Consider the following 56,846-nt stretch of genomic DNA (forward strand, 5'->3'; position numbering starts at 1 on the left):
CAGCAGTGATGCTGCCCTCCAGATGCTCCAGTGCCTGGAAGAACGCGTCCTTCACCTCATGAGACGCCATGGTCCTCGCAACTCCCCAAAAATTCAGGGCGTTGCGAGGACCACTAGAAACTGCCGGTGTAGGGGGGCGTGACGTTGTTTTGACTCGGGCAGCCACTGTCAGGCCACGAGCCGCGTGTACTGCTGCCGAGCGGCCGCACGCAGAGCCGTGATCGCATCCACGTCCAGCTCGTTCTCGGGTCGCGGCCCATGCTCTTCGAAACGCGCAGCCAGCTCATCGGCGTGAGCAAGAATTTCCTCCACGGTGCGGGGCATGGTCATCACCTCTGAAACCTCCAGTGAGTTAACACAGGAACACCCAATTCCACCTGCACAGCATTTCGCACCTCGACACGGCACCGAGGAACTACCGCGATGCGCCTGTCTGGCATCCCAGACACAACCCCCTCCCGAGCCCGTGACCCCCGTCACCGCCCGTGGTCCCATGGACTCATTCCCCGTCCGCCGCCCGCACGCCCCGGACCGACCCGCACCAGGAGGACCCCTCATGGTTCTGCCCAACGCCCGCCCCGTCCGCGCACCGCGCGGCACCGAGATCAGCGCCAAGAGCTGGCAGACCGAAGCGCCCATGCGGATGCTGATGAACAACCTGGACCCGGAGGTCGCCGAGCGCCCTGACGACCTGGTGGTCTACGGCGGCACCGGCCGCGCGGCCCGCAGCTGGGAGGCATTCGACGCCATCGTGAAGACCCTCAAGGAGCTCGAGGAGGACGAGACGCTCCTGGTCCAGTCCGGCAAGCCCGTGGGCGTGTTCCGCACGCACAAGTGGGCCCCGCGCGTGCTGATCGCCAACTCCAACCTGGTGGGCGACTGGGCCACGTGGCCCGAGTTCCGCAAGCTGGAGGACGAGGGCCTCATGATGTACGGCCAGATGACCGCAGGGTCCTGGATCTACATCGCCACGCAGGGCATCCTGCAGGGCACCTACGAGACGTTCTACGCCGTCGCCCGCAAGATGCACGAGGAGGGCCGCATCCCCGAGCCCACCGTGGCCGGCACCCTGACCATCACCGGCGGCTGCGGCGGCATGGGCGGCGCGCAGCCGCTCGCCGTGACGCTGAACGGCGGCGCGTGCCTCGTCGTGGACGTGGACGAGACCCGCCTGAAGCGCCGCCAGTCCAAGCGCTACCTGGACGAGGTGGAGACGGACCTGGACACCGCGCTCGCCAAGGTCATGGCAGCCAAGAACGAGCACCGCGCGTTGTCCGTGGGGTACGTGGGCAACGCCGCGGACGTGTTCCCGGAGCTGCTGCGCCGCCACCGCGCGGGCGAGATCTCCGTGGACGTCGTGACCGACCAGACCTCCGCGCACGATCCCCTGTCCTACCTGCCCACCGAGTTCACCGTGGAGCAGTGGGATGCGGAGGCCAAGGCGGACCCGATCGGCTTCACCAAGAAGGCCCGCGAGGCCATGGCCGCGCAGGTGCAGGCGATGGTCGAGTTCCAGGACGAGGGCGCCGAGGTCTTCGACTACGGCAACTCCATCCGGGACGAGGCCCGCCACGCCGGCTACACCCGCGCGTTCGAGTTCCCGGGCTTCGTCCCGGCGTACATCCGCCCGCTGTTCTGCGAGGGCCTCGGCCCCTTCCGCTGGGTGGCGCTCTCCGGTGACCCCAAGGACATCGAGGTCACGGACAACGCGATCAAGGAGCTCTTCCCGGACAACAAGCACCTGCACGAGTGGATCGACGCCGCCCAGGAGCACGTGGAGTTCGAGGGCCTGCCCGCACGCATCTGCTGGCTGGGCTACGGCGAGCGCCACAAGGCCGGGCTGCTCTTCAACAAGCTCGTGGCCGAGGGCAAGGTCTCCGCGCCCATCGTGATCGGCCGCGACCACCTGGACTCCGGTTCGGTGGCCTCGCCCTACCGCGAGACCGAGTCCATGAAGGACGGTTCGGACGCGATCGCGGATTGGCCCCTGCTCAACGCGCTGACCGCCGCGTCCTCGGGCGCCACCTGGGTGTCCATCCACCACGGCGGCGGCGTGGGCATCGGCCGGTCGATCCACGCAGGCCAGGTCTCCGTGGCGGACGGCACGGATCTCGCGGCCGAGAAGCTCGAGCGCCTGCTCACCAACGACCCCGGCATGGGCGTGATCCGCCACGCGGACGCCGGCTACGAGCGTGCCATCCAGGTGGCGGACGAGCGCGGCGTCAACATCCCCATGCACAACGACCTCGCCACCACCCGGGACGCGGACCAGTGAGCGAGCTCATCACCGGCATCGGCGAGCTGCACACCGTGGACCCCGCCCGCGGCGAGGACTCCGTGCTCAGGGACGCGGCCGTCGTCGTCGAGAACGGGCTGATTGCGTGGGTGGGTCGCGCTTCCGAGGCGCCCGCGGCGGACCGCGCCGTGGGCGTGGAGGGACGCGCGGTGCTGCCCGGCTGGGTGGACTCGCACACGCACCTGGTGTTCGCCGGGGACCGCGGGGAGGAATTCGCGGCGCGTATGGCCGGTGAGGCATACGCGGCGGGCGGCATCGGCGTGACCACGAACGCCACCCGGGAAGCCAGCGACGAGACCCTGCGCGGGCTCGTGGCCGGGCGCGTGCGGGATGCCGTGGCCGGTGGCACCACCTACCTGGAGACGAAGACGGGCTACGGCCTGGACGTCGAGCAGGAGCTGCGCGCCGCGAAGATCGCCGCGGACGCCGCGGACGAGGTCACGTTCCTGGGCGCCCACCTGGTGCCCGAGGGTGTGGACGCGGACGAGTACGCGGAGACGGTGTGCGGGCCCATGCTCGAGGCCGTGACCCCGTACGTGCAGTGGGCGGACGTGTTCTGCGAGCGCGGCGCGTTCAATCCGGAGCAGTCCCGCCGCGTGCTGGAGGCGTGCCGGGAGGCGGGGCTCGGGCTGCGGGTGCACGGCAACCAGATCGGCCCCGGTGAGGGTGTGTCCCTGGCCGTGGAGCTGGGGGCGGCGTCCGTGGACCACTGCAACTTCCTCTCGGACGAGGACGTGGCGGCGCTGGCCGGCTCGGACACCGTGGCCACCGTGCTGCCGGCGTGCGACCTCTCCACCCGCGCCCCGCTGGCCCCGGCCCGTGACCTGCTGGACGCGGGTGCCACCGTGGCGATCGCCTCCAACTGCAACCCCGGCACCAGCTACACCACCTCCATGAACTTCTGCATGGCCACCGCCGTGTTGCAGATGAAGCTCACGGTGGACGAGGCGATCCGCGCGGCCACGCTCGGCGGTGCGAAGGCGCTGCGTCGTGACGTCTCCACCCCGGACCGGCCCGCCGTGGGCCACCTCGCGGTGGGAACGCGCGCGGACCTGCACGTGCTGGACGCCCCGCAGGCCGTCCACCTGGCCTACCGCCCCGGCATGCCCCTCACGTGGGGCGTGTGGCGGGCGGGGCGCCGGGAGATCTGAGCCGGGAGGCCCCGGGGTCATCCGGCCCTGGGCCGCTCGCAGGCCACCCCACCTACTTCTTCCCGAGCTGCTGAGGCGGCTCGGACCACCGACCGGAAGGACCCTTCCCCATGACTCTCTTCGACACCGACCTCCCCACCACCGTGCAGCTGGGATCCTCCGGCGTCACGGTGGGTGACGTGATCGCCGTCGCCCGCCACGACGCCGGCGTGGAGCTGACCGGGGAAGCCCGCGAGCACGTCGCGACGGTGCGGCGCCACATCGACGAGCTGGCGGCGTCGGACGTGCCCGCGTACGGCATCTCCACCGGCTTCGGGGCGCTGGCCAACAAGCACATCCCGCTGGAGAAGCGCACGCGGCTGCAGAAGTCCCTGGTGCGCTCCCACGCCGCGGGCACCGGGCCCACCGTGGAGCGCGAAGTGGTGCGGGCGCTCATGTTCCTGCGCGCCAAGACCCTGGCGTCCGGGCACACGGGCATCCGGGTGGAGACCCTGGAGACGATGCTCGCCGTCCTCAACGCGGGCATCACCCCGGCGGTGCACGAGTTCGGCTCACTGGGCTGCTCGGGCGACCTGGCCCCGCTCGCCCACTGCGCGCTCGTGCTCATGGGCGAGGGCCGCGCCGTCGGACCCGACGGCACCGAACGCCCCGTGCCCGAGCTGCTCGCCGAGGCCGGGATCGAACCCGTGACCCTCGCCGAGAAGGAGGGCCTGGCGCTGATCAACGGCACGGACGGCATGCTGGGCCAGCTCATCATGGCGCTGGCGGACCTGCAGAACCTGCTCACCGCCGCGGACATCACCGCCGCGTTCTCCGTGGAGGGTCTGCTGGGTACGGACCGCGTGTTCGTCCCCGAGCTGCACGAGCCGCTGCGCCCCCACCCGGGCCAGAAGTATGCCGCTGCGAACATGCTCAAGGTGCTGGAAGGCTCCGGCATCGTGGCCTCCCACCGCGTGGGTGACAACCGCGTGCAGGACGCCTACTCGCTGCGCTGCGCCCCCCAGGTGGCGGGCGGCAGCCGGGACACCGCGGCGTACGCCCTGAACGTCGCGCAGCAGGAGCTCGCCGCGGCCGTGGACAACCCCGTGGTGCTGGACGACGGCACCGTGAGCTCCAACGGCAACTTCCACGGCGCCCCCGTGGCCTACGTGCTGGACTTCCTGGCCATCCCCATCGCGGACCTGGCCTCCATGTCCGAGCGCCGCACGGACCGCATGCTGGACCCGGCCCGCTCCCACGGCCTGCCCCCATTCCTCGCGGAGGACCCGGGCACGGACTCTGGGCTGATGATCGCCCAGTACACCCAGGCCGGGCTGGTCTCGGACATGAAGCGCCTCGCGGTGCCGGCCTCGGTGGACTCGATCCCCAGCTCGGCCATGCAGGAGGACCACGTGTCCATGGGCTGGCACGCCGCCCGCAAGCTGCGTCAGGCCGTGCTGAACCTGCGCCGCGTGCTCGCCATCGAGCTGCTCACCTCCACCCGCGCAATCGCCCTGCGCGCTCCCCTGGAACCGGGCGCGGCGGCGTCGGCGGTCATTGCGGACCTGGACGGCCGCGTGGGCGCACCCGGTGAGGACCGTTTCATGGCGCCGGAGATCGAGGCCGCCGAGGAGTACGTGGCTTCGGGGCGCCTGGTGCGCACGGTCGAGTCCGCGGTGGGCCCGCTGAACTGACCGGAGCGCGCGGGGGCGGGGCACGACGTCGCCCGCGTGCCTCCCCGCGCACAGCCAGTACGTAGGGTGAGGGACGCCGCATTTGCGGGGAGGTTCTGCCCCTGAATATCGCGTTGTCGGGGCAGAACCTCTCCCTGTGCGTCGGGCCTCCCGCAGGGCAGCGCCCGGGCCTGTCCCCTCCTCAGACCGGGTTGTATTGTGGATCACACGCGTGAAGGGAGCGTCCATGCCCGTCTACGAGTTCCGGTGCGAGGCCTGCGGGCCGTTCGACGCCCACCACGCCATGGCCCAAGTGCCGCGCTCCCAGGACTGTCCCGCGTGCGGCGCGGACGCCCGGCGCGTGTTCTCCGCCGTGGGCCTGTCCCGCGCGAACTCTGCCCGGGCACGCGTGATTGACGACGCTGCCCGCACCGCTGACGCGCCAGACGTCGTCCGATCCCTGCCCCGCCAGCTCGGCGCCCCCGGCGCGGCCCCGGCCGTGACCCGGGACCCCCGGCACGCGAAGCTGCCGCGGCCGTAGCTTCCCCGCACTGCCGCGCGGGAACCGCCCGCGGGGCTCTCCAGAAAGGTCACGGACCATGCCAGAAGTGATTTTCCCGCTGGACTCCACCAAGCCCTTCACCGAGCAGAAACTGACCGGCCACAACCGCTGGCACCCGGAGATCCCGCCCGTGGCCACGCTCAAGCGCGGGGAGAGCTACCGCATCGACTGCCGCGAGTGGTTCGACGGCGCCATCAAGAACGACGACTCCGCGGACGACATCCGGGACGCCCCGCTGAACCGGGTGCACGCACTGTCCGGGCCGTTCCGGATCGAGGGCGCGGAGCCCGGCGACCTGCTGATCGTGGACATCCTGGACGTGGGCCCCATCCCGCAGGAGGAGGGCCCGCTGGCCGGTCAGGGCTGGGGCTACACCGGGATCTTCGCGCAGAAGAACGGTGGCAGCTTCTTGGTGGACCAGTTCCCGGACGCCTACAAGGCCGTGTGGGACTTCCGCGGCGGCGAGTGCACGTCCCGGCACATCCCCGGCGTGAAGTTCACGGGCATGGTCCACCCCGGTCTCATGGGCACCGCGCCGTCCTCCGAGCTGCTGAAAACGTGGAACAAGCGCGAGGGCGATCTGATCGCCACCGATCCGCAGCGCGTGCCCCCGCTGGCTCTGCCACCCGAACCCGACGCCGCGATCCTGGGTTCGCTGACCGGTACCGACTTCGACCGCGTGGCCGGCGAGGGCGCCCGCACGGCTCCCCCGCGCGAGAACGGCGGCAACCAGGACATCAAGAACTTCACCAAGGGCTCACGAGTGTTCTACCCGGTGTACGTGTCCGGGGCGAACCTCTCCATGGGGGACCTGCACTTCTCCCAGGGGGACGGTGAGATCACGTTCTGCGGCGGCATCGAGATGGGCGGGTTCATCGACATCCACGTGGACGTGATCAAGGGCGGCATGGACACCTACGGCGTGAGCGAGAACGCCATCTTCATGCCCGGGCGCAACGGTCCGGTGTACTCGGAGTGGCTCGCGTTCTCCGGAACGTCCGTGACGCTCGACGGCGAGCAGCGCTACCTGGACTCCCACCTGTCCTACCAGCGCGCGATCCTGCACGCGATCGACTACCTCGCCAAGTTCGGCTGGTCCAAGGAGCAGGCGTACCTGCTGCTGGGCGCCGCCCCCATCGAAGGCCGCTTCTCCGGAGTGGTGGACATCCCCAACTCGTGCGCCACCGTGTACCTGCCCACGGAGATCTTCGACGTGGACATCCGCCCCTCCGCCAGCGGCCCCACGCAGGTGGACCCGGGAATGGGCGCGCCGCGGGCGATGAACCCGGGCTGATCCCGCCACGGCCCCGCGCGGACGACGCCGCTGGGTCGCCTCGCGCAGGTGGGCGCACTTCCGTCGCGGGAACCACGGTTGCCCGCCGGTGGGAGTGCGCACGCATGTCTAACGGGAGACCCCCTCAGTTTTGTGCAGCGGCCGCCAGGTGCTCCTGGATCTCCGCCAGCACCTCGTCCGGGCGCTCCTCCACCATGAAGTGCCCGGTGGGAACCGCCCGGCCGGTGATGCGCGGCAACCACGGCCGCCACGCCTCCAGCGGATCCGTCTGGGCACCCACCACGCCGTTGCTGCCCCAGAGCAGCAGGGCGGGGAGGTCGCGGGAGGTGCCGCGGTCGGCGTCGTCGTGCTCCCGATCCACCCCGGCGGCTGCGGCGTAGTCCGCGCACCACGCGGCCACGACGGACGGGTTCCGGGCGGCGGCCTCGTAGGCGACGAGCGCCTCGGGGTCGAACGTGTCCAGGGAACCGGGAGTGCCACTGAGTCCCCCGAGGGCCGCGTGCAGGAACGTGAGGGGCTCGGCGCTGATGAGCCCCTGCGGCATGGGTGCTGGCTGGGCCAGGAACAGCCAGTGGTAGTACCGGATGGCCAGCCAGTCGTCCATGAGCTCCCACACGGTGGGGGTGGGGAGGATGTCCAGCAGCGCCACGGAGCGCACGGCGTCCGGGGCGTCCAGAGTCATGCGGTGGGCGGTGCGGGCGCCGCGGTCGTGGGCCACCACGTGGAAGGACTCGTGGCCCAGGTGGCGCATCACGGCCACCATGTCCGCGGCCATGGCCCGGAAGCTGAAGTCCTCACTGTCCGCGGTGGATTCTCCGTAGCCGCGCAGGTCCGCGACGACCATGCGGTGGTCCCGCGCGAGGGCCGGACCCAGGCGGTGCCACATGGCGTGGGTCTGCGGGAAGCCGTGCAGCAGCAGGAGCGGCTCGCCCCGCCCGGCGGTCCGCACGTGGATGGTGGCCCCGGGGACCGGGATGCGGTGGGTCTCGAAGTTCTCGAACATGGGGCCATTGTGCGCTTCCCAGGTGGGAGACCATCCATGTAGCCGGGCCCGCGCCACCAGGCCCGTCAATACGTTCGAGGCGGGATGCCGCACGGCTGCGGTCGGAGCAGCACCGCGAGACGGCCGACGACGTCCCGTGGGCCTGGGTTGTCGGAGCCCTACTCCCCCTCGAACGGCCAGCCGTGGGTCTCGAGCATCGCGCGGATGCGTGCGAGCTCCTCGGGCTTGGGCTCGTCCTCCGTGGCGCGCTGGATGGCGGCGCGGGCGTCCGCCTCGGAGGGCGCCACCCCCTGCTCGCGGGCGTCGTGGGCGAGCTGGTCCGCGATCGCGGCCATGTCCTCGTCGTTGAGCTGCGGGCGCAGCACGGCGAGCACGGGCAGGTAGTCCTGCGCGGGTACCCCGTTGGGGTAGTCGGCGCGCAGCCAGTTCATCACCCGGGCCACGTAGCCCGGCTGCCGGGGTGGTTCGTCCTGGCTCGCGCCCACCAGGGGCCACCCGGCGCGCGCGAGGTCCGCGGCGACGTCGCCCAGCTGTTCCGCGGAGGCCGCGGCGGGCCCCAGGAGGTCTCCCGCCGGGATGCCCAGGGTCTCGAGCAGCCGCTCGGTGCGGTGAGGGCCCACCGTGCGGGCCAGCAGCTCCGCGAGCGCCACGTGCTGCTCCGGGGGAACACCGTGGGGGTAGGCGGCGCGAATGTGGTCGAGTGCCGCATCGAAGGTCATCATCCGAACACCGAGATCCCTAGGTAGTGGTCCAAGCTCTTGCGGGTGATCCACAGGACCCCGATCACCACGGCAGCGAGCACGATCGCAAAGCAGAGTACCGCCCCGGCGAGCGCCAGCGGTTTGCGGCGGGCAACGCCGTCCGGGCCGGGCTCGGGGGTGGCCCGGCTCCACAGGGTGATGCCCACCGTGAACAGCGCGGGCAGTCCCGCCCCGAAGCACAGCCCGGCGAGCAGCACGGCGAGGACAGATCGGGCCATCTCGACAATCATCAGCGGGCCACCTCCTGGGCGTCGGCGCGGTCGGGGTCGGCGGGGACCACGGAGTGCGTGTCCTCGTCCCAGTCAGCGTTCACGTTGTGACGGTCCACCTTCTGGTGCCGGGACCGCGCGAAGATCACGGCGGAGGCCACCGCCAACAGCAGGAAGATCACCACGGCGCCGGACAGCCCGCCCACGGCCCGAGCGATGATGAAGCACACCGCACCCACCACGGCCGCGGCGGGCAGGGTGAGCAGCCACCCCACGACCATGCGCCCGGCCACACCCCACCGCACGCGCGCGCCGGGCTTGCCCACGCCCGAGCCCAGGATGGAGCCGGTGGCCACGTGCGTGGTGGACAGCGCCATGCCGAAGTGGCTGGAGGTCAGGATGATGGCCGCCGAGGACGCCTCGGCCGCCATGCCCTGCGGCGGTTCGATCTCCACAAGGCCCTTGCCGAGCGTGCGGATCACGCGCCAGCCGCCCAGGTACGTGCCCAGGGCGATGGCCACCGCGCAGCTCACGATGATCCACACCGGCAGCCCGCTGCTCTCGATTCCCTGGACGCTGAGGCTGCCGTGGGCGATCAGCGCCAGGGCGATCACGCCCATGGTCTTCTGCGCGTCACCGGTGCCGTGGGCCAGGGACACCAGCGACGCCGTTCCCACCTGTCCCCAGCGGAACCCCCGGTCCCGGTGCGCCTGGGACGCCGCGCGGCCGATGAGGTAGACCAGGGCGGTGCCCACCGCGGCCACGCACCCGGCGATGAACGGGGCGAGGGCGGCGGGGACGAGGATCTTCTGGACCACACCGGCCCAGTTCACGCCGGCCACGCCCAGGGAGGCGAGCCCGGCCCCGATCAGCCCGCCGAACAGCGCGTGGGAGGAGCTGGAGGGCAGCCCGAACAGCCACGTGGCAAGGTTCCAGAGGATGCCCCCGATCAGCCCGGAGAAGATGAGGGTCAGGGCAATGGTGGGGTCCAGCCCGGAGACGAGTCCGCCGTCCGAGGTCTGGATGAGCAGCACGTCCTTGGTGACCGTGGTGGCCACTTCCACCGACAGGAACGCGCCCACCAGGTTCAGCACCGCAGACAGGGCCACCGCGGTGCGGGGCTTGAGCGCCCCGGTGGCGATGGAGGTGGCCATCGCGTTGCCGGTGTCGTGGAATCCGTTGGTGAAGTCGAAGGCCAGAGCGGTCACGACCACCAGGCCCAGGATCACCAGTTCAGCTGTCATGGCCCCAGGATGACGGCCCCGGGCGCCGCACACCAAACTCGCCCCCAGGACGGCCCAGAGGAGCATGCGACGGGCAACCAGTTCATGCACACGAACAGGAGCGTTGGGCGCGTCTGAACCCGGGAGCATACTCTCCCCATGACCTCTGACTCCCACCGTGATCCGGACCCCGGCGAGACCTGGCACGAACGCTCTCCGGCCACGGGAACCGGCGAGCTGCCCATCGTCAGCCCGCGCCCGGATCCGCAGACCCACCGGGGCTACGCCCACGGCACGGATCCGCGGCGGTGGCGGATCCTGGCCGTGCTGCTCGTGGCCATCTTCATGTCCCTGGTGGCCGTGAGCATCATCAACGTGGGGCTGCCCTCCATCCAGGAGGGACTGGGCGCCTCCGAGTCCCAGCTGCAGTGGATCCTCTCCGGCTACGCGCTGACCTTCGGTGTGGTCCTGGTGGCGGGCGGCCGCGCCGGGGACGTGTTCGGGCGCGGGTTCCTGTGGATGCTCGGGGTGGCCATCTTCACGCTGTCCTCGATCGCCGCGGGCCTGGCACCGGATCCCACCATGCTGATCGTGGCCCGCTTCGTGCAGGGTGTGGGCTCTGGGCTGCTCAACCCGCAGGGCGTGGCCATGATCCAGCAGTACTTCAAGGGCGCAGAGCGCGGGAAGGCGTTCGGAATGCTGGGCAGCGCTGTGGGTGTCTCCGTGGCCATCGGCCCGGTCCTGGGAGGTCTGCTGATCCAGACGGGCGGCGCGTCCGAGGGGTGGCGGTGGCTGTTCGTGGTGAACGTCCCCGTGGGCGTCGTCGCGCTCGTGCTCGCGTTCCTCTGGTTCCCCCGACCGCTGCTGCGCAGGCCCGAGGGCACCACCATCCGCCACGCCCTGCGGGAGATGGACCCCACGGGTGCGGTGCTCCTGGGCATCGCGCTGCTCGCCACCCTGCTCCCGTTCATCGAGACCGGCTCCCCCGGCTCGAGCCCGTGGGTGTGGGCCCTGCTCGCGGTCGCCGCCGTGTTCCTGGCCCTGTGGATCGTGTGGGAGAAGCGCTTCAAGGCCTCCGGGCACCAGCCCATGGTGGACCTGGACATCTTCAAGGTCAGCAGCTTCCTCAACGGCACCCTGCTGATCTCGCTGTACTTCCTGGGCATCACGAGCGTGTGGGTGCTTGTCACCCTGTACATGCAGCAGGGGCTCGGCCACACCGCGCTGGCCGCCGGCTGCGTGGGCCTGCTCAACGCCCTCGCGAGCGCGGTGGCCTCCAACCTTGCCGGCAGCCGCGTGAACCGGATGGGCCGCAAGATCGTGGTGCTCGGCATGCTCAGCGTGGTCGTGGGCCTGCTGCTGAGCATGGCGGTGATCCTGCTGCACGACTCCTGGCACGTCAGTGAGTGGTGGCTCGTGCTCACCCTGGGCTTCGTGGGCTTCGGCCAGGGCGCCGTGGTGAGCCCCAACCAGACACTCACCCTCGCGGAGGTGCCGCTCGAGTACGCGGGCAGCGCCGGTGGCGTGATGCAGACCGGTCAGCGCGTGGGCACCGCCGTGGGCATCGCCATGATCACCGCGGTGGCGTACGGAGTGATCGCCGACCAGGGCTGGTCCGTGGGCATCGCGGCGGGACTGGGCGTTGTGATGCTCGTGGTGCTCGTCGCCCTGGCCGTGGCCCTGCGGGACATGCGCCACCGCGCCCGGCAGGACTCCCGCGCCTGAGTCACGGCGCGCACACCACGACGCCGCCGGAGCGCTCACCCCCCCCCGGGGGCCCGCGCTCCGCACTGTCCCGGTGGTACGACGACGCCGCGCCCTCCCAGCCCCGGCCCCCGGCAGGCGGGAGCGTGGGGCGCAGAGGTGGCGCGGCGGCGTCGTGAACGGGAACGCCTGCCGGGTCAGCCCTTCTTCAGGGTGATCTGCCAGCTGGCGTCGCCCTTCTCCACGAAGTCGGTGACCTCGTGGCCGTCCGTGGCCGCCCACTGCGGGATGGCCTCGGTGGCCTGGGTGCAGTCGAAGTCGATCACCAGGTGGTCACCGGTCTGCAGGGTCTGCATGACGTCCTTGGCCTCGATCAGCGGGAACGGGCACACGGCACCGAGCGAGTCCAGGGCGTAGTAGCCGTCGCCCAGGCCTGTGAGCTTCTTCGACGGTGCACCTGCCGGGTCCTTGACCATGAGCGCGGTGGGTGCCGCGGCGAAGCCCGAGAACACGTTCGCACCCGAGGTGCGGGGAGCGCCCGCGGTGGGGGCGGCGTCGATCGAGTTGTCGTTCGGTGCGGTGGCGTCCACCGTGTGGTCCAGGCTCTGAGCAGTGGAGTAGGTGCCGTCTTCGCCGGTGGCGGGCTGCGTAACGGTGGGCTTGAGCCAGATCCTGGTGGCCACGGCCACGCCCAGGGCTATGAACAGCAGCGCGATCCAACCCTGGAACGTGAACAGGCTGGTCTGGACCATGCCGTTGCCCACTGTGCAGCCACCGGCCAGGGCCGCGCCCACACCCATGAGCAGGCCGCCCGCGATGGAGCGCACCGTGGTGGTGGCGTCCGGGACGCGCACGCGGAACTCACCCGTGGACTTGGCGGCGATGAACGAGCCCACCAGGATGCCGAGCACGAGCATCACGCCCCAGTCCAGCTTCCCGTCCGCTCCGGTGACCAGGAAGTTCAGCAGGTTGGCGGTGGGAGTGGTGATGCCCAACCCGTCATTGCGGCCGGTCGCGGCGGACAGCGGCCACGCGATGACGCCGATCAGACCCACGAGCGCGCCGGCGGTGTAGACGTGCAGGGGCTTCTTCCATGCGGGAAGGCTGTTCAGCCGTGCGGGCTTCACGGTGTTCTTCTCGCGGTTGAGGAAGTGGCGCACCATCACACCGGTGACCGCTGTCAGGGCGATCACGAACAACCACGGGGAGACGCCCAGGGCACTGGGGATGGTGGTGAGCCCGGTGTCCCACTGCTTCATGCCGGAGTTGAAGCCCTTGAGCACGCCGGTCTTCATGGCGGACGCGGACAGCGCGTACATGGCCAGCGCGATCCACGAGCCCACGAGGCCCTCGCCGGAGCGGTACCACGTGCCAGAGGCGCACCCGCCGGCCAGGATGATGCCGATGCCGAACATGAATCCGCCCACGATCACCGCGAGGGGCGCGAAGGAGGGGTAGTTGGGGGAGATCACCCCGAGGGTGGTGAGCGCAGCGAGCCCCACGGCGTGCACCGTGATCACCACGAGCAGAGCCGTGAACGTGCGCCACGAGCGCTGCAGGAAGATGTCCCGCAGCATGCCCGTCACGCAGAAGCGCCCGCGCTGCATCACGATGCCCAGCAGCGCGCCGATGACAAGTCCGGTGAGGATCATAGGTGAGTACCAGTTTCCCGCGCACCGGAAAGAGGGCGCGTTCGGAGGAAGGGACGATGAGATGAGGGATCGAAAAAGACTCCGAATACTCAACTACTCACCGGGGGCAACGTCCAGGTTTTTGTCACAAAGTGTCACACTTCCCGGAAACGACCCGAAGTACCTACTCGTAAGGTATTAGCGACATTGCGTCACGCTGCCCGGTGCGATACCGCCCGCAGCGCCCCGACGGCACCCTCCCCCGCCCGACTCACGGACATGGGCACCTGCTTGAAAACCTCCCGCGGGATCGGGGCCCGGCACAGCTGCGCGGTCCGCTCCACGTCCCAGTCCACGAGCACGAACCACTCATCGCCCTCCCGCACGACTTCCCGCACGGCGCCCGTGGCGCACAGCTCCTGCCGCTGGGACAGGTAGGCCCAGATGGTGTCCCCCCCCCGTCATGGTTCGGTAGCCCGTGCGCAGGCACCACCGATCCGCGGGCTGCGAGCGCCCGATCGCCTCCCACACCGCCGTGGCGTCCTGGCGGGTGCGCCAGTCGGCGGGCATGTGCTGCCCATGAGCGGCCGGGTTGATGGGAAGCAACCAGTGGGTCTCCGCGGCCATTCACGCACCTCGCGATTCGGTCGTGGCGTTCGACGTCGCGCCCCGCCCGGTCCAGGCGTCACACTCGGCGGCATCGCCGGAGGCTCGCCCGGCGTCGGCGTCGCACTCCTCCGGCGACGACGCTCCCAGCAGCGCGTCGTACCCCTCCCGGAACGTGGGGTAGCGCCACCGGGATCGAGGAACCAGGGAGTGCACGAGCGCCCCGTCGATGATCTTGCCGAGCGGCCCCTCCCCCGCGGGCGAGTTGTCCGGGGGCACCGCGACACCCAGCCGCGCCGCGAGGTGCGTGACGACGTCACCCAGCTGAGCGGCGTCATGATCCACGGCGTGCAGCAACCGCGGCGGCTCGGGAGCGTCGAGCACGGTGGAGAGGACCGTGACGAGATCGTCCCGGTGGATCCTGTTGGTCACGCGCCGGTGGGTGACAGGCGTGGCCGTGCGGACCCGCTCGACCAGGGACGTGCGGCCAGGCCCGTAGATCCCCGCGGGGCGCACGATGACCAGGTCCGGGAAGAGATCGGCGGCGAGCTCCTCCGCGGCGAGCAACACGTGGGCGGTGGCGCGCTGAGGGTCGGGCGGGGTGGCCTCGGTGACGACCTCACCGTCGGTGCCGCTCAGGACGCCCGTGGAGGACACGAGCACCACGCGCGGCGCGGCGTCGGACGGCAGGGCCAGGTGCAACCCGCGCAGCGCACCCAGGTAGGTGCGTTCGTAGGCGGTCGCGTCGCGGCCGTCGGCGGTGAGGGTGACCACCACGGCGTCGGCCGCGGGAAGGACGGCCTCCCCCGGTTCGGTGAGGTCCAGAGAGACCGGCTCGACGGGCTCGGGCAGCGCGTCCGCGCGGCGCCGCACGCCCACCGCGCGCACTCCGCGTTCGGCGAGGCGCAATCCCAGGGCGGTCCCCACGTCCCCGCAGCCGGCCAGGAGCACTGTTGCAGCGGAATCATTCATGGCACCAGCCTGTCATGTCCGCGCGACGGCGCGTGGCCCGGCTTGGCAAGGGAAAGGAACAGTGCCATGACCGGGCAGAACCCGATCCATCACCCCCTTATTATTTGCCCCCCCGGCATCTACGGTGGAGGTACCCAGCCCCGCTTCACCACCACTTGCTCAGCAGAGCAGAACGGAGATCACACCATGATCATGAAGACCCTGCACGACGCCGGTATCCGCTCCGAGTACGCCTACACCGCAGGCATGGGCTCGATCGCCTTGTCCTTCGTGTCGTGGGGAATCTCGCGTCTCAAGAGCGACGACTCCAAGGCCCAGTCGGACCGCTGGGGCATCTTCGTGGGCCACTGGGCGCCCACCTTCATGAGCGTGGGCCTGGCTCTCGCCCAGTACGAGCAGACCCTCGAGAACAAGAAGAAGTAGCCACCGACCCCGCAGCCACTCGGCGCAGAAGAACCGCCCCGCACCTTCGTGGTGCGGGGCGGTTCGCCTGTCAGCGGCTGCCCGGTGCGGTGCTCAGTGCCCGTAGCCCTGGGACTGCTCCTCCGTGCCGGCCTGCTCCTCGAAGAACTCCTGCTGCTCCTGGGTGTTCGCCTGCTCGGCGGCCTTCTGGCGCTGCTCGTCAGTGTCCACCTGGCTGACCGACTCGGTGTTCTCGTCCTGCGGGTTCTTGCCCATGGCTGCGCTCCTTCGCGGTTGCGTGGTGCGCCGCCCCGAGCTCCGCGGCCCGGACGACGGCGCCGTGCCCCGAGCATCCTCACCTCACCGGGTCGTGTCAATGGGGGCGATGCCGCCCGTTCGCCACGGGGCGTCCGCGAGCGCGCGCTGCACCCACACCGTCACGGGCCCAGGGGCCCACGCACCCACACCGTGGATCTCCCCCACGGGCCGGGCACCCCGCAGGGCGTTGGTCACAAACACCTCCGACGCCCCAGCGATGTCCTTGAGAGTGATGTCTTGTTCACGGACCTCGTACCCGGCGGCCCGCAGGGTCGGGAGCACCCGGGCGCGCATCGCCCCGGGCAGGATCCGGCCGTCAACGGGCGGGGTGGTGACCACGCCACCGCGCACCACGAACACATTTGCACGCCCGGTCTCCAGCACCGTGCCGTCCTGGTCCACCAGCAGCGGATCGCACACCGGGGACCACGGACCGGGTGTCGTGTCCAGGGCGCGGCGGTCCGCCCACTTGTGGCGGCCCCACCCGCCGGGCACCACCACCGGGTGCAGCACCCACGGATCCACGGGAGGGGCCGCGCCGGGAGGGTTCAGCGGGGCGTGGGTCATCTCGAGACACAGACTCCCAGCGTTCGGAACTGCCGTGACCCGCAGCCGGTGCGGGCCATCCAATCCGGCGGCACGCCGGAGGACCTGCTCTGCGAGCGCGCCCGGCAGCTCATGGGAGAAGCACGCCCGCACGCTGCTCCCGAGCCTTGCCAGGTGCTCCACCAGCTGCTCGGGACGCCCCTCGCGGACGAGCATCGTGGTGAAGACCCCCAGGGAGGGGTCGGGGGTCGAGCGGATCACGGGCGCGTCCCTCAGCGAGGCTGCCGCGCTCGACGGCGCCCCACCGCCTCCCACGCACGCCGGGGTCGCCACCTCCGAGGACTCCGCGTGCTCACGCCACTCCCGGGACAGCTCGGGCCCGAAGCGGGCGCCGACCGCATCCAGCAGCGGGGCGGCCTTCACGAGGGTCTCGAACGCCTCCCCGTCCGGGTCCGAGTCGGCGACGATCCCGCCACCCACACCCAGGCGCACCGTGGCGCCCGAGAACTCGAACGTACGGATGGCCACGTTCATCGCGAGCCCCGCCACCGGGCTCACGCACCCCACGGCGCCGGTGTAGACGCCCCGGGCCGTGGTCTCCAGCGCGTTGATGATCTCGGTGGCCCTGATCTTCGGCGCCCCCGTGCACGAGCCGGGCGGGAACGTGGAACGCAGCAGGGCGGCGTCGTCGAGCCCGGGGCGCAGCGTGCCGTGGACGTCCGCGACCAGGTGGTGGACGCCCGTGTGCGGCTCCACGCGCGGCACGGCGGGGCTCAGGACGGAGCCGGGGACGCACACGCGGGAGAGGTCGTTGCGCATGAGGTCCACGATCATCACGTTCTCCGCGCGGTTCTTGGCGGAGGCGTGCAGCGCGCGGGGGTCCGAGTCCGCGGGCGCGGTGCCCTTGATCGGGGAGGTCAGCACGTCGCGGCCGGTGCGGCGCAGGTAGAGCTCGGGCGAGAAGCTGGCCACCGCGCCGCCCGGCACGCGCAGGAACGCGGCGAAGCGCGGGCGCAGCCGCTCGTGGCCCGCGCAGAACAGGTCCAGCGGGTCTCCGTCGAAGCCCGCCGTGAGCTCGCGGCAGATGTTCGCCTGGAAGATGTCCCCGTCCCGGATGTGCTCCAGCGCGCGCCGCACGGCCTCGGCGTGGGCCTCGCCGGTCACGGCGGCTTCGAACGGCCCGCACCGGTACGGGCGCGGGGCGCACACCCCGGATGACGACGCCGGGCCGGCCCCGAGCGCCCGCCCCACCGCCGCGATCGTCTCGGCCACCCGGGCAGGGTCCGCTCCGGGAAGGGACTCGCAGAACCAGCGGTCCGCGGCGGCGTCGTGCACCAGGACGTGGTCATAGTGCGCGAGGTGGTGCTCCGGCAGGCCGCCCGAGCGCGGAGGGGCGGGCGGGAGCGACTCGAGGCGACGCGAGAGCTGGTACCCCAGGTAGCCGAGCCACCCGCCGCCGAAGCGGGCGGGATCTTCGGCGGCGCGGCCGAGGGCTGGGGGGCCGAGGCCGCTTGCACCTGGTGTGGCGGGGGCACAGAGGGCGTGGGCGGGAGCGTCGAGATCGTGCCGGTTCCTGCCCGCGCTGGGCGGTGCGGCGCCCTCCGCAGTGCGCACGGCGTCGTCGTCCCCGGAACCCAGTGCGGCGAACGGGTCCTCGTCCGCACCCACCACGCGCGTGGGCCGGACGCCGATCACCGCGTCCCCGTGCGCCCAGTCGCCGAGCAGCGCCGCGAGCCCGGGCTCGTCGCGCAGCGCGCGCAGCATCTGCACGGGACTCACGCGGTGCGGCAGGGCGGTGCGGGGCACGGGTTCCTCTCGAGGGCGGGGCTGGTCGAGCCCATGATACGAACCCACCGCCCCGCGCGGGTGCGCGGAGCGGCGGGTTCGACGAGGCAGGGGCGGGTGGCAGCGGCGTCGCCGTCCCGGGGGCACCCGCGGGGCGCGACGACGCCGCGCGCTCAGTCCTCGGGCGCGGCCTCCAGGGCAGAGGCGTGGTGCGCGGCCCGCGAGCCGGTCTTCTCCGACTCGACCTCGTGCACCGGATCGTCGTCCGTGGCCTTGAACGTCTGACCCTTGAACTCGAACTCGTCCGTGTGCGTGGACCGGACCGTCCCCTGGGTGGGCCCCTGCGGGGTGTTCCACTGGACGCGGTCGCCCGTGCTGAACGCCATGGTGTGCCTCTCCTCAGTGGTGCGCGGTGATCAGATCTTCACGACCATCTTGCCGGTGTTCGCGCCCTTCATCATGTCGATGAAGGCGTCCACGGCGTGGTCCAGGCCCTCCACCACGGTCTCGTCGTAGGCGATCTTCCCGGAGGTGAACCACTCGGTCATCCGGGAGGTGTACTCCTCGGTGACGTCCCAGTGGTCACCCATGGTGAAGCCTTCGAGCATGAGCGAGTTCTTGATGATGTTGCCCATGTTGTCCGGACCGCAGGGGCGCTCGGTGGAGTTGTACTGGCTGATCGCGCCGCACACCGCCACCCGGCCGTGCCGGTTCAGCACGTCCAGAGCCGCCTCCAAGTGGTCGCCGCCCACGTTGTCGTAGTAGACGTCCACGCCGTCCTCGCCCACGGCCTTCGCGAGCTGCTCACGGATGGGGGCGTCCTTGTAGTTGAGCACCGCGTCGAAGCCGTACTTCTCGGTCAGCAGCTTGGCCTTCTCGTCCGAACCGGCGGAGCCGATCACGTACGAGGCGCCCAGCTGCTTGGCGATCTGACCGGCCGCGGAGCCCACGGCACCGGCAGCACCGGAAACGAACACGCGGTCGCCCTCCTTCAGCCCGGCAATGCGGGTGAGTCCGGTGTAGGCGGTCATGCCCGTCATTCCCAGGATGCCCAGGTACACGGACAGCGGGGTGTCCGGGAGCTCCTGGATGGCGGTGAACTCGTCCGCGGAGCCCTGTGCGAGGTCCCGCCAACCGTACTGGTGCAGCACGGGGGTGCCCTCGGGCAGCTTCTCGGAGCGGGACTCGACCACGCGGCCCACGGCGCCGCCGGTCATGGTCTCGTTCAGCGCGAACGGCGGCACGTAGCTCTTCTCGTCCCGCATGCGGCCGCGCATGTACGGGTCCACGGACATGAACTCGTTGCGCACGCGCACCTCTCCGTCCTGCAGCTCGGGCAGGTCCACGGTGACGGTGCGGAAGTTCTCGTGCTCGGGCCACCCCTCCGGGCGGGAGACGAGCTGGATCTGTGTGCTGGTGGAATCGTTGGTAGCCATGTCTGCATCGTGGCACGCCCAGGCGCTTGCCGCAGCAAGGATTCGCGCCCAGCGGACGCTGCCCCCGGTTGCTCGTCACATGGGGCAGCCCAGGAGTAATTTACGCGCCCCACGGTGATTGCCGACGCCGCACGGACCGGCTCCCGGGGGCGCCCCGCGCGCGGCTCAGCCCCGACGAGCCTTCATGCGCCGATTCTTCCCGTTGATCACATCGGTCTTGCCCCGGCGGCGGACCACCTGCGAGCCGGGGACCTGCGCGAGGGAGCGGAGCAAGGTGCGAACCTTCACAGATCCTCCTTATTGGGAACAATTCTCATTCAGGAGAGCAGGACGGAGCATCGGTAGCCACGACCCGCTGCACCGGTTCGCCCTGCTGGGTTGCCAGGGGGAGATTCAGCGTGACGGTGGTGCCTTCCCCCTCCACCGACTCCAGGGCCACGGACCCCCCGTGCTGCTCCACGATGGTGCGCATGATCACGAGCCCCAGTCCCGTTCCGGGCACCTGCTGGGCCGTGGCGTTGGAGGCCCGGGTGAAGCTCGTGAAGAGGGACCCCACCTCTTTCTCGGGAATGCCCATCCCGGTGTCCGTGCACGTCAGGCCGACTCCCGTGCCATCGGGCGTGCCTTCCAGCGTCAGCGAGACGGCACCGTGGGGCGGGGTGAACTTGATGGCGTTACCCACCACGTTGGTGACGGCCCGCTCCAGACGGTCCCGGTCCCCGAACACGGGCCACGAACCGCCCGTGTCCACGTGGACGGTCACCTCGCCCGCCGCGGCCTGGGGAACAAGATTGGTGACCACCCCGGACACGCACTCTGCGAGGTCCAGCACACGGTGGCGCGCCGAGCGGTTCTCCTGGTCCTGGTCCAGCTTGTTGATCAGCAGCAGGTCCTCGATCAGCAGCCGCAGCCGTTCCGTGTTGCGCCGCACCACTTCCAGCACGCGGGCCTGTTCCGGGCCGACACTGCCGAAGTCCCCGTCCTGGAGCATCTCCACATAGCCGCTGATGGACGTGAGCGGGGTTCGCAGCTCATGGTTGGTGGTGGAGACGAACACGGATTTCTGGCGGTTGAGCTCCGTGAGCTGCTCCAGGGTGCGCTCCCGCTGCTCCACCACGTCCCGGGCCTCGCGGGTGAAGGCGTTGAAGGACGCGGCGAGGCCCACCACTTCAAGAGCGCCGTGGGACGTTTCCGCGACGGCGTCGTGATCGCCCGCGCGCTGCCTCGCCACCGTGCGCTGCAGCGCGAGCAGCGGCGCCCCGAGGGCGCGGTCCGCGCGGCCCAGGGCGAGAAACGCCACCGCGATCGACAGCATCGCGGCAGTCACCACGGCGGCCGCGGCCAGGGTCATGGACCGGTTCAGATCCGCTCTGCGCTGCTCCCGCAGGCGGGAGGCGTCCGCCCGGACGTCCTCCAGTGTGCCGAGGGCCCGGTCCATGGCGGATGTCGTAGTGGGCAGGTCCAGAGATCTCCGCGGGGTGTCCCTCCCTGGTTCCCGGGTGAGGCCGAGCCAGGTGTCCACGGACTCGTTCAGGGACCGCAGCTGCGGCAGCCGCCCGGCCGCCACCTCACCCAGGACGTCCTGGGCTGCAGTGAGGTCCGCAGTGGCCTCAGCGTACTCCCGCGCGAAAGCCTGGTCTCCGCTGACCGAGTAGCCCCGCGCGGCCGTCTGGGCGCGCAGCAGCGTGGCCTCCACCTGGTGCGTGGCATCCATCAGGGGTGTGATGGTGGCGCGCGTGGCGGCCACGTTCAACTGCACCGTGTGCAGTCCCCACAGTGCGGTGGCGCCGGTGAAGAGCAGTGCGAGGCACAACAGGGCGAGCACCTGCAGGAGGATGGTGCGCACCCCGCGGTGGCGGACACCGTCCCGCACGCGGGTCACTGCCGGGAAGCGGGCGCTCATCCGTCCACCTCCGTGAAACCCGAACGGGTCATGGTGCCCCACTGCTGGCGGCGCCCCAGCAGGGAGGCCGCCCAGCCCTCCATGCGCCACCACGCCGTGAGCTGGCGGTAGCCCAGGTTCTCCAGGACCACCGCGCCCAGCGTGATGCCCAGGTCCCGCCAGCGGGGGTACTTGTGGTAGCTCAGCTCCTCGATCGTCACGGCCGCGAGGGTCACGATGATCGCGTACGCGTAGGCCACGAGCATGAACAACAGGAAGTACTGCCAGGACACGAGTCCCAGCGCGAAGCCCAGGGCGATCAGTACCAGCCCGGCGAGTTCCAACAGCGGGGCGATCAGCTCGAAGAGCCAGTAGTACGGAACCGCCACGAGACCCAGTCGGCCGTAGCGGGGGTTGAACAGCATGTCCCGGTAGGCCCACAGGGTCTCCCACAGACCCCGGTGCCAGCGCGCCCGCTGCCGCCGCAGCACGGGCAGGGTGCTGGGGACCTCCGTCCAGCAGATGGGCTCCGTGAGAAAGGTGACGCGGTAGGGCCGGCGCTGCCTGCGGAAGGTCCGCTGCAGACGCATCACCAGTTCGAAGTCCTCACCGATGCTCGAGGCGTCCAGGCCTCCCACCGCCACGAGGGCATCCCGGCGGAAGACACCGAACGCGCCGCTGATCAGTAGCAGCGCGTTGATCCGGGACCAGCCTGCGCGTCCCAGGTGGAAGGCTCGCAGGTGCTCCATCACCTGGATCTCCGCGAGCGGCGTGCCCGGCATGCGCACCTCCAGGACACGGCCGCCCTTCACGCGGCACCCGTTGACGGCGCGGATCACTCCCCCGGCGGCGGCCGTGGAGATCGGGTCCTCGATGAAGGGCCGGGACACCGTCAGCAGCGCCCCGGGGTCCAGGATGGAGTCCGAGTCCACGAACAGCACCAGGTCCTCGCGGGCCAGGTTGATGCCCACGTTGATGGAGTCGGAGCGGCCCGAGTTGCGCTTGTGCACCACGGTCAGCCGGGTCCGCCCGTCCCGGGGGACGTGGATGCTCGTGGGGGCCTCCCGTACCGGGACGTCCTCGGGCATCCGGCGGGCCACGGGGACCAGGTCGAAGGCCTTGCGCAGCACCTCGAAGCCGTTGTCGCTGCTGCCGTCGTCCACCACCACGACCTCGTGGTGCGGGTGCTGCAGGGACAGGAAGGATTCCACGGCCACGCGGATCCCCATCTCTTCGTTGTGCATGGCGGTGACCACGCTGATCCCCGGCATGGTCCGCGAGCGCATGAGTTCCTCGCGTCCTGCGAACGGGATCCGCCGGTGGTACGCCACGAAGTCCACCGCGGCGAGCACGATCATCACCAGGTAGGAGGAGTTGATCAGCAGGAAGTAGACGAGCACGGGCCAGGCCACGAACGCGAGCACCGCGGCCACCCCGGTGCGCAACAGCTCAATCCAGTCCACGCGTAGCACTCCTCATGGCGGTCAGTTGCAGGGCGTAGGTGGCCGGCTGCACGGCGGGGCCCGGGGCCTTCGCGAACTCCCGCAGTTGCTCGTGGCCCCGCGGGCCCAGTTCCGTGAGCGCCACGGCCGCCCGTTCGGACAGTCGCGGGCGGGTGTCCGCCATGAGGGGTGCGAGCGCCTCCACCGAGGAGGGCAGGCCGATTGCTTCGAGGGCAGCCACGGCGGCGAGCGCCACGGTCTCGTCCGGGTGACGGGCGAAGCGCGCGAGCAGCGTCAGGTCGCTCGAGCCCCCGATCTTGCCGAGCGCTTCCACGAGGGCCGCGAGCGTGCGGGGGTCCTCCTCGGCAGCGATGTGTTCCCGGACCACGGGTGCCGCTTGCGGCAGTGGGCGGGAGCCGATCACCGTGGCGGCGAGGTGGCGCACGGAAGGCTGCGGGTGCGTCGTCGCCTCCATGACCACCCCGGCCACGGGCTCGTCGAACGTGCACAGGGACTCCACGGCCACCCAGCTCGGGAGCCCGCGCGGGCGACGTCGCGGGGCCACCGCGCGTACGACGGGTCGGGCGGCTGCGCCGTCGCCGATGAGCGTGAGCGCGCGCGCGGCGGCGACCACCACGTCCATGGAACGGTCCTGGAGCAGGGGGACGATCTTGCCGCCCGACTCGCGCTCCCGCATCAACCCGAGAGTCCACGCGGCGTACGCGCGGCGGATCGCCCGACGGGAAGACAGCCCGCGAAGGGCCCAGCTCGAGCGGCCGTGCGAGCGCAGCACCTCGGCGAGGGCACGCGCCGGTTCCCCCTTGACCTTGGAGAGCATCGCGGAGACCGCGCGGTCCACCACGCGGGTGCGCCGGGGGGCCACCGAGGTCAGCTGGGTCAACGCGGAGCGGTCGTTGTCCTCCCCCGAGGCGACCTCGAGCATCGCCGGCCTGAGCTCAGCGAGCAATTGGCGTTCCCTGTGGTCCCGCCACAACCGGCCGGTGCGTGAACCGAGCACCAGGGCGAGCAGGAAGATCGCCGCCCACACCAAGACCCACAACACCCCGGACAACAGCTGGGGGGACACGATGGTCTGGGTGGCCACCGCCAGCTCACCGCCCCCGGCCGAGCATCGAGTTGACCCGGTGCAGCAGCTCGCGCGGGCTGAAAGGTTTGGTCACGTAGTCGTCGGCGCCCGTGTTGTAGCCGTCGTCCACGTCCGTGTCCCGGGCGCGCGCGGTCAGCAGCAGCACCTTGACCCCGTCCAGCCGGTCCATGGTCCGGATCTGCCGCAGGACGTCCAGGCCACTGAGCCCCGGCATCATCACGTCCAGCACCACGAGGTCCGGGGTGAGGTCCTCCAGTGCGGTCAGAGCAGCGCTGCCGTCCGCCACGGCCCGCACGGCGAACCCTGCCTGTTCGAGTTTGAAGACCACGAGGTCCCGGATATCGGGGTCGTCGTCCGCCACGAGGATGGAGAGCTGCGCAGGGCTCACGAGGGCGCTCCGTGTGTCTGGGGGGATGGACACGCTCCGAATCCGCAGCAGCGGAGGAGATGAGGCCAAGAGTATTCGAAGACATACAGGTTGGTGGGAGACGACACCTCGCCCGGTGGAATCAACCGCGGGGCTTCATCTCCTTCTCCACGACCCACTTGTGGTTGGTCATGGTCATGCCGTCCGCTTTGTAGTCCACCATGTAGACGGTCTGGGTGGTGGAGGAGGCAACGGTGCCCGTGGCGCCCTTCATGCCGGGCATGTGGTCCGCCTCGATGGTGACCTCGGTGCCGTCCGCGAGGCGCTCGGAACCGGCACCCTGGAGTTCCTCCTGGACGACCCACTTGTGGTTGGTGACTTCGGGCCCACCGTCCGTGGGGGTGTAGTTCACGGCGTAGGCCACGGTCTTGTAAGCGCCCACCACAGTGGCCGGGGCGCCCTTCATGCCCTCCATGTGGTCGGCGGTCAGCGTGACCTGCGTGCCCACCGGGTAGGTGGGCTTCTCCGCGGCGGCGATGCCCTCTGGGGCGGGGCCGCCGTCCATGGCGTGCATGTGCTCCTGCCCGTGCTCGTGCCCGCCCTGGCTCGCACTGGGCGTGCCACTCGCGGAGGACGACGTCGCCTGGCTCGTCGCGATGGAGGTCGCGCTGGTCTCGTGGCCCTCGTGGGCGGAGTGGTCCGCGGAATCGGAACCGGCGGAGCAGGCGGTGGCGGTCACCAGGATGGCGAGACCGGCGAGGGTGAGGGGAAGTCGACGCATGAGACGGATCCTTTCGGGTGGCCCGCCCGGGTTGCTGGACCCCGGTACAGGCGGGTTTCTGGTGGGAGTACGCGGTGGCAGCGGGGCCCCGCTGTGGTGGTTCCCTACAAGAGGGTGCCGAGGGAGGCGACGAAGCCGCCCAGCATGAACGCGCTGATGCCGTACGCCAGGGGGCGGTTGTCCATGGGGCCACCACCGGAGGCGTGGTGGGTGATGGCGTGGCCCTTGCCGCGGCGCAGCAGGGCCTTGTTCACCGGGTACGCGGCGAAGTACGCAATGACCAAGGAGAGCGCCATGGAGCCCCAGAAGAGGGCGTCCAGCAGGCCGGCGTCCATGGCGCCGGGGACCAGCCACATGACGAGGTTGTCCACGACCTCCATGGTGAGGATGGAGACGGTGTCCGCGGCGAGCACGAGGCGCAGGGCCTGGCCCACACTGATGCCCGAGCGCAGCAGGGGCAGGGAGGACAGGGCGTAGCCGAACACGAAGGCCAGGGCGATGGCCACGGCAGTGCTGGTGACGTTGCCCCACCCGAACACAGTGGCCAGGATCAGGCCGAGGATCTCACCGATGGAGCAGCCGGTGAGGCAGTGGAGGGTGGCGCTGGCGGCCATGTTGGACATGTCGTGGCCTGCGTGGCTGGAGGGGGCGTGGTCGTACATGTCGTGGCCCGAGAGGGAGTCCGAGTGATCGGTGGGGTGGGTGGTGGCGGGCGTGTTCATGCCATCGACTATATACCCTGGGGGGGTATTATTGATATGGTTTTCTTTCCATGCGTTGATCGGGTGCTGGCACAGCCATCTCTACACTGGACAGGTCGCAGTCGGTTGCATGAACTTATTCATACCTCAAGGCGGTTCCACATGACATCCCCTGATGCTCGCCCTACCGAAGTTCCCACGTGGCCGGAGCTCCTGAGGCCCGTTTTATCGGTCATGACATCCGGGGAAAACCTGCACCGCAAGGACATATTTGATCGCGCCGCCGAAGCCGCCGGATTGAGCGACTCCGCCAAGAGTGAACAGTTGAACACGGGCGGCCTCCGATATGAACAGCGCATGCAGTGGGTGTTGAGCCATTTATCCCGCGCAAACCTGGTGGATCGCCCTGCGCGGGGGTACTACCGGCTCAATGATGCGGGACGGGCATGGACCAAGGAACATCCGAGAGGCATGACATTCAGAGAGGCCAACCAATACTTCAAGCCGTTCTGGAGCCCGGAGGTCTCGAAGCAGTCGAACAGCACGACAACGCCAAAGGTGGCAGAGCTAGACCCCCTTGAAAAAATCGACGAAGGGATTAACCAGCTCACGGCCGAGACAGCGGAAGATCTCTTGGAACGCCTGCGCGGCACCCACCCCGATTTCTTTGAGGAGGCGGTTGTGCAGGTGCTTCTGAAAATGGGGTACGGCGGGGCGGACAAACGAGGGCGCCGCATTGGCGGGTCTGGAGACGGGGGTGTAGACGGGGTCATTGACCAGGACCCCCTGGGCCTCGATCAGATTTACATCCAGGCCAAGCGCTACGCAGAGAAGAACACCGTAGGCCGGGAGGCAATTCAGGCCTTCGTGGGCGCACTTCATGGTAAGGGCGCAACGAAGGGCATCTTTATCACCACAAGCACATTTACTGCGGGCGCGAAAGACTACGCCGCAGTAGTCCCCTCTCGCCCCGTCCTCATCGATGGCGAGCGCCTGGTGGCCTTGATGCTCAAGTACCGGGTGGGAGTGCAGGTGAGGCAGACCTTTGATGTCTTAGCCGTAGACGAGGATTTCTTCGAATAGCGATCCCCGCACATCCGCCGCCGCTGAGATGCAGCTCACGCCCGGCCTCCCGAACCTTCAATTACCACAACAGGCTCGGCGATTAGCCGTCTTTACCCCCGCTCATAGATGCGAACACTGTATCGGCGAAAGCATCGTTATGGAACCGTGAAAATGCACCCCGCCCTTTCCGCAGTTGGCCCAGCGCCAGTGATCGTGCGGCACGCAGGACACCGGGGATCCGCAGCAACTCGGGGACGGCATGGAAACCCTCCAGTTCAACCGACCTCACCGTACCCGCTGAGCGGTAACGCCCGTGGGTGGTGACGAGTGCGGTGATCTCGGCCGGCAGATCCCCGTGGGGCCCTATGTTGAGAACCGTGTAGGGCACCCACTCACCGGCATCGCCCCTCCACTCCCCCAGGAACAGCACTTCCACGCTGTGGATGCTGAGGGTGGCCAACCGTCGATTCCGTGGGCCCTTCGAGGTGTGTGGCATGGCCGTCAAGGTCCAGGACGTTCCCTCCCCCACATCCGGCGACGGGATGACCGCGCTGATATAAGCCGCCACGGTAGCCACCACGGCATCACCCTGAGGGTGACACATGAGCTGGTCCAGCTTGTTCCGCGAACGCAACCTGCGGCGCGCAAGGGCAATTCTTTGCGGGTCGACGCGCAGTCCCGTGTAGTCCTCATCCGCTGTCAGCCACTCCGCCTGGGCCTGCTTGTCGATCAGCACGTCCAGACGTGAACTCCCGAGCGGATGTGAGAGGAGCAAGAGGTTGCGTAGGAGGACCCCGTCAGCTTCTCGCGCGGACACGACGGCGCGTTCCATCCGGTCGAGATCCTCTGCAATAACCGGCGCGAACCTCACGGACACGATGTCCGACCACCGTCGGCGATGGTCCATGAAGCGGCGAGGGAAATTCACCGTCTTGCCCACGTACTCCTCGCCATTGGCAAACACGAGGACATAGATTCCATAGGTGAGCCCCGCGTCGAACAACGCAGAGGCCTTAACTCCGGTGGGGGCGTCCCACTCTTTGAAATGTAACGGCGAGGATTCCATGGATCGACTCTAAGTGTCTGTTCCTAAACCTTTCGGGCGAGGCGTTTGCTGGTGGTGCGGATCATCGCCCAGCGCACCATCGCCTCGTGGTGGGCCGGGAGTCGTTCGTAGTCGCGCACGCACCGGCGGTGGGAGGCGATCCAGGCCAGGGTGCGTTCGACGACCCAGCGCCGGGGCAGGACCTGGAACCCGGGCAGGTCGCTGCGCTTGACGATCCGCAGGGTCAGACCGAGAGTATCGCCGGCCCAGGCCACCAGCTTCCCCGCGTAGCCGCCGTCGGCCCACACCAGCCGTACCTTGTGGCGGGAGGCAGTCAACAGCTCGAGCAGTGGCTTGGCTCCGTCACGGTCCTGGACTCCGGCGCCGGTGACCACCACCGCCAGCAGCAGTCCGAGGGTATCCACGATGATGTGGCGTTTGCGGCCGTTGACCTTCTTTCCCGCATCGAAGCCGCGGGTGCCGGCTCCGACGGTGGCGGCCCCGCGCACCGAGGCTGAGTCGATGACTGCCGCCGTTGGCTCCGCGGCCCGGCCGTCGGCGAGGCGGATCCGGTCCCGTAGCGCATCCAGCACACGAGCGGTGGCCCTGGTCTTCTCCCAGGCCGCGAAGTAGTTGAACACCGTGGAGTAGGGCGGGAAGTCCACCGGTAGCGCCCGCCATTTGATGCCGTTGTCCACGACGTAGAGGATCGCGTCCACGATGATCCGTCGGCACCAGGACTCGGGCCGTCCCCCGGCCCCGGCCAGGAACCCCGGGTCGGGCAGCAGTGGCTCGATGATCGCCCACTGGGCGTCGCTCAGATCCGTCGGGTACCGCCGCGCCCGTCGGGGGCGGTGGGCGTGGAGCGGGGCCAACCGACAGCACCGGGGTGCGCCGGCGGTTTCGGTGGTGGTGTCCTCGGGCAGGGTGCGGCACACTTTCATGCAAGGAACTCCTGGGCAGAGCAGCGATCTCGACAATCACTTCTCTACCGGGAGTTCCGCCTTTCTACCACCTGCCCACCCCGCCAGCTCGGCCTCGAGCCCAGCGCCCAGCAGGTTCAGGAACAGGCTCTAAGAGAGGGCACCGCCCGGCGCAGAGGCAACAACGCACGCCCAACCGGCCCCGCGGCGTCGTCGCCCCCCCCCGAAGCAGCCGCGCAACAGAAAGGGGGCCCGCGGCACACGCCACGGGCCCCAAAGAAGCACGGAGGAAAGAGCGAACGTCAGTCCACCGCCAGCCGCCCCCGCTTGGCGTGCGGGTGCCGGCCGTGCACCGCGTGGTACAGCACGGCGGCAACGACTACGAGCACGGCAAGAACCGCGTACATGGCCCCGAAACCGGCGGCGGAGAGCAACAGACCCAGAATCACGGGACCCACGCCCACGCCCACGTCCATGAGCAGCAGCAGCGTGGAGATGCCGGTGCCCAGCTTGTGGGCGGGCACCGCGTTCACGGCGATGGCCTGCGCGGCCGGCATGAGCGTGCCGTAGCCCAGACCAGTCATGGCGCCGGCCACGACCACCTGCCAGTCCTGTTTGGCCACCGCCAGGATGCCCAGGGCCACAGCGAAGCAGACGAGGCCCAGGTAGACCACCACGTTGTCGCCGCGCTGGTCCTGCACCTTGCCCAGCACCAGGCGCATGATCAGCATGGCCACGGCGTACGCCACGAAGAACAGGGCGGCGCCGGTGGTGACTCCGCGGTCCTCGGCATAGGCGTTGAGGTAGGTGATGACGCCCGCGTAGCAGACGCCCACCACCAGCATGAAGGAGCCGATGGGCAGCACTGCCGGGTGGGCGATGTCGCTGAGCGAGAAGGCCGCGCGTTGCTTGTCCACCTCCTGGTTGGCCTGGGCTTCACGCTTGACCAGGGGCTCCCGCAGGAAGACACCCAGCACCAGGCCGAGCACGGCGGTGACGAGGGTCGTCCAGAACAGCCACGTGTAGTTCAGCGAGCCCACCAGGAAGAGCCCCAGCGCGGGCCCCACCGCAGTGGCCAGCGTGGTGCCCAGCGCGAAGTACCCGGTGCCCTCGCCGCGGCGGGAGTCGGGGATCACGGACTGCGCGATCGTCATGACGGCGGTGCTCGCGAACGCGTACCCGAAACCGTGCAGCAGACGCACCCCGATCAGCACGGGCAGAGACCCGGCAGGCAGGTACAGCGCGCACGCCACGGCCACGACGACGAGCGCGATCAGCAGCATCTTCCGGCGGCCAAGGATGTCCACGAGGTATCCGGAGACCAACCGCGCGACGGTCGCCCCCACCACGAACGCGCTGGACGCGAAACCGCCCACGGCGTCCGAGGCCGCAAAACTCTTCACCGCGTACAGCGCCATGGTGGTGACCAGCATGTAGAAGGTCAGGTACTGCAGGAAGTTGACCACCCACGCCACCACGAACGTGGGCGTGACCAGCCGTGCCGGGCCCGCCGAGTGCGCGGGACCGGGCATGGCCTGCTCCACCACAACCGGCAGTTGACCTGTGGGAACGTCGTCCTTCGTGTCGACCGACACGGGCACCTCCTGGAGTTTTCAGATTTGTATAGTGCAAGATAGTACCCCAGGATTTGTATTATGCAATTTTTGCCGACGACGCCGCTCCGCCGCCTTTCCGCCCCGCCTACCGTTGAGAGCTGCCACGGCGGCAGCCCCTCGGAAGCCGTCCACCCGGGGATGAAAGGATGGAACCGTGCACAGCGATGACTCAGTGAGCGAACTCGTCTACGAGAACATGCTGCTCTCGAGATACGCCCTCCAGGGAGCACCACCCCAGTCCCGCCGGGAGGCGCTGGACCGCAGCTCCACCGTGCTCCTCGCCCGCCTGCAGGCCGGCGGCCCCATGAGCGTGGCCGAGCTGGCCCAGTCCTTCGGTCTGGACATCTCCACCGTCCACCGGCAGGTCGCAGCCGCCATGAAGAGCGGTCTGATCGAGCGCATCAAGGACCCTGAGGGCGGCGTCGCCAAGAAGCACCAACCCACCGAGGAGGGCGTGCACCGTCTTGCGGAGGAACTGGAGGTCCGCCGCGAGTCCTACCAGCGTTTCATTGCGGACTGGCCGCAGGAGGACGTCACCGCGCTGGCCCGTCTCACCCGCCGCTTCAACGAGAGCGTGGAGGCCACCCTCGGCCACAGCTGGCCGCGCGACTACCCCACCGAGTCCTAGCGCACGACGCCGCCCGGGCCGTCCTCAGCCCCCTCCACCTCCGTGATCAGCAGCGCTACGTGCAGGGACGTCCGCGACTCCGGATCGTCCAGCGACACCCCCAGCCTGCGTTCCAGCCGGGCCAGCCGCCCGTAGAGCGCCGGGCGGGAGAGGTGGATCCGCTGGGCCAGCAGGCTCTTGTTCCCGCCGCACGCCAGGAACTGCGTCAACAGCTCACGGTTCTCGTGGCGCTCCACGTCCAGGACGCTCCCGGGTTCCGCGCGCGAACATCTGCACGCGCTCGTCCCCGCGCAGCATCGCGAGCAGCCCGCGCAGCCGCACGTCCTGTGCGCGGAGGCACCGCCGCCGAGCGGAACCGGAGCGCACAGAACCGGACCGGGCGGCGTCGTGCCGTGCCGCGCGGTCCGCCACGGTCCCGTCCTGCGAGGGGCCACCTTCCGCGCAACCGTCCCGCACGAGCAGGGACACCGCGGCCTCCGCGATCATTCCGGCCTCGTCCAGGCGGGCGGCCGCGCCGATCATCACCGACTCTGGATCGGAGACCCCTGCGAGCACCCGCCACGCTCCCTCCAGGCGCTGCTCCGCCGCCGTAAGCACCCGTTCCACCACGGCGTCCTGAGGTGTGCGCACGGCCAGCGGCACCAGCACGGCCACGGAGGCAGCGCCGAGACGGCCAGCAAGCGCCGTCGGGCGCTCCCGGCCCAGCGCCCACGCGAGCGCATCGAGCACGGCGCCGCCGCACGCCGCCACCACACGACCTCGGCACCCAGTAGCCGCCCGGCTTCCGCAACGATCCGCTGGACCGGAGCGGCCTCCAGGGTCAGCTGGGTGAAGACCTCGTGGATGCGGCGGTCCGTCTCCAGCTGCTCGAGCTGGCGCGCGGCGATCCGGCGGTGCGCCTCCTGCGTGACGGCCACGAACCGCACTTGGCGGCTCAACAGGTACACGGGCAGCTCCCGGTGAGCGGCCGCCGCGCGCAGCACCCGCACCACGGGCTCCCGCCCGGAGAGCACCTCGACCGCGAGCGCCCCGGTGAGGGCGCCGTGGGCAAGGTCGTGCCGATCGGACCGGCCGTGGTCGGGCCACCGATCATCGTCCTGGCCATCACTTGGCGCGTCATCGTGTTCTTCTAGACCCGCTCCGACGCAGACGCACCCCAGGCCCGGGGCCACGGCTGACGAGCCCCTCCGTGCGCCATAGGGTGGAGGCATGACTCGGATCACCAGCTTCACACGACAGGGACTCACGTTCGACGTTCTCGACCAGGGCCCGGAGGACGGCCCCGTGGTCCTGCTGCTGCACGGTTTCCCGCAGGACGCCCGCGGCTGGGACGACGTCGCCGCACGGCTGAACGCGCAGGGGCTGCGCACTCTCGCCATGGACCAGCGTGGGTACTCCCCGGGCGCCCGACCCACCGAGCTGGCCGCGTACCGCCGCGAGGAGCTCTCCGGGGACGCGCTGGCCCTCGCGGACGAGGCCGGAGCGGAGCAGTTCCACCTGGTGGGCCACGACTGGGGCGGGGTGCTCGCCTGGGACATCGCCTTGCGCGCACCGGAGCGGGTGACCTCGCTGACCGTGCTGTCCACCCCGCACCCCACCGCGCTCGGGCACGCGCTCAAGACCCCGGACCAGCTCAAGAAATCCTGGTACATCGGCATGTTCCAGATCCCCGCCGCACCGGAGCGTCTGCTCGCCGGTCGCGTGGGACCCCTCACCCGCCGTGCGGGCATCCCCGAGGAGGCCGCGGAACGCTACGAGCGTCGCTTCGCCACCGCGGACGACCTGCGCGGGCCCATCAACTGGTACCGCGCCATGCTGCGCAAGGACGGTGTGACCGGTAAGAATGCCGGAAACGGCATCATCACGGTGCCCACCACGTTCGTGTGGGGCAACCGGGATCCCGCCCTGGGCCGAACGGCCGCGGAGGAGACCGAGGTGTACGTGCACGCGCCGTACAAGTTCCTCGAACTCGATGCCGGGCACTGGCTGCCCGAGCGCGAGGCCCCCGCCGTGGCCGAGGCCATCGTGGACCGCATATCCTCTACCACCTCCGACTGACGCCGAACGGCCGGGGCAGTTCTCGCCGTCAGGACCCCGAGGAGCCCAGCACCTCCAACACGGCGTCCCCGTACTCGGCGAGCTTCTTGGCGCCCACTCCGCTGATGCCGCTGAGCTGCGCAGTCGAGGCCGGGGTGGCCTCCACGATGCCGACGAGCGTGGCGTCCGAGAACACCATGTAGGGCGGGATCTGCTTCTCCTTGGCCACCGATGTCCGCCACTCCCGCAGCGCCTCGAAGGTCTCCTTTGCGGCCTCGTCCAGGGTGTCCGCAGCCCGCGAGCGCCCGCTGCCCCCGCCGCTGCGGGCGCGTCCGTTCGCGCGCGCCGTCGGCGCCCTGTCCACCGCCAGCTCCAGGGTGCCCTCACCGCGCAGCACGGGACCCGCCTGCGGTCCGGGAACCAGCACGCCGAAGTCCCCCACGGCCTCCACGACCCGGCGGGCAAGCAGCTGCCGCAGTACCGAGCGCCACTCCCGCTCGGAGAGGTCCTGCCCGATCCCCCACACGCTCAGCTCCTGGTGGCGCGACGCCTCCGTGCGCTCGTTGCTGCGGCCCAGCAGGATGTCGAAGACCTTGCCGGAGCCGAACTGCTCACCGCGTTCGCGCTGCAGCCTGATGAGGGTGGACAGCAGTTTCTGGGCGGGCACGGTGGCGTCCCAGACCTTGGGCGGGTTCAAGCACGTGTCGCAGTTGCCGCACGGCTCGGAGTCCTGGCCGAAGTACCGCAGCAGCTGCACGCGGCGGCAGTCCGTGGTCTCGCACAGGGCGAGCATGGCGTCCAGGTGCGAGCGCGCATTGCGTTTGTGCAGGTCAGATCCGTCGCCCTGGTCGATCATGCGCCGCTGGTTGACCACGTCGCCTAGGCCGTATGCCATCCATGCCGTTGCGGGCATACCATCGCGTCCGGCGCGGCCTGTCTCCTGGTAGTAGCCTTCAATGCTCTTGGGCAGGTCCAGGTGGGCGACGAAGCGGACGTCCGGCTTGTCGATGCCCATGCCGAACGCGATCGTGGCGACGACGACGATTCCCTCCTCCCGCAGGAACCGCACCTGCGTGTCCTGGCGCACCGCGGCGTCGAGACCCGCGTGGTAGGGCATGGCGTCGACCCCGCGGGCGCTGAGCCACGCGGCGGTGGACTCCACGCTCTTGCGGGACATGCAGTAGACGATGCCCGCCTCCCCCGGGTGCTCCGACTGGATGAGCCGCAGCAGCTGGTCCTTCGCGCGGTCCTTGGACTCGATCCGGTACTGGATGTTGGGGCGGTCGAAGTTGGAGACGAAGTGCCGCGCGTTCTCCATGCGCAGCCGCTCGGTGATCTCCTGGTGGGTGGCCCGGGTGGCGGTCGCGGTGAGTGCGATGCGGGGAACGTCCGGGAAGGCGTCCGCAAGCACGGACAGCCCCATGTAGTCGGGGCGGAAGTCATGCCCCCACTGGGAGACGCAGTGCGCCTCGTCGATCGCGAACAGGGCGATCGGTGCGCGCTTCAGCAGCTCAACGGTGCGCGGCAGGATGAGCCGTTCGGGGGCCATGTAGAGCAGGTCAATGTCCCCGGCGAGAAGCTGCCGCTCCACCTCCTGCGCCTCGTAGGGCTCCAGGGTGGAGTTGAGGTACGCGGCGCGGATACCCACGGCCTCGAGCGCGGCCACCTGGTCCGCCATGAGCGCGATCAGCGGGGAGACCACCACGCCCGTGCCGTCCCGCAACAGGGCGGGGATCTGGTAGCACAGGGACTTGCCGCCGCCGGTGGGCATCAGCACCACGGCGTCCCCACCGACCACCACCTGCTCGATGATCTCCGCCTGCTCCCCACGGAAGGCGTCGTACCCGAAAACCTCCTGCAGGACGCCCAGGGATGTGGTGGCAGTGGCGGAGGAAGTCATGCCTCCAGGGTAGGTGCTGAGCACTGGGGTACTGTGCGCTCACCTGCCGTCGGGTGGACAGTCCCGCGCCTCAGTCACGCAGGATAGCCGGGAGCATGTCCAACTGGTTGAGGCGGTGCACCACGTGCTTGGTCAGAACGTTGCGATGCAGACTCACCACGTACCGCCCCGGCCCTGACATCTTCTGTAGCAACCCGGACTCGACCATGCGGCGCAGACGGTGGCTCCTGTTCGACGGAGACCCCTTGATCACGTCCTCGAGATCGCCCGCTTTGGCCTTCCCTTGGCGCGCCACCGCGTAGATCACATCTGCCTCCGTCTCCGTGAGCTCCCCCGCCGCGAGGGCGGCATTGACCGAGGGCACCACGACCTCCTCGGAAATGAAGCGGGGGGCAGCAAGCCGACTGACCCTGTCCATGTCGTCCTTGAGGCCGTGGATCACATACCCGGCCCAGGCCAGCACCCCCTCCGGGCTCAGGGAGTCCGCTCCCGCGAGGTGGTCGTAGTACGACTGCCGGTCGGCACCAAAAACGGCTGTGGGGTTGAGCGGACGCGCGGCGCTCCTGGAGGTGTAGCCCTGGTTGCTCAGCATGGCGTACGTCAGCAGGCGTGAGACCCGCCCGTTACCATTGGCAAACGGATGTATCCAGACGAACCGGTGGTGGACCAGCGCGATCTGGAGGAGTTGGTGCTGTGCGGGCACTTCCTTGTTTGCAAACTCCAGGAGCTGGTCCATGTCCGCCTGGACGGACCCTGGTGCGGGCGGGACGTGGGACGCTCCAGCGATCCCGACGGGGATTGTTCGATAGCTGCCCGGGTGCTCGTCACCCTCACGTTCGAGTCCCTGCACAGCGAGCTGGTGGAGTTCACGGATCAGCCCATGAGTCAGGGACAGCCTTCCATGGGCTGCCAACTCGTCCATGTAGTCAGTTGCCTGCTCCAGCTGCAGAATCTCTCGCACGGCGTCTGCTGCTGGCTTTCCCGTGGCCGCGGCCCGCCGGGCTTCGGCCACGACATCCGCCACCGTGGTCCGGTTCCCTTCGATGCGTGCCGACATGACGCTCGTGAGACCTTGGAACAGCCTGCGCAGCTCCAGGCCAAGAGGGTCATCAAGGTGCTCAGTACGAAAATCCACGCGCACCCGCTCCAGGGCGAACAGATCCGTCACGAGCGCACTCGCGAAATCGACCTCGGGGAAGACCATGGGTTGCATGTATCAAAATTTATCCGGGGATCAGACAGATTTGAACATCGGAGCCTCTGCCCCTTAGAAACACGGGGAAAGGAGGCAATACCCACTTGTAAATTCTTGACTTCTACGAGTATGGGAACTTGACGCTCACCTCCAGCGGGATACCCTTCTGGGCGACCCGATGCCAGGTGGTGGGCAGCCCCACGGTGGAGCTAAACTGTCCCCGTACGTTTTCGAGATCCACAGCCGTGGAGGAACGAGGCTTTCGTGCGTCAGGGGGTTGCCGGCTTCTTCAACGCCGGCACTAGACAGCGCTGACCGGACGCGGCGGGTGAAGACCACCCCGTCGTGCGCTTTCACCCACCCCTTTCCACCTCCCCGCGGCGACCGTGCTCCACGAGCGCGCCGAACGCCGTCGCCCTCCCGCACCACACGGCACGACGACGCCGCCCTCCCCCACCGCGCCCCTTGACACCCGGGCGCCCGCGCGCCGTCCTGACCCGCACGTGGCAGGCAGGGAAAGGCAATCCTCGAAGGACCAAATAACATGAATACGCATACAGAAACCGAGATCCGCAAGAGCTTCGTCAACTGCTCCAAGGGCGCCGCGCAGCGCATCAACATCCCGCAGGACGTGCTCCACGGGGACTGGGAGTCCCAGATCTTCCTGGGCTGGTACGACCCGAAGTCGCCGCGGGCGGGCTACGTCGTCGTCGAGACCGAGGACGGGCTGCGCGGACTGGTGCTCGAGAAGAACGCGCAGAAAACGAGCGGCGGCGCCCGCATGTGCCAGATCTGTCTGACGCTGCACCCGGCCAGCGGCGTCTCACTGGTATCGATCCAGCGCTCCAAGACCGCGAAGGACCGCTACAACTCCGTGGGCACCTACGTGTGCTCGAACCTGGCGTGCAGCGACTACACACTGGGGCGGCGGAAGCCCGAGGGCATCCGGCAGATGGAGGAGACCATGAGCCCGGAGGAGCGCGCAGAGCGCACGCTCGCCAACATGCGAGGGCTCGTGGAGCGCGTGGCCGAGGCCATGGGGAAGTAGCGGCCTCCGCGGCGGGGCGGACGCGGGCAGGACCCACCCCGCCGCCGGGCGCGCAGCGCGGACCGCCCCAGCTTGATCTGCGCCCGCGTCAGCTGGTGAAGGGCTTGGAGAAGATCGGAACCATGATGTCGCTGAAGTTCTCCTCGTTCGCCATCTCGCGGCGGAACTTCTGGCCCGGGTGGTGACGCACGAACTGGCGACGCCGCCCGGCCCAGAGGATCTCGGACGCCACGTACTGCCCGAGCATGCCGCCCATGCACAGGCAGAATGCGGTGATCGCGGCCTCGAGGACGTTCTCCCCGGCGTCTTCGAGGCCGAAGATCACGCCCAGGACACCCTGGTAGACGAGCATTCCCGGGAACAGCGGGAGCAGGACGACCATGAGCGTGGCGTTCGAGGCCAGGTTCAGGGCGCGGGTGAGGGTGACGCTCAGGATGCCCGCGACGATCGAGGCGATCAGGATGGCACCGAAGGAGCTGATGCCCAGAGAGGTGATGGCCAGGACGCCCAGCTGCACCAGACCGCCGAAGAGTCCGAGGGACACCAGCTTCCACCCACGACCACCCGAGGCGAGCGCGAAACCGGCGGAGACCACGGCGGCACCAAGGACGGTGAGGGCCCAGCGGGAGTCGTCCATCTGCAGCGTCTCGATGTAGTCCACGGAGTCCCCCACGAGCGGCCGCATGGCGTGGATCCCGATGGTCACACCGGCCACCAGACCGGCAGTGCTCGTTATGGCCTCGAAGATGCGCCCGGAGGCGGAGACGTACCACCCGGTGATGACGTCGTGCACCGCACCGTACGCGGCGATCCCCGCGAGCCACGCGGCCAGCGCGGCCACGATGCACACGGCCGTCTGGGTGATGTCGAAGAGCACCCCCGCCACGGTCGCCCCCAGCACCGCGGTCAGCCCCCCGGCCGCCAGGCTGAAGACCTCGGGGGCCTTGACGCGCTGGACGAGGGCGTAGACCCCGTAGACGACCGCGGAGACGATCGCGGCCGTGATGGCGGTGGGCCAGCTTCCGCCCAGGATGAGAGCGAACCCGACACCGAACATCGCGAAACCGGTCATCGTCAGACGGTGGCCGATGTGCCGGGACTCCGCGAGGATCTCGTCCATGCGCTGGATCCCCTCCTCTGCAGAGATCCGGCCGAGCACGAAGTCCTCCAGCACCTCGCCCGTGGCCGTGCGCAGCTGGATGTCCAGGGTCCCGGGCTGGGACTCGAACACGCGAGTGCTCGGCGCCTCGTCCGGCGCATCCTGGTGGCTGATGGTCACCTGCCCCAGGCCCACGCTCACCGTGACGTCCCGAAGGTCCGTCTTGCGAAAGATCGACAGCAGGGACTTGGTGGTGTTGGCGGACCCGGCCCCGCTGCGAATCAGGGCGTCCGCAATCTGGAAGGCGAGTTTGTAAGCAGCCTGTTCGGTGGTGAGCACCGACCAAGCGTAGTGGGACGGGGCGGTTACGGGCGAGGTGGGTGCGATCCCAGGGTGTGGGAGGTTGGACGCAAGGCGCAGCTCGGCTCGCCCGCGACGCAGCACAAGACGGGGAGCTGAAGACTTTAGAACCCCTCCAGCGCCATGTTCGCAAACCGTGAGTAGTGGCCCTGGAACGCCACCACGATCGTCTTCGTGGGACCGTTGCGGTGCTTGGCCACGATCACGTCCGCCTCACCGGCGCGCGGGGACTCCTTGTCGTAGACGTCCTCGCGGTGCAGCAGGATGACCATGTCCGCATCCTGCTCAATTGACCCCGATTCACGCAGGTCACTCACCTGCGGCTTCTTGTCCTGGCGCTGCTCGGAGCCACGGTTCAGCTGGGACAGCGCCACCACGGGCACGTCCAGCTCCTTTGCCAGGAGCTTGAGGGCACGGGAGAACTCGGAGACCTCCTGCTGACGGGACTCCACCTTCTTCCCGGAGCTCATGAGCTGCAGGTAGTCCAGGATCACCAGGTTGAGGTCGTGCTTCTGCTTGAGCCGGCGGCACTTGGCGCGGATCTCCATGAGGGACATGTTCGGGGAGTCGTCGATGAACAGCGGCGCCTCGTTCATCTTGCCCATGATCTGCGCGATCTTCGCCCACTGGTCGTCCTGCAGCGTGCCCGCGCGCAGGTCCTGCATGTTCAGCGTGCCCTCCGCGGAGAGCAGACGCATCGCGATCTCGTTGCGGCTCATCTCCAGGGAGAAGATCACCGAGGTCATCCCGTGCTTGATGGACGCGGAGCGCGCCACGTCCAGCGCGAGCGTGGACTTGCCCATGGCCGGTCGCGCCGCGATCACGATCATCTGCCCACCCTGGAACCCGTGGGTGAGCTCGTCCAGCTCCACGAACCCGGTGGGCACGCCCTGCATCCCGGAGCGGCTGCCCGCGGCCTCGATCTCGTCCACGGTGGCTTCCATGACGTCCTTCAGCGGGACATAGTCCTCCGCGGTCCGCCGCTCGGCCACCTGGTAGATCTCGCCCTGGGCCTCGTTGACGATGTCGTCCACTTCGCCGTCGTGCGCGTAGCCCAGCTGCACGATCTTGGTGCCTGCCTCCACGAGCCGCCGCAGGACGGCGCGCTCGCGCACGATCTCCGCGTAGAACCCCGCGTTCGCGGCCGTGGGCACTGAGGCGATCAGCGAGTGCAGGTACGCGATCCCGCCGATCCGCTCGATCTCACCGTTCTTGGTGAGCTCGTCCCCCACGGTAATGGCGTCCGCCGGTTCGCCGCGCCCGTAGAGGGAGACCACGGCATCGTAGATGTTCTCGTGCGCCGGCTTGTAGAAGTCGACGCCGCGCAGCACCTCCACCACGTCCGCGATGGCGTCCTTGGAGAGCATCATCCCGCCCAGCACCGACTGCTCGGCCTGGTTGTCGTGCGGCATGGTGCGGCCGTAGTCCTCGCGCGGCCCGGAGGAGTATTCGGACACCCTTACCCACTTTCATCACGTCGGAGGCGCCCACCCGGTGCGGCGCCCGGTACATTCTCGCACCGCCCTCAGACGCGCAGAAGCGCCGTCACGCAGCCGGGACGACGCCGCCGCGCGGCTGGCTTCCAGCTCCCCCAGCCGTCTCCCGGTGGGGGCCACGGGCGAACAGCCGGCGTCGTCGTACCCAGGCGAGGTCAGTCATTCACAACCTGTGGAAAACTCTGTGGAGATCTTGTGGAACACGCCGTGCGGCGGTGTGCACAGCATGTGGACTCGGCTGTGGAAAACCGCCCCCTCTGGGGAGAACTCAGGCGAACAGCGCGAACAGCAGCAGCCAGAGCAGGGGCGAGAACACCACGGACAGCACCAGCACCAGCACGTAGCGCCCGCGCAGCGCCGGGAACGCCACGGTTCCCGCGACCCCCATGACGAACGTCACCAGGGACGTGACCACGCTCAGCACCATCCCCACCAACAGGATCGTCATGGCTGTATGCGACCCGAAGCCGTTGCCGGTCGTGAAGCCTCCCAGGAAGAGCAGCGGGGTGAGGATCGCGCACGCGAATGCGGCCCAGAACAGTTTTCTGCCGGTTCTCGGACGGGAGGCTCTCATGCTCACCCAGACATGGTGCCATGCCCCGCTCCACGGTGACTGGACGGGCGCGGCGACGCACGTGTCCACGCGGGTGGGATCGTCGAGCACCACGGCTCACCCGCCCTGGACACGAAGGAACCCCGCGGCCGAAGCCACGGGGTTCCTTCGTTGAGCCGTCACACGGAGGGCAGTTCCTCAGCGCGCGGTGCGTGATCGCCTGGTGATCAGGCGGGCACGACCTCGAACTCGATGTTCGCGTTGACGTCCTCGTGCAGGTGGACCACGGCCTGGTAGACACCGGTGGTCTTGATGCGCTGGGTGAGGTCCACGCGACGCTTGTCGATGGAGCCGAGACCGGCGTTCTCCACTGCGGCGGAGATGTCACCGGCGCGGACCGTGCCGAACAAGCGACCCTCGGCACCGGACTTGACCGGAACGGTCAGCGTGGTGGAGGTGAGCTTGGCGGCGAGCGCCTGCGCATCCTCGAGGGAGTGCAGCTCGCGCGTGGCGCGGGCCTGCTTGATGGAGTCGATCTGCTTCTCGGCGCCGCGGGACCACGGGGTCGCGAAGCCGCGGGGGAACAGGAAGTTACGGGCGTAGCCGTTCTTCACGTCCACCACGTCGCCCGCGGAACCGAGCCCGGAGACTTCCTGGGTCAAGATGATCTTTGCCATGAATTCTCAGTCCTCTCTGATCAGCGGCCAGCGCCGGAGTAGGGCAGCAGTGCCACTTCACGAGCGTTCTTGATCGCCTGGGCGATCTTGCGCTGCTCCTGGACGGACACGCCGGTCACACGGCGAGCGCGGATCTTGCCGCGATCGGAGATGAACTTGCGCAGAAGGGCGACATCCTTGTAGTCGATCTCGGTGATGTCGGCCGCCTTGAGCGGGTTCTGCTTTGGTTTCGGCTTGCGGATTTCAGCCTTGGCCATCGTGGTGCTCCTTTTCTGGTGCGGAGCCCGCAGGCGGACCTGCGGGATGGGTGGTTGTGATGAGGTTTAGAAGGGAGGCTCGTCCTCGGAGTCGGCGCCCCAGTCGTAGTTGCCCCCGGAGGACTGGCCCCACGGGTCACCACCCTGTTGACGCTGCTGCTGGCCGCCACGGCTGCCCTGGTTCCCGTTGAACCCGCCGCCCTGACCGCCCTGGTTTCCGCCGAAGCCGCCACCCTGCTGGTCGTTGAAACCACCCTGGTTGCTGCTCTGGCCTCCACCGAAGCCGCCCTGACCGCCGCCGAAGCCCTGGTTCCCACCGTAGGAGTTGCCTCCGCCGCGCGAGTTCCGGTTGACCTTGGCGGTCGCGTACCTCATGGAGGGGCCGATCTCGTCCACTTCCAGCTCGGTGCTGGTGCGGCGCTCCCCTTCTTTGGTCTCGTACGAGCGTGCCTTGAGCCGTCCCTGGACGATCACGCGGGTGCCCTTGGTGAGGGACTCCGCGACGTTCTCCGCGGCCTCACGCCAGACGGAGCAGCGCATGAAAAGAGTTTCCTGGTCTTTCCACTCGTTGCTCTGCCGGTCGAAGGCACGCGGGGTGGACGCAACGGTGAAGTTGGCCACGGCGGCTCCGGACGGCGTGAAGCGCAGTTCGGGGTCGGCAGTCAGATTTCCGATCACTGTAATGACGGTGTCGCCAGCCATGTGAACCTCCGGATTCTGTGGACGCTGGATACGAGACACGGTGAGTTGAAAAGCATGTCACGGTCGGGGTGCGGGACCCCGTTCGTGGGCACGCGGTGTGCAGTCCGGATGGACGTGCACGCTCAACTCACTTGCCGTGGATCTTCTGCTCTTCCGGACGGATGATCTTGGTGCGCATGACGGCCTCGTTGAGGTTCAGGACGCGGTCCAGCTCCTTGGCGGTCTGCGGCTCGGCGGTGAAGTTCACCACGGCGTAGATGCCCTCGGACTTCTTCTGGATCTCGTAGGCCAGGCGACGACGGCCCCAGATGTCGAGCTTGTCGACGGTGCCGTTCTCCTTGGTGACGACCTCGAGGAACTTCTTGAGGGTCGGCTCGACGGCGCGCTCCTCCACCTCGGGGTTGAGGATGACCATCAGTTCGTATTCACGCATGTAAAGAACCCACCTCCTTCGGGCTAAGCGGCTGCGGTCTCTCCACAGCAGGAGGTTCTGTGCGTATGTCGGTGCCGGCAACGTGGAACGCACGGCACACAGACTTGCCTACTTTACTACAGCGGCGCCTCAGTAGCCACCCACCCGGCGGGCCAGCCGGGCGTTGAGGACGGCCACGCGCACGGGGATCACGAAGAGGTCGATGAACATGAGGATCCACAGCGGGACCAGGAAGATCCAGCCGACCAGGATGCCCACGGTGGCCCAGCCGATCAGGCCGAGCAGGAGGTAGAAGATGCCCTGGACGGGCTGCGCGAGGTAGAACTTGTGGATCCCGAGCTGACCCAGGAAGAACCACAGCACGTAGGCGAGCATGGTGGACTTCCCGCCCACCACGTTGACATTCACGGGCTGGCTCACGGGCCAACCCTGGCCCCACTGGCTGGAACCGCCCGAGGGTCCGAACCCTTTGCCCTGGCCATAGCCGCGGGCACTCTGGTCGCGCGGGGGCAGCGGCTCGGCCCTGTAGTACTCGGGTTCATCGGCCATGGCGGACCCCTCTCCTCGTCCCCGGCTGCCGTGGTGCAGCCACCTCCATGGTAAAAGCGTGAAACTCACTTCTCGGCGTCGGTCAGCGCTGAGCGCAACCGCACCTCGGTGGTGAGCTCCTCGCCGGTGCTCCGGGCGCTCACGTCGATCCCGAACCGCACGGTGCCGCTGCGCTGCCGCCCGTTCTCGAGCCACGTCACCTTCGCCTGGGTCGCCCGGAACCGTGCCGCGTGGAACGCGAGGGGCTCCTCGGCGTCCGGCTGCAGCAGGAGCGAGGGCCGGGATGTCACCTCCCAGCGGACGTTGGAGACTCCCCCGGGCAGCCCGCCCTCGTCCGGTGAGGCGCTGGCGGTCCCGGACGCGGACGACGTCGCCCGCTCCAGCTCCCGGGGCACGGGACAGGACGCGGCGTCGAACTGCAGATCCCGCTCGCACGCCCCGAGCGTGCGCTGCACCTCGGTCTCCACCGACTGCCACATGCGCGGGGACGGTGCCACCGTGAGCTCCTCGGTCACCGCCGGGCGCGGGTCGGTGAGAGATATTGCTGCAGTGGCATGTTCTTTGGTGAGGAGGTAGGAGTCACCCGGCAGCGCGACGTCGTACCGTCCCGGCAGCGCCTCGAAGCGCCAGGCCCGTGCGTGCGGCCGCGAGGAGTCCGGTGACGTGACGTGCCCGGCGTCCGGGCGGACCTTCTCCCCGTTGACCGCGAGTGCGTCCAGGGGCCCGGGCATGCGCACCTCCACGCTGGTGTCGTCGCGTGTTAGCAGGCGCCAGGCGTCGTTGAACGGGCCCCACGCGCTGACCTGCTCCACGGTGTAGGTGCGCCGGACCGTGGAGCCGCCCCCCAGGTGGACGTCCACCGAGACCACGGCGTGCCGGCCCTGCACCATGGTGCCCACGACATCGTGCCCCACCGGCCGGTCGGCCGCCGCCCGGTAGACCCGGTTGGGGAGCAGCTGTGCGAGGTTCTGGCCGCCGCCCACGAGCAGGGGTGCGAGGACCTGGCGGGAGCTGCCGTTCTCGAGGTGGCCGAGGTAGGCGTCCACCGGTGCCCGGGGATCCCGGGCGACGACCACGTAGTTGGCCACCGCGGCCCACGCCGCCACGGTCACGACCACCACCGCCAGGATGAGCGCGAGGGGACGCCGCAGGGTGTTCCACGCGGGGATGCTCACGGGCGCGGAGGACTCCCGCTCTCCGTCGGTCATCGGTGCGCGCCCTACTGCACGGCCGAGGCGCCCAGCGCCGCCGCCTTGCGCCCGCGGAACATGTCCACCACCACGGCCACCACCAGGTAGATCAGGAACAGGTAGCGCACCACGGCCAGCAGGTCCTGGGCGCTCCAGCCGAACTCTTCGATCCACGGCAAGGTGGGCCACGCGGAGGAGGGCAGCACCACGGTGGCCCAGTAGAGCATCTCCACCACCTGCCACAGGCCGAACTCGATCCAGTTGCGCCGGCACAGGATCACGAGGGGCACGAGCCAGACCACGTAGTTGAGCGAGTACTCCTTGGCCAGCAGGATGTAGAGGGCGAGCAGCAGGAAGGTGACCTGCACCACGGACGGCTCGCGCTTGCTCAGCAGCGCCACGAGCAGGACGAACACGAGGCCCAGGACCATGCTCAGCAGCACGTACTGGCCGCCGTCGCCCAGGCTCGTTCCGGTGCGGGGCTCCACCACGGAGGTCCACACGTTCCACAGGGAGGAGCGCTCCGTGTCCGAGCGAACCATGTCCCCGAACTGGGCGCGCCAACGGTCCCAGGAGGTGATCATGTACGTGCCGTTGATCAGCGCCCACGCGATGACCGCGCACAGCAGCGCGGAGACGATGTCCTTCAGGAAGCGGTGGCGCGCGGCCATGATGAGGATCGCCACCAGCACCACCACCGGGAAGAACGCCACAGAGGCGCCGAAACCCACCATGATCCCGGCGAGCGCCGGGTTTCCGCGCACGTAGCCGAGCAGCGCGAGCATCATGAACAGCACGGCCCACAGGTCCCAGCTCTGGAAGCCCACGAGCACGATCACGGGTGCGAGCGCCATGACCAGCGCGTCCGTGCGGCGGTTGCCGCTGAGCGAGGAGACCACGGCCACGATCGCGAGCCACACGAGGGCGAGAAGCACCAGGGAGAGGTCCAGGTAGAAGCCCTGCCCCACGTCCAAGCCCATGAGGGAGGAGAGGTTGGAAGCGAACCACCCGATGATGGTGGTGATCATGCCCACGAGCACCGGCTGGTCTCCGGTGGGTCCACCGGTGAAGAACCCGTTGGCCACGTCCGTGGAGTGCACGCCCAGGTCCCCCGTGCCGATCACGGTGGCGCACAGCTGGGGAACCTGCTCGGCCATGTGCCAGTCCGGCACACGGCAGGGGATGCGCAGCAGGTAGGCCATCATGACCGTGTAGAGGCCGAGGCCCAGCAGCACCAGACCGGCATTTCCTCCGGACCTGTTGCGCGCACCTTCCAGGCTCATGCGGGTACTCCTCGGCCGTGACGACGTTTGGCCCCAAGTGTTCCACGAGGGCGGGTGATCCACACGCCGCGGCGCGTGAACGCAGTGCCGCCACCTCCTGCGACGACGACGCCGCGCACGCGCCGTCAGGAGGCGACAACACCCTTCTCGCGCGCCCAGGTCAGGAGCCGCTCGCGTGCGACATCCTCCCCCACAGCACCCTCGTCCAGGCGCATCTCCAGCAGGAACTTGTAGGCACGGCCCACCACGGGCCCGGGCGGGACGCCCAGGACCGCCATGATCTGCTGCCCGTCCAGCTCGGGGCGCACGGCCTCGAGCTGCTCCTGCTCGGCGAGCTGGTCGATGCGCCGCTCGAGCTCGTCGTAGTGCGCGGCGAGCCGGGCGGCCTTGCGCCTGTTGCGGGTGGTGACGTCCGAGCGGGTGAGCCGGTGCAGCCGTTCAAGCTCGTCCCCGGCGTCGCGCACGTAGCGGCGCACCGCGGAGTCGGTCCAGCCCGCCTCGCCGTATCCGTAGAAGCGCATGTGCAGCTCCACGAGGCGTGTGACGCGCTTGATGGTCTCGTTGTCGAAGCGCAGGGCCTTCATCCGCCGGCGTGTGATCTTGGCGCCCACCACCTCGTGATGGCGGAAGCTGACCGCCCCGGAGGGCTCGAAGCGCCGGGTGGCCGGCTTGCCGACGTCGTGCATCAGGGCCGCGAAGCGCAGCGCGAAGTCCGGGGCGGGAACGGGGCCGTCCGGGCCCGTCTCCTTCTCCGCGGCCTGTTCCATGACCGTGAGGGAGTGCTGGTAGACATCCTTGTGGTGGTGCGCCGCGTCCGTCTCGAGCTGCAGGGCGGGCACCTCGGGCAGCACGATCTCCGCGAGCCCCGTCTCCACCATCAGCTCGACGCCGCGGCGCGGCTGGGCGCCGCAGATCAGCTTCACGAGCTCCTCGCGCACGCGCTCCGCCGAGACGATCTCCAGCCGCGGCGCCATCGCCGTCATGGCCTCCCGCACGGGCTCCACCACGTCCAGGCCCAGCTGGGACGTGAACCGTGCGGCGCGCATCATGCGCAGGGGGTCGTCCGTGAAGGAGTCCTCCGGGGTGCCGGGCGTCCGCAGCACCCCCGCGGCCAGGTCCTTGACGCCGCCGAACGGGTCCACGAGCTCCATGTCCGGCAGACGCAGGGCCATGGCGTTGACCGTGAAGTCCCGGCGGCGCAGGTCCTCCGTGAGGTCGTCCCCGAAAGCCACCGTGGGCTTGCGCGAGTCCGGGTCGTAGTCCTCCGCGCGGTAGGTGGTGACCTCCAGCTGCATCCCGGCCTTGCGCATGCCGATGGTCCCGAACTCCCGGCCAATCTCCCAGTGGGCGTCCGCCCAGTCTCGGATGATCGCCAGCGTCTGGTCCGGGCTCGCGTCAGTGGTGAAGTCCAGGTCCAGGGCGTCCCTGCCCAGCAGCAGGTCCCGCACGGGACCGCCCACCAGGGAGAGCTCGTGGCCCGCCCGGTCGAAGAGGCGCCCCAGCTCGCGCGAGACGGGGTGGAGTGAGGAGGTGTCCGGCAGCTGCGTCATGATGAGAGCCATTATCGCATCACCGGGCCGCGGACCACCGTGCGACGGAGCGCACGCGGGACGCACACGCAGTGCCGGGCGCGCTGTGAGAAGCGGGGCGGGGCGGCGGACCCTGGGCCCACGGAGGCGAGGGGAGCGCGGAGGCCCCGAGCGGCGTCGTCCCCGGTGAGCGTCCCCACCCCAGCCCCCTGGGCACCCCTGGCCCATCAGGGAGTGCCATGCGAAAGTGGCTAAGGTAGGGGCCATGGCTTTCCCCGTACCCAGCGCGCCCAAGAGGCGACCGAACCAACCGGTCTCTGCGCTGCCCACGGTGGAAGAGGTCTCGGCCGGTGGGATCGTGGTCAACCTGTCCGACCCCACTCACCCCGTGGCCATCATCGCCCGCATCAACCGCGGCGGACGCCTCGAGTGGTGCCTTCCCAAGGGTCATCCCGAGGGTGAGGAGACCAACCAGCAGGCCGCCGTGCGGGAGATCGAGGAGGAGACCGGGATCGAGGGCCGGGTGCTCTCTCCCCTGGGCAGCATCGACTACTGGTTCACGGTCGCAGGGCACCGCGTGCACAAGACCGTCCACCACTTTCTGCTGGAGGCCACCGGCGGCTATCTGACCACCGAGAACGATCCGGACCATGAGGCCGTGGATGTAGCGTGGTCCGGGATCGACGACCTCGGCCGGAAGCTGTCCTTCCCCAACGAACGGCGGATCGCAGACATCGCCAGGGAATACATCATCCACCAGCTGTAGGGCGGTCCCGCTCGAACCGTCGTGCGCCGCACACGGTCCCACCCCTCGCGCAGGAGGCCTTGTTCCATGCAGAAGTCCGGGGCGCGCGCCAGCGCCGTGATGGCCTCGGGGACACTGGTCTCCCGCGTCCTGGGGTTCGTGAAGACCTTCCTCATCACCGTGGCCATCGGCTCCGCCACCACCATGGCGGACGTCTTCCAGCTGGCCAACACCCTGCCCAACCTGATCTACGTGCTGATCGCCGGCGGCGTGTTCAACGCCGTGCTGGTCCCCCAGATCATCAAGGCGTCCAAGGCCGAGGACGAGGGTGCGGACTACATCTCCCGGCTGATCACCCTGGCCGTCATCGCGCTGCTGGTGATCACCACTGCGGTGGTGGTGTGCGTGGGCCCGATCATGCGCCTGATGGGCCCCGGGTGGACGGACGCCCAGCTGGCCATGGGCACCACGTTCGCGCTCATCACGTTTCCGCAGATCTTCTTCTACGGGCTCTACACGGTGGTGGGGCAGGTGCTCAACGCCAAGGGGGCGTTCGGCGCGTACATGTGGGCCCCGGTGCTCAACAACCTGATCGCCATCGCGTCTCTGCTGGTGTTCATCCGCCAGTTCCACCCCTTCCGCCTGGAGCACCACACGGTGGAGAACTGGACCCCCGGGCAGACCTTCTGGCTCGTGGTGATGGCCACGGTCGGCGTGGCAGCGCAGGCCCTGATCCTGTTCTGGCCCCTGGCCCGCCTGGGTCTGAAGATCCGTCCCCGCTTCGGCTGGCGCGGCATCGGCCTGGCCGCGGCCGGGAAGCTGGGCGGGTGGACGCTGGCCACGGGTGTCGTGGCGAACCTCGCGTTCATGGCCCTGTACCGCACCGCCGCCATCCCCACCGGCGCCCGGTCCGACGCCGCTCCCGGCCCGGGTGCCCCCGTTCCGATCGCGGGCACGGCCGTCCTGGACCAGGCCACCATGCTCTACGCGCTGCCCCACGGGGTGATCGGGCTGTCCATCGCCACCGTGCTGTTCAACAGCATGGCCGCCGCGGTGGACAAGGGTGACCGCGCCGCGCTCGTGCGCTCGCTGTCCTCGAGCCTGCGCGTGACCGGTGTGGCCACCGTGTTCTGCATGGTCGCGCTGATCATTTACGCCGGGCCCCTGGGCATGCTGTTCTCTGGCGACGCCCCGGCCGCCGGTGCCGTGATCGGGCAGGTCATCACGCTCATCGCCATCGGTGCGCCGTTCATGTCCACCGCGTTTATGCTCGGGCGGGCATTCTATGCGCAGGAGGACGCCAGGACGCCGTTCGTGGTGCAGCTGGCAGTCTCGGTGTTCACGGTGCTGTGCGCCGTGGTCATCGGGCATGCATTCCGTCCCGAGCACATGGTCTACGCCATTGCCATCTGCTACGCGCTGCAGAACATCCTCGCCACGGTGATCTACCACGTGGCCCTCACCCGGCGGATCGGGGACTACGGCCTCTCGCGGATCGTGGGCAGCCACGCGCGGATCCTCGCTGCGGCACTCGTCGCGGGTGTCGCGGGCGCGGGGATGCTCTGGTGGCTCGGCGGGTACCGCACGGATGGCCTGCCGTGGCACGGCCAGGCGTGGGCGATCATCACCCTCGCGGTGGGCGGCACGGTCATGGCCGTGGTCTACGCGGTGGCCCTGAAGGTGTTCCGCGTCCAGGAGTTCACCACCCTGCTGGCCCCGTTGAAGGCCAAGCTGGGCCGCTAGACTGCCCCCAAGAACCCCCTCGCGTCCGTGGGACCGCCGCGGCGCCCGATTCAGTAGGGAGCCATCGTGTCCCAGCCCATTGCGCTCGGAACCGTCCTGGGGGGCCGTTACAAGGTTGTAGCGTCCCTGACGAGCACCCCCGAGGGGGATCACGTCCTGCAGGGGGAGGACCAGATCCTGCGCCGAAGGGTCTCGATCCTGGTTCCCTCCACCGGGCACGAGTCTTTCGTGGTGGAGCGGGCCCGATCGCTTGCCGGTGGAGCAGGGCACAGCGGGTTCCAGGTCCTGGACATGGGACAGACGGATGACTCCACCTACCTGGTGACCTCCTACTACCCCGCGGACGACCTCCTGGACGCGCTGCTGACCCGGGACGACGATTCCGAGGACGACTCGCTCTCGGACGACATCTTCGGCGGCTCCCGCACCGCGGCGTCCTCCTCCTACATCTACGAGGAGCCGGACCCCACCCAGCCCCAGCAGGTCGTCGCCGCGTCGGACGCAGGCAGCGCCGCGCAGCCGGCCGTGACCCGCTGGGACCCCTCCGACTACGACGACTACGACGACGCCCCCGCAGCCCCCTCCGTGCGCAACCGGCTCGGCGTGCGCCGCAAGGTGCGCCCCGGGGCCGTGCGCTCCACGATGTTCGACCGCGAGGCATCCCGCGCCGGTGCAGCTGGTGCGTCCGCCGCCGCGGGGGAGATCGACCCCACATACGACGGTGACAACCGTTACGAGAGCTACGCCCGCACCGAGGGCAAACCGGGCCGCCTCGACGAACGCTCAGCCACCCCTCGCGGGGCCGATCGCGACGCCGCCGGAGCCGGCCCCGCAGATGACGCCACCGCGGTTGCGGCGGCATCCCGGGCCGGGGCCTCCGCCACGGTCGGTGCACGCACACAGCGTCCCGAGAGATCCCGTCCCGAGAGCTCCCGCCCTGAGAAACCCCGTGCCGGATCCTCTGCGGCGACGGCGGCCGGCGCGACCGGCAGCACCGAGACAGACACCGAGCACGGGGGCGGGGGCGCCAAGCTAGTGGCCACCACCGAGAACCGGCGGAAGGGTCCGTTGCGGTGGCTGATCCTGCTGCTGCTCGTCCTGGCCCTGGTTGCGGTGATTGTCCTGGGCTTCCGCAGCCTGGGATCGCTGACGAGCCAGTTCTCCCAGGAGGGGCCCGCGCAGCAGAACGCGGCCCCGTCGGAGGCAGGCAGCCCCCTAGCGACGTCGTCCCCGTCCTCGAACGCGACCCCCGAGATCACCGGCGTGACACGCGTGACCGCGGACCCGAACTTCATGTCCGACACGGACGCGACACTCAACCAGGCAACGGACGGCAACCCCGCCACCTACTGGCTCAGCTACGGCTTCTCGAGCACCCAGTTCGGAGGCCTGGTGCAGTACGTGGGGCTGGCCGGGCAGCTGAAAGAACCCGCGCCGGTCCAGGAGGTCACGGTGCAACAGGCCAACGGCTCGGGCGGGCAGTTCACGGTGTACGTCTCCGACAGCCCCTCGCTGGACGGTGCCGAGAAGGTGGGCTCAGGATCCTTCACCGGTCCGGAGATCCGCGTGCCCCTCTCGGACGCGGCGCGTAGCAAGCCCCACCAGTACGTGCTGGTCGTGTGGGACCAGCTGCCGCAGCTCACGAGCCCGATCGGCGGCTACCAGTACGGCCTGCGCATCGGCGAGCTGACGGTGCGGTGAAGTGAAGGTGCGGAGGGTTGACGTGCCGTGGGTCCACGGCGCTGTGGCAGCTCGGTGGTGGTCGTGAGGCTGGCCAGCTGCGTCCGTCGTCCCGGCCCGTGCCCCATCATCCGGCCGCGGGCGGGGTCCGCGAGCACCCGCCCCGCGTCGCGGAATATCTGAACGGGCTCCCCACGTTCTGACGTGTAGTCCACCTCCGCAGACGCGGTGATCCATGGAAAGGCTGTCATACCAGTGAGCAATCAGTCCGGCATGTTCTCCAGCGCCGTGAACCTCGACCTCGGCGCCTCGGTGCAGACCGCGCCCGCCGCGGTGGCAGGGGCCTCGGACGACGACGCCGTGCACGACGTCGTCATCGTAGGTTCCGGTCCCGCGGGCTACACCGCAGCGATCTACACCGCGCGCGCCAATCTGAACCCTGTGGTGCTGGCCGGGTCGGTGACCGCCGGCGGCGAGCTGATGAACACCACCGAGGTGGAGAACTACCCGGGGTTCATCGACGGCATCATGGGCCCGGACCTCATGGGCAACATGCAGCAGCAGGCCGAGCGCTTCGGCGCGGACATCCGCTACGAAGACGTGGTGTCCGTGGAGCTGGAGGGTGAGGTCAAGACCGTCACGGTGGAGGACGGCACCGTGCTGCGTGCCCGCGCCGTGATCATCTCCACGGGCTCCGAGTACCGCAAGCTCGGTCTGCCCGACGAGGAGCGGCTCTCCGGCCACGGCGTCTCGTGGTGCGCCACGTGCGACGGCTTCTTCTTCAAGGGCCAGAACATCGCTGTGATCGGTGGCGGTGACTCTGCGATCGAGGAGGCCACTTTCCTCACCAAGTTCGCGGACAAGGTCACCCTGATCCACCGACGGGACGAGTTCCGTGCCTCGGAGATCATGCGGCAGCGTGCCCTCGACGACCCGAAGATCGAAATCCTCTGGAACACCAAGGTCACGGGCATCAACGGGGAGAACAAGGTGGAGTCCCTCGACCTCGAAGACACCGTCACCGGAGAGGCCTCCGAACTGGCCGTGACCGGTCTCTTCGTCGCCATCGGCTCGGATCCCCGCGTGGGCCTGGTAAAGGACCAGCTGGAACTCACGGCGGACAGCACCATCGCCGTGGACGGCCGCACCTCCACCACGTCCCTGCCGGGAGTCTTCGCCGCCGGTGACGTGGTGGACCCCACCTACCGCCAGGCCATCACCGCGGCCGCGTCCGGTTGCGTGGCCGCCGTGGACGTGGAGCACTACCTGGCGGCCCTGGACAGCTGATCCGGCCCCACCCTCGCCTCCCGAACCCCCGGGAAGAACCATCGAAAGGAAAAGACATGAGCGCAGCGAAAGACGTTACGGACGCCACCTTCCAGGCGGAGGTGCTCGAGAACTCCAAGCCCACCATCGTGGACTTCTGGGCGGAGTGGTGCGGCCCCTGCCGCCAGCTCGGTCCCGTGCTGGATGCTCTCGCGGCCGAGCACGCAGAGCAGGTGGACGTGGTGAAGGTGAACGTGGACGACAACCCCGCGATCGCCTCCCAGTACGGCATCACGTCCATTCCGGCCGTGTACCTCTTCGCGAACGGAGAGGTCGCCAAGACCTCCATCGGCGCGAAGCCCAAGTCCGCCCTTGAGAAGGAATTCGGGGACTACCTGTCCCCCTCCGCCTAGGACACACCACCCGGGCCCGCCACGGACAAGTGAGCGGGCCCGGGTTTTCTCTGAGACGATGCAGGTCCGAGCTCCGTCCGACCGGGACGGACCGACACCCACGGGGAGATCCACGTGCAGCACCCAACTCCCGGAGCCACCCTCCGCCACGGCATGAGCGACCGACGTGTCGTGGGCCTCAGGGAACGCCTCCTGAGGGCGGGGAACACGGACACGGGCATTGCGCCCGAGAACGTGTCGGATCCAGCGCTCTTCGACGAGCGCGTGGACCGGGCGGTGCGGTGGTTCCAGCAGCACAAGGGACTCATCGTGGACGGTCTCGTGGGGCTCGAGACCGACGCCGCACTCAACGACGCCCAGTACACCCTCGGCGACCGCCCGCTGTACTTCAACGACATGGAGCCGCTGCACGGGGATGACGTCGAGGAGCTGCAGAACAACCTCTCCCTGTTGGGTTTCTACTACGGTCACCTGAACGGCACGTTCACGCAGAAGACCGCCTACGCTGTGCGTGAGCTGCAGTGCAGCCTGGGTGTGGAGTGCGACGGCGTCGTGGACCTTGAGACCCTCACCGGACTCGCACGGGTGAGCAAGAAGATCACCACCTCCAAGGCGTTCTCCCTGCGAGACCACCAGCGCCTGGAGGCGCTGCACGAAGCCCTGCGTGACCGTGTGATCGTGCTCGTCCCCTCCCGTGCCAGCTCCCAGGTAGAGCCCGCGGGTGCGCCCTCGGATTTCGCCGCGCAGCAGGACTCCATCAGCTACGAGGTGGCCCTGCGCAGCTACGACCTGCTCCACAACGTGGGAGCCGCCCCGGTGCTCGTAGATCCCTCCCCCGAGAGCCTTCCGTCTTCCATCGCGGGCACGGAACCCGAGGCGGAGAGTGACGCGACCAGCGCCACGCTCCACGCCGAGGGTGGTGCGGTGGCCGTTGCTGCTGCTGGTGATACGGCCGCTGTCAGCACCCCTGAGGCCGACCCGTCTGATGGAGGCACCGCTGATGCTGTGCGGGGGGCCGGACACGGTCATGGTGTGATGATCGCAGGCGTCGAGGGCGAGACGTCCAAGGCCCCCCGACACGTCGTGGCCTCCGTCGACGAGGTGCTGCGAGAGCGGTCCGACGCCCTCATCATCCGTCTGCATTGCGACTGGAACGCCTCCCCGCAGGCCCAGGGCGTAGCGACCTTCTTCTGGGGGGCACCGGAATCCGGCCAGCCCTACTCCCCCATCGGACAGCTTGCCTCCGACAAGATTTTGCGTGAGCTGGTGTCCCGCACCGGCGCTCAAGACCTGGGAAGCCACGCACGCCAGTGGAGTGCTCTGCGCAGCGCCGGTACCGCCGCGGCGTGGGTCGATCTTGGCTATCTCTCCAACGAGGCTGAGGCGAAAAAACTCAGCCGTGGTTCCTACCGTGCCCGGCTGGCCGAGTCCGTGCTCTGTGGACTCCAGCGTGTTCTCGTACCGGAGCCCTCACCCGCGGCCACCGGCACCATGAGCCTGGCGGACATCCAGAACTACTACCGCAACGAACCCTGATCGTGCCGGTGTCCCCGCTCACCGGTGGGTAGGGCGGCGATCCCATCCCAGGCCCGCGACATACTGAAGGGCCCCGATGTTTCACGTGAAACATCGGGGCCCTTCTCTCAGTTCTCAGTTCTCAGCGTCTAGTTTGGGGTCCAGCACGTCAATAATCCGGTTCAGGTCCTCGACTGACGCGAACTCGATGGTCATCTTCCCCTTACGAGCTCCGAGCTGAATCTTGACGCTCGTGTCCAGCTTGTCGGAGAACGCGTCCGCGATGTATCCGAGCCGGTCGTCATGCCGGTTCGCTGGCGCCTTGCGCTTCGTGGCACGCCGTTTGAGGCCATCTGCCAAAGCCACGGCTTCCTCCGTCGCGCGGACAGAAAGCCCCTCTGCAACAATTCTCTGGGCTAGCCGTTCCATCTCTGCGGGATCCGAAAGAGCGAGGAGTGCGCGCGCGTGCCCCGAGCTCAGCACGCCCGCCGCTACACGCCTCTGCACGAGAGCTGGCAGACGAAGCAAACGCAACGTATTGGAGATCTGGGGACGAGAGCGGCCAATTCTATCGGAAAGCTGCTCCTGTGTGGCCCCGAACTCCTCCATCAGTTGCTGATATGCCGCTGCCTCCTCGAGCGGATTCAGCTGTGCCCGGTGCAGGTTCTCCAGCAGCGCATCACGCAACAGGTCGTTGTCGGCCGTGTCGCGGATGATAGCCGGGATGACATCCAGGCCAGCCTCCTGCACGGCTCGCCACCGGCGCTCTCCCATGACGAGCTCGTATCTACCTTCCCCCTCCTCGCGACTCGGCCGCACCACGATGGGCTGCAGTACGCCGAGTTCCTTGACGGAGAATGCCAGCTCAGCGAGTTCGTCCTCATCGAAGACCTGACGCGGCTGCCGCCGGTTCGGGTGAATGTCTGCCACCGGGACCTCGGCGAATCGGGCTCCGGGGACCATCTGCAGCTCGTTGTTCGACGCTCTGGCGTCCTCGGTGCCCGGGGCGGTCCTGTCAGGCGTCTCCGACCCCACATGATCAGGGACCGCACCGGGCTCAGGAGACGCCGTCGGTGCGGCCTTCACCGACTCGACTCGTCGGCCGCCCGCCGTGGAACGTGTCGGCTTGTCGTTACCTGGTACTGCGAGTGCATCGATACTGTCGGGAGTGGAGGTTGTGTGAAGTGGAACATCGGTGCCATGGGCACGCGACTCGTCGTTCACAGGCTGGTCACCGTTCGTTTCGGCGCTTGCCGTGACGTCACCCTTACCACCTGAGCCACCCGCGGATTCCGACCCGGCGTTGCTGGTTGGTCGCGGCTCCGGGGTCTTGGGCGATGTTTCACGTGAAACATCGAAGGACTTGGAGACTTCTTCGCTCTCCGCCTCTCCAGCAGAGTGCTCCCCCTGATTCCCTGATGACAAGAAGAACATGTCGACCGGTCGACTCACAGATGTTGTGCTTCGCAACGCCTGAACCATGTCCCGGCGCTTCCGCGCCGGCTTGGCCGGTTCCCTTACTCCCTTCGAAGCCACGGTCCCCGGCGGTGTTTCACGTGAAACATCGTGCCCTTTATCGGAGGTAGGCCGCTCACCCGAGGTCGACGAAGACCCGACACTATTCGGGGCCGCGGAGGCCTTTCGGGTTGTGGAGGACGCCGCGCGCTTCCTCACAGGGACGCCCGTTGCCTCACGATTCTCCGCCGTCCCTTCTGCGTTCTTGGTACCCGATGCCGCCGCCCCCGATGGTTCCCGAGGCATCGATGTGGACTGTCTAGAAGCAGCCTTCTCGCTCTTCTCCGCCTTGTTCGCCTTGTCCCCCGTGTCGGTCTTCGAGTCCGACGTCGTGGACGCAGTCTTCCCAGCCACACGCTTTGAGGCCGTCGACGGATCTGCCGTGACCCCCTTGCCGGAACCAGCCTCCTTGCCCTGAGGATCTGGTGCGCGCCCCTCAGCGGCCCCACGTTCTCTGGTGCGAGTGTCAGTGGACGACTGCCCCCCAAGCTTCTCGCTCCCTGCCGCTGAGTTCTCCGCACTGCTCGGTTCGCCGCTCGGAATCAGGGCACC

General features: G+C 69.0%; 56 protein-coding genes and 1 pseudogene. 18 read left to right on the forward strand and 39 right to left on the reverse strand.

Annotation, left to right across the window (positions count from 1 at the left end):
• Positions 1-168 precede the first annotated feature (168 nt).
• On the reverse strand, positions 169-333 hold the full coding sequence (locus ABD264_RS07130) for a hypothetical protein (protein WP_344205171.1): 165 nt from the start codon (positions 331-333) through the stop codon (positions 169-171).
• A gap of 223 nt (positions 334-556) precedes the next feature.
• Here ABD264_RS07130 and ABD264_RS07135 point away from each other — a divergent pair, with 223 nt between their 5' ends.
• The 5 genes from ABD264_RS07135 (at position 557) to fmdA (ending at position 6,955) form a co-directional block, all read left to right on the forward strand.
• Positions 557-2,275 (forward strand): urocanate hydratase, encoded by a 1,719-nt coding sequence (locus ABD264_RS07135; protein ID WP_344205173.1) that lies wholly within the window; start codon positions 557-559, stop codon positions 2,273-2,275.
• Entirely contained in the window at positions 2,272-3,447 is a 1,176-nt protein-coding gene (hutI, locus tag ABD264_RS07140) for an imidazolonepropionase (RefSeq protein WP_344205175.1), read from the forward strand. The genes ABD264_RS07135 and hutI overlap by 4 nt, the downstream gene beginning before the upstream one ends.
• A gap of 110 nt (positions 3,448-3,557) precedes the next feature.
• On the forward strand, positions 3,558-5,120 hold the full coding sequence (gene hutH / locus ABD264_RS07145; RefSeq protein WP_344205177.1) for a histidine ammonia-lyase: 1,563 nt from the start codon (positions 3,558-3,560) through the stop codon (positions 5,118-5,120).
• A gap of 211 nt (positions 5,121-5,331) precedes the next feature.
• A complete protein-coding gene (locus tag ABD264_RS07150) occupies positions 5,332-5,640 on the forward strand; it encodes an FmdB family zinc ribbon protein (RefSeq protein ID WP_344205179.1) in 309 nt (102 codons plus the stop codon).
• 58 nt (positions 5,641-5,698) lie between these two features.
• Positions 5,699-6,955 carry a formamidase gene (gene fmdA / locus ABD264_RS07155; protein ID WP_344205181.1) on the forward strand — a complete coding sequence of 419 codons (1,257 nt, stop codon included), beginning with the start codon at positions 5,699-5,701 and terminating at the stop codon, positions 6,953-6,955.
• Between the two features lie 124 nt (positions 6,956-7,079).
• Here fmdA and ABD264_RS07160 read toward each other — a convergent pair whose 3' ends face one another.
• The 4 genes from ABD264_RS07160 to ABD264_RS07175 all read right to left on the reverse strand — a co-directional run bounded on the left by ABD264_RS07160 (position 7,080) and on the right by ABD264_RS07175 (position 10,172).
• Entirely contained in the window at positions 7,080-7,958 is an 879-nt protein-coding gene (locus tag ABD264_RS07160; protein WP_344205183.1) for an alpha/beta fold hydrolase, read from the reverse strand.
• A 158-nt stretch (positions 7,959-8,116) separates the two neighbouring features.
• Entirely contained in the window at positions 8,117-8,680 is a 564-nt protein-coding gene (locus ABD264_RS07165) for a DUF3349 domain-containing protein (protein WP_344205185.1), read from the reverse strand.
• A complete protein-coding gene (locus ABD264_RS07170) occupies positions 8,677-8,937 on the reverse strand; it encodes a hypothetical protein (RefSeq protein WP_226905803.1) in 261 nt (86 codons plus the stop codon). Before ABD264_RS07170 ends, ABD264_RS07165 begins: the two co-directional genes overlap by 4 nt.
• An 11-nt stretch (positions 8,938-8,948) precedes the next feature.
• Positions 8,949-10,172, reverse strand: coding sequence for an inorganic phosphate transporter (locus tag ABD264_RS07175; protein ID WP_344205188.1), 1,224 nt, complete (start codon positions 10,170-10,172; stop codon positions 8,949-8,951).
• A 138-nt stretch (positions 10,173-10,310) separates the two neighbouring features.
• Between ABD264_RS07175 and ABD264_RS07180 the strand changes: the two genes are divergently transcribed.
• Positions 10,311-11,876: an MFS transporter gene (locus ABD264_RS07180; RefSeq protein ID WP_144943045.1), complete on the forward strand. Its 1,566-nt coding sequence runs from the start codon at positions 10,311-10,313 to the stop codon at positions 11,874-11,876.
• A gap of 176 nt (positions 11,877-12,052) precedes the next feature.
• On the opposite strand, the gene ABD264_RS07185 is transcribed toward ABD264_RS07180, so the two are convergent.
• The 4 genes and pseudogenes from ABD264_RS07185 to ABD264_RS07200 all read right to left on the reverse strand — a co-directional run bounded on the left by ABD264_RS07185 (position 12,053) and on the right by ABD264_RS07200 (position 15,064).
• Positions 12,053-12,286 carry a sulfurtransferase TusA family protein gene (locus ABD264_RS07185; protein WP_226905974.1) on the reverse strand — a complete coding sequence of 78 codons (234 nt, stop codon included), beginning with the start codon at positions 12,284-12,286 and terminating at the stop codon, positions 12,053-12,055.
• A gap of 264 nt (positions 12,287-12,550) precedes the next feature.
• A pseudogene (locus ABD264_RS07190) lies at positions 12,551-13,507 on the reverse strand (YeeE/YedE family protein); the annotation flags it as partial.
• Positions 13,508-13,698: 191 nt separating this feature from the next.
• Positions 13,699-13,872: a hypothetical protein gene (locus ABD264_RS07195; RefSeq protein ID WP_344205192.1), complete on the reverse strand. Its 174-nt coding sequence runs from the start codon at positions 13,870-13,872 to the stop codon at positions 13,699-13,701.
• A 241-nt stretch (positions 13,873-14,113) separates the two neighbouring features.
• Positions 14,114-15,064 (reverse strand): NAD(P)H-binding protein, encoded by a 951-nt coding sequence (locus ABD264_RS07200; RefSeq protein WP_344205194.1) that lies wholly within the window; start codon positions 15,062-15,064, stop codon positions 14,114-14,116.
• 186 nt (positions 15,065-15,250) lie between these two features.
• Here ABD264_RS07200 and ABD264_RS07205 point away from each other — a divergent pair, with 186 nt between their 5' ends.
• Positions 15,251-15,487, forward strand: coding sequence for a hypothetical protein (locus tag ABD264_RS07205; RefSeq protein ID WP_055085169.1), 237 nt, complete (start codon positions 15,251-15,253; stop codon positions 15,485-15,487).
• 93 nt (positions 15,488-15,580) lie between these two features.
• Here the strand turns inward: ABD264_RS07205 and ABD264_RS07210 are convergent, their stop codons facing one another.
• From ABD264_RS07210 to ABD264_RS07260, 11 genes are all read right to left on the reverse strand, one after another.
• Positions 15,581-15,742 (reverse strand): hypothetical protein, encoded by a 162-nt coding sequence (locus ABD264_RS07210; RefSeq protein ID WP_164497787.1) that lies wholly within the window; start codon positions 15,740-15,742, stop codon positions 15,581-15,583.
• 84 nt (positions 15,743-15,826) lie between these two features.
• On the reverse strand, positions 15,827-18,136 hold the full coding sequence (locus ABD264_RS07215; protein WP_344205198.1) for a bifunctional anthranilate synthase component I family protein/class IV aminotransferase: 2,310 nt from the start codon (positions 18,134-18,136) through the stop codon (positions 15,827-15,829).
• A gap of 152 nt (positions 18,137-18,288) precedes the next feature.
• Positions 18,289-18,501, reverse strand: coding sequence for a hypervirulence associated TUDOR domain-containing protein (locus ABD264_RS07220; protein ID WP_259919166.1), 213 nt, complete (start codon positions 18,499-18,501; stop codon positions 18,289-18,291).
• Between the two features lie 30 nt (positions 18,502-18,531).
• A complete protein-coding gene (locus ABD264_RS07225) occupies positions 18,532-19,551 on the reverse strand; it encodes an NADP-dependent oxidoreductase (RefSeq protein WP_344205202.1) in 1,020 nt (339 codons plus the stop codon).
• Positions 19,552-19,716: 165 nt separating this feature from the next.
• A complete protein-coding gene (locus tag ABD264_RS07230; protein WP_295109420.1) occupies positions 19,717-19,839 on the reverse strand; it encodes a ribosomal protein bL36 in 123 nt (40 codons plus the stop codon).
• 25 nt (positions 19,840-19,864) lie between these two features.
• Positions 19,865-21,454 (reverse strand): ATP-binding protein, encoded by a 1,590-nt coding sequence (locus tag ABD264_RS07235; protein WP_344205204.1) that lies wholly within the window; start codon positions 21,452-21,454, stop codon positions 19,865-19,867.
• Positions 21,451-22,896 carry a glycosyltransferase family 2 protein gene (locus ABD264_RS07240; RefSeq protein WP_344205206.1) on the reverse strand — a complete coding sequence of 482 codons (1,446 nt, stop codon included), beginning with the start codon at positions 22,894-22,896 and terminating at the stop codon, positions 21,451-21,453. The genes ABD264_RS07235 and ABD264_RS07240 overlap by 4 nt, the downstream gene beginning before the upstream one ends.
• Positions 22,883-23,980: a HEAT repeat domain-containing protein gene (locus tag ABD264_RS07245; protein WP_344205208.1), complete on the reverse strand. Its 1,098-nt coding sequence runs from the start codon at positions 23,978-23,980 to the stop codon at positions 22,883-22,885. The genes ABD264_RS07240 and ABD264_RS07245 overlap by 14 nt, the downstream gene beginning before the upstream one ends.
• Before the next feature lie 7 nt (positions 23,981-23,987).
• The gene (locus tag ABD264_RS07250; protein ID WP_344205210.1) at positions 23,988-24,371 is read right to left on the reverse strand and encodes a response regulator transcription factor; all 384 of its coding nucleotides are present in this window, start codon (positions 24,369-24,371) and stop codon (positions 23,988-23,990) included.
• Between the two features lie 121 nt (positions 24,372-24,492).
• Positions 24,493-25,131, reverse strand: coding sequence for a YdhK family protein (locus ABD264_RS07255; RefSeq protein WP_344205212.1), 639 nt, complete (start codon positions 25,129-25,131; stop codon positions 24,493-24,495).
• A gap of 104 nt (positions 25,132-25,235) precedes the next feature.
• Positions 25,236-25,853 carry a DUF4396 domain-containing protein gene (locus ABD264_RS07260; protein ID WP_224764854.1) on the reverse strand — a complete coding sequence of 206 codons (618 nt, stop codon included), beginning with the start codon at positions 25,851-25,853 and terminating at the stop codon, positions 25,236-25,238.
• A 141-nt stretch (positions 25,854-25,994) separates the two neighbouring features.
• Between ABD264_RS07260 and ABD264_RS07265 the strand changes: the two genes are divergently transcribed.
• Positions 25,995-26,915 (forward strand): restriction endonuclease, encoded by a 921-nt coding sequence (locus ABD264_RS07265; RefSeq protein WP_317582310.1) that lies wholly within the window; start codon positions 25,995-25,997, stop codon positions 26,913-26,915.
• A gap of 82 nt (positions 26,916-26,997) precedes the next feature.
• Here the strand turns inward: ABD264_RS07265 and ABD264_RS07270 are convergent, their stop codons facing one another.
• The 3 genes from ABD264_RS07270 to ABD264_RS07280 form a co-directional block, all read right to left on the reverse strand.
• Positions 26,998-27,963, reverse strand: a complete 966-nt coding sequence (locus ABD264_RS07270; protein ID WP_303106196.1) for a GIY-YIG nuclease family protein — start codon at positions 27,961-27,963, stop codon at positions 26,998-27,000.
• Positions 27,964-27,986: 23 nt separating this feature from the next.
• A complete protein-coding gene (locus ABD264_RS07275) occupies positions 27,987-28,886 on the reverse strand; it encodes an IS5 family transposase (protein ID WP_303106195.1) in 900 nt (299 codons plus the stop codon).
• Between the two features lie 281 nt (positions 28,887-29,167).
• Positions 29,168-30,460, reverse strand: coding sequence for an MFS transporter (locus ABD264_RS07280; protein ID WP_344205219.1), 1,293 nt, complete (start codon positions 30,458-30,460; stop codon positions 29,168-29,170).
• A 175-nt stretch (positions 30,461-30,635) separates the two neighbouring features.
• Between ABD264_RS07280 and ABD264_RS07285 the strand changes: the two genes are divergently transcribed.
• Positions 30,636-31,109, forward strand: a complete 474-nt coding sequence (locus ABD264_RS07285; protein WP_098055728.1) for a MarR family winged helix-turn-helix transcriptional regulator — start codon at positions 30,636-30,638, stop codon at positions 31,107-31,109.
• Here the strand turns inward: ABD264_RS07285 and ABD264_RS07290 are convergent.
• Together ABD264_RS07290 and ABD264_RS07295 are read right to left on the reverse strand one after the other, a co-directional pair.
• Positions 31,106-31,318, reverse strand: a complete 213-nt coding sequence (locus ABD264_RS07290; protein WP_303106193.1) for a helix-turn-helix domain-containing protein — start codon at positions 31,316-31,318, stop codon at positions 31,106-31,108. The genes ABD264_RS07285 and ABD264_RS07290 overlap by 4 nt on opposite strands.
• Before the next feature lie 4 nt (positions 31,319-31,322).
• Positions 31,323-31,862, reverse strand: coding sequence for a hypothetical protein (locus ABD264_RS07295; RefSeq protein ID WP_344205226.1), 540 nt, complete (start codon positions 31,860-31,862; stop codon positions 31,323-31,325).
• An 86-nt stretch (positions 31,863-31,948) separates the two neighbouring features.
• On the opposite strand from ABD264_RS07295, the gene ABD264_RS07300 reads away from it, so the two are divergent.
• Positions 31,949-32,242, forward strand: a complete 294-nt coding sequence (locus ABD264_RS07300) for a hypothetical protein (RefSeq protein ID WP_344205228.1) — start codon at positions 31,949-31,951, stop codon at positions 32,240-32,242.
• 76 nt (positions 32,243-32,318) lie between these two features.
• Positions 32,319-33,167, forward strand: coding sequence for an alpha/beta fold hydrolase (locus ABD264_RS07305; protein ID WP_344205230.1), 849 nt, complete (start codon positions 32,319-32,321; stop codon positions 33,165-33,167).
• A 28-nt stretch (positions 33,168-33,195) separates the two neighbouring features.
• On the opposite strand, the gene recQ is transcribed toward ABD264_RS07305, so the two are convergent.
• Positions 33,196-35,046 (reverse strand): DNA helicase RecQ, encoded by a 1,851-nt coding sequence (gene recQ, locus ABD264_RS07310; RefSeq protein ID WP_344205231.1) that lies wholly within the window; start codon positions 35,044-35,046, stop codon positions 33,196-33,198.
• 70 nt (positions 35,047-35,116) lie between these two features.
• Positions 35,117-36,259: a Fic family protein gene (locus tag ABD264_RS07315; RefSeq protein ID WP_144941559.1), complete on the reverse strand. Its 1,143-nt coding sequence runs from the start codon at positions 36,257-36,259 to the stop codon at positions 35,117-35,119.
• 526 nt (positions 36,260-36,785) lie between these two features.
• On the opposite strand from ABD264_RS07315, the gene ABD264_RS07320 reads away from it, so the two are divergent.
• Positions 36,786-37,289, forward strand: coding sequence for an FBP domain-containing protein (locus tag ABD264_RS07320; RefSeq protein ID WP_145011206.1), 504 nt, complete (start codon positions 36,786-36,788; stop codon positions 37,287-37,289).
• Positions 37,290-37,377: 88 nt separating this feature from the next.
• On the opposite strand, the gene ABD264_RS07325 is transcribed toward ABD264_RS07320, so the two are convergent.
• The 11 genes from ABD264_RS07325 to ABD264_RS07375 all read right to left on the reverse strand — a co-directional run bounded on the left by ABD264_RS07325 (position 37,378) and on the right by ABD264_RS07375 (position 47,438).
• Positions 37,378-38,727: a threonine/serine exporter family protein gene (locus ABD264_RS07325; protein ID WP_186366738.1), complete on the reverse strand. Its 1,350-nt coding sequence runs from the start codon at positions 38,725-38,727 to the stop codon at positions 37,378-37,380.
• A 125-nt stretch (positions 38,728-38,852) separates the two neighbouring features.
• A complete protein-coding gene (gene dnaB / locus ABD264_RS07330) occupies positions 38,853-40,160 on the reverse strand; it encodes a replicative DNA helicase (protein WP_055085005.1) in 1,308 nt (435 codons plus the stop codon).
• 352 nt (positions 40,161-40,512) lie between these two features.
• On the reverse strand, positions 40,513-40,818 hold the full coding sequence (locus ABD264_RS07335) for a hypothetical protein (protein WP_055085003.1): 306 nt from the start codon (positions 40,816-40,818) through the stop codon (positions 40,513-40,515).
• A gap of 206 nt (positions 40,819-41,024) precedes the next feature.
• The gene (gene rplI, locus ABD264_RS07340) at positions 41,025-41,474 is read right to left on the reverse strand and encodes a 50S ribosomal protein L9 (protein ID WP_055084976.1); all 450 of its coding nucleotides are present in this window, start codon (positions 41,472-41,474) and stop codon (positions 41,025-41,027) included.
• A 20-nt stretch (positions 41,475-41,494) separates the two neighbouring features.
• A complete protein-coding gene (rpsR, locus tag ABD264_RS07345) occupies positions 41,495-41,731 on the reverse strand; it encodes a 30S ribosomal protein S18 (RefSeq protein ID WP_055084974.1) in 237 nt (78 codons plus the stop codon).
• Positions 41,732-41,797: 66 nt separating this feature from the next.
• Entirely contained in the window at positions 41,798-42,433 is a 636-nt protein-coding gene (locus ABD264_RS07350) for a single-stranded DNA-binding protein (protein ID WP_094393259.1), read from the reverse strand.
• Between the two features lie 127 nt (positions 42,434-42,560).
• Positions 42,561-42,866 carry a 30S ribosomal protein S6 gene (gene rpsF / locus ABD264_RS07355; protein WP_055084970.1) on the reverse strand — a complete coding sequence of 102 codons (306 nt, stop codon included), beginning with the start codon at positions 42,864-42,866 and terminating at the stop codon, positions 42,561-42,563.
• 129 nt (positions 42,867-42,995) lie between these two features.
• A complete protein-coding gene (locus tag ABD264_RS07360) occupies positions 42,996-43,415 on the reverse strand; it encodes a TM2 domain-containing protein (RefSeq protein WP_344205238.1) in 420 nt (139 codons plus the stop codon).
• Between the two features lie 65 nt (positions 43,416-43,480).
• Positions 43,481-44,623, reverse strand: coding sequence for a hypothetical protein (locus ABD264_RS07365; protein ID WP_055084968.1), 1,143 nt, complete (start codon positions 44,621-44,623; stop codon positions 43,481-43,483).
• 11 nt (positions 44,624-44,634) lie between these two features.
• Positions 44,635-45,888: a glycosyltransferase 87 family protein gene (locus ABD264_RS07370; protein ID WP_094393256.1), complete on the reverse strand. Its 1,254-nt coding sequence runs from the start codon at positions 45,886-45,888 to the stop codon at positions 44,635-44,637.
• A 125-nt stretch (positions 45,889-46,013) separates the two neighbouring features.
• Entirely contained in the window at positions 46,014-47,438 is a 1,425-nt protein-coding gene (locus ABD264_RS07375) for a CCA tRNA nucleotidyltransferase (protein WP_244944840.1), read from the reverse strand.
• Positions 47,439-47,682: 244 nt separating this feature from the next.
• On the opposite strand from ABD264_RS07375, the gene ABD264_RS07380 reads away from it, so the two are divergent.
• The 6 genes from ABD264_RS07380 to ABD264_RS07405 all read left to right on the forward strand — a co-directional run bounded on the left by ABD264_RS07380 (position 47,683) and on the right by ABD264_RS07405 (position 54,800).
• Positions 47,683-48,183, forward strand: a complete 501-nt coding sequence (locus tag ABD264_RS07380) for an NUDIX domain-containing protein (RefSeq protein ID WP_055086106.1) — start codon at positions 47,683-47,685, stop codon at positions 48,181-48,183.
• 66 nt (positions 48,184-48,249) lie between these two features.
• Complete coding sequence (gene murJ / locus ABD264_RS07385) at positions 48,250-49,905, forward strand: murein biosynthesis integral membrane protein MurJ (protein WP_290500340.1); 1,656 nt, start codon at positions 48,250-48,252, stop codon at positions 49,903-49,905.
• Positions 49,906-49,971: 66 nt separating this feature from the next.
• On the forward strand, positions 49,972-51,606 hold the full coding sequence (locus tag ABD264_RS07390; protein WP_344205243.1) for a hypothetical protein: 1,635 nt from the start codon (positions 49,972-49,974) through the stop codon (positions 51,604-51,606).
• A gap of 252 nt (positions 51,607-51,858) precedes the next feature.
• Positions 51,859-52,872, forward strand: coding sequence for a thioredoxin-disulfide reductase (trxB, locus tag ABD264_RS07395; RefSeq protein ID WP_145011299.1), 1,014 nt, complete (start codon positions 51,859-51,861; stop codon positions 52,870-52,872).
• Positions 52,872-53,264: a thioredoxin gene (trxA, locus tag ABD264_RS07400; RefSeq protein ID WP_222126506.1), complete on the forward strand. Its 393-nt coding sequence runs from the start codon at positions 52,872-52,874 to the stop codon at positions 53,262-53,264. Before trxB ends, trxA begins: the two co-directional genes overlap by 1 nt.
• 153 nt (positions 53,265-53,417) lie before the next feature.
• Positions 53,418-54,800, forward strand: a complete 1,383-nt coding sequence (locus ABD264_RS07405; protein WP_303106188.1) for a peptidoglycan-binding protein — start codon at positions 53,418-53,420, stop codon at positions 54,798-54,800.
• 114 nt (positions 54,801-54,914) lie between these two features.
• Here ABD264_RS07405 and ABD264_RS07410 read toward each other — a convergent pair whose 3' ends face one another.
• Entirely contained in the window at positions 54,915-56,213 is a 1,299-nt protein-coding gene (locus tag ABD264_RS07410; protein WP_303106187.1) for a ParB/RepB/Spo0J family partition protein, read from the reverse strand.
• Positions 56,214-56,846: the final 633 nt, after the last annotated feature.

The sequence above is a fragment of the Kocuria salsicia genome (assembly GCF_039532055.1).
GTDB classification, from domain to species: domain Bacteria; phylum Actinomycetota; class Actinomycetes; order Actinomycetales; family Micrococcaceae; genus Kocuria; species Kocuria salsicia.

Coding starts and splice junctions, on each gene's coding strand:
- ABD264_RS07380 (WP_055086106.1), top strand. CDS start 47,683: ATGGCTTTCCCCGTACCCAGCGCGCCCAAGAGGCGACCGAACCAACCG.
- ABD264_RS07365 (WP_055084968.1), bottom strand. CDS start 44,623: ATGACCGACGGAGAGCGGGAGTCCTCCGCGCCCGTGAGCATCCCCGCG.
- rpsF (WP_055084970.1), bottom strand. CDS start 42,866: ATGCGTGAATACGAACTGATGGTCATCCTCAACCCCGAGGTGGAGGAG.
- ABD264_RS07275 (WP_303106195.1), bottom strand. CDS start 28,886: ATGAAAGTGTGCCGCACCCTGCCCGAGGACACCACCACCGAAACCGCC.
- ABD264_RS07210 (WP_164497787.1), bottom strand. CDS start 15,742: ATGGGCAAGAACCCGCAGGACGAGAACACCGAGTCGGTCAGCCAGGTG.
- ABD264_RS07375 (WP_244944840.1), bottom strand. CDS start 47,438: ATGACGCAGCTGCCGGACACCTCCTCACTCCACCCCGTCTCGCGCGAG.
- fmdA (WP_344205181.1), top strand. CDS start 5,699: ATGCCAGAAGTGATTTTCCCGCTGGACTCCACCAAGCCCTTCACCGAG.
- hutH (WP_344205177.1), top strand. CDS start 3,558: ATGACTCTCTTCGACACCGACCTCCCCACCACCGTGCAGCTGGGATCC.
- ABD264_RS07410 (WP_303106187.1), bottom strand. CDS start 56,213: ATGTTCTTCTTGTCATCAGGGAATCAGGGGGAGCACTCTGCTGGAGAG.
- ABD264_RS07370 (WP_094393256.1), bottom strand. CDS start 45,888: ATGAGCCTGGAAGGTGCGCGCAACAGGTCCGGAGGAAATGCCGGTCTG.
- ABD264_RS07175 (WP_344205188.1), bottom strand. CDS start 10,172: ATGACAGCTGAACTGGTGATCCTGGGCCTGGTGGTCGTGACCGCTCTG.
- ABD264_RS07160 (WP_344205183.1), bottom strand. CDS start 7,958: ATGTTCGAGAACTTCGAGACCCACCGCATCCCGGTCCCCGGGGCCACC.
- ABD264_RS07320 (WP_145011206.1), top strand. CDS start 36,786: ATGAATACGCATACAGAAACCGAGATCCGCAAGAGCTTCGTCAACTGC.
- ABD264_RS07180 (WP_144943045.1), top strand. CDS start 10,311: ATGACCTCTGACTCCCACCGTGATCCGGACCCCGGCGAGACCTGGCAC.
- ABD264_RS07225 (WP_344205202.1), bottom strand. CDS start 19,551: ATGGCTACCAACGATTCCACCAGCACACAGATCCAGCTCGTCTCCCGC.
- murJ (WP_290500340.1), top strand. CDS start 48,250: ATGCAGAAGTCCGGGGCGCGCGCCAGCGCCGTGATGGCCTCGGGGACA.
- ABD264_RS07255 (WP_344205212.1), bottom strand. CDS start 25,131: ATGCGTCGACTTCCCCTCACCCTCGCCGGTCTCGCCATCCTGGTGACC.
- ABD264_RS07270 (WP_303106196.1), bottom strand. CDS start 27,963: ATGGAATCCTCGCCGTTACATTTCAAAGAGTGGGACGCCCCCACCGGA.
- ABD264_RS07200 (WP_344205194.1), bottom strand. CDS start 15,064: ATGAATGATTCCGCTGCAACAGTGCTCCTGGCCGGCTGCGGGGACGTG.
- rplI (WP_055084976.1), bottom strand. CDS start 41,474: ATGGCAAAGATCATCTTGACCCAGGAAGTCTCCGGGCTCGGTTCCGCG.
- ABD264_RS07135 (WP_344205173.1), top strand. CDS start 557: ATGGTTCTGCCCAACGCCCGCCCCGTCCGCGCACCGCGCGGCACCGAG.
- recQ (WP_344205231.1), bottom strand. CDS start 35,046: ATGACTTCCTCCGCCACTGCCACCACATCCCTGGGCGTCCTGCAGGAG.
- ABD264_RS07205 (WP_055085169.1), top strand. CDS start 15,251: ATGATCATGAAGACCCTGCACGACGCCGGTATCCGCTCCGAGTACGCC.
- ABD264_RS07170 (WP_226905803.1), bottom strand. CDS start 8,937: ATGGCCCGATCTGTCCTCGCCGTGCTGCTCGCCGGGCTGTGCTTCGGG.
- ABD264_RS07350 (WP_094393259.1), bottom strand. CDS start 42,433: ATGGCTGGCGACACCGTCATTACAGTGATCGGAAATCTGACTGCCGAC.
- trxB (WP_145011299.1), top strand. CDS start 51,859: ATGTTCTCCAGCGCCGTGAACCTCGACCTCGGCGCCTCGGTGCAGACC.
- ABD264_RS07260 (WP_224764854.1), bottom strand. CDS start 25,853: ATGAACACGCCCGCCACCACCCACCCCACCGATCACTCGGACTCCCTC.
- ABD264_RS07265 (WP_317582310.1), top strand. CDS start 25,995: ATGACATCCCCTGATGCTCGCCCTACCGAAGTTCCCACGTGGCCGGAG.
- rpsR (WP_055084974.1), bottom strand. CDS start 41,731: ATGGCCAAGGCTGAAATCCGCAAGCCGAAACCAAAGCAGAACCCGCTC.
- ABD264_RS07305 (WP_344205230.1), top strand. CDS start 32,319: ATGACTCGGATCACCAGCTTCACACGACAGGGACTCACGTTCGACGTT.
- ABD264_RS07235 (WP_344205204.1), bottom strand. CDS start 21,454: ATGAGCGCCCGCTTCCCGGCAGTGACCCGCGTGCGGGACGGTGTCCGC.
- ABD264_RS07335 (WP_055085003.1), bottom strand. CDS start 40,818: ATGAGAGCCTCCCGTCCGAGAACCGGCAGAAAACTGTTCTGGGCCGCA.
- ABD264_RS07360 (WP_344205238.1), bottom strand. CDS start 43,415: ATGGCCGATGAACCCGAGTACTACAGGGCCGAGCCGCTGCCCCCGCGC.
- ABD264_RS07165 (WP_344205185.1), bottom strand. CDS start 8,680: ATGATGACCTTCGATGCGGCACTCGACCACATTCGCGCCGCCTACCCC.
- dnaB (WP_055085005.1), bottom strand. CDS start 40,160: ATGCCGCACGACAACCAGGCCGAGCAGTCGGTGCTGGGCGGGATGATG.
- ABD264_RS07315 (WP_144941559.1), bottom strand. CDS start 36,259: ATGCAACCCATGGTCTTCCCCGAGGTCGATTTCGCGAGTGCGCTCGTG.
- ABD264_RS07220 (WP_259919166.1), bottom strand. CDS start 18,501: ATGGCGTTCAGCACGGGCGACCGCGTCCAGTGGAACACCCCGCAGGGG.
- ABD264_RS07405 (WP_303106188.1), top strand. CDS start 53,418: ATGAGCGACCGACGTGTCGTGGGCCTCAGGGAACGCCTCCTGAGGGCG.